Source organism: Rhodanobacter sp. G1 (assembly GCF_055397855.1).
The window spans coordinates 2,422,726-2,480,396 of record NZ_AP039674.1 but is presented as its reverse complement, the minus strand read 5'-3'; the positions used below and the strand labels follow the sequence as shown (position 1 = coordinate 2,480,396).

General features: G+C 68.2%; 20 protein-coding genes (2 of these 20 only partly in view). 15 read left to right on the top strand and 5 right to left on the bottom strand.

Annotated elements, in window-relative coordinates:
- Positions 1–410, top strand: the 3' portion of a protein-coding gene (locus tag ACZ5Z2_RS11025; RefSeq protein ID WP_464758623.1) for a Maf family protein. Its footprint begins 163 nt before the window's first position; the window shows 410 of its 573 coding nt (coding positions 164–573); its start codon lies off the left edge, out of view; it ends in the stop codon at positions 408–410.
- On the opposite strand, the gene ACZ5Z2_RS11020 is transcribed toward ACZ5Z2_RS11025, so the two are convergent.
- A complete protein-coding gene (locus ACZ5Z2_RS11020; protein WP_464758622.1) occupies positions 398–1,207 on the bottom strand; it encodes a lysostaphin resistance A-like protein in 810 nt (269 codons plus the stop codon). The genes ACZ5Z2_RS11025 and ACZ5Z2_RS11020 overlap by 13 nt on opposite strands.
- Before the next feature lie 288 nt (positions 1,208–1,495).
- Between ACZ5Z2_RS11020 and ACZ5Z2_RS11015 the strand changes: the two genes are divergently transcribed.
- Positions 1,496–3,037, top strand: coding sequence for a TerC family protein (locus ACZ5Z2_RS11015; protein ID WP_464758621.1), 1,542 nt, complete (start codon positions 1,496–1,498; stop codon positions 3,035–3,037).
- A 30-nt stretch (positions 3,038–3,067) separates the two neighbouring features.
- On the opposite strand, the gene ACZ5Z2_RS11010 is transcribed toward ACZ5Z2_RS11015, so the two are convergent.
- Positions 3,068–4,177: a glycoside hydrolase family 18 protein gene (locus tag ACZ5Z2_RS11010; RefSeq protein WP_464758620.1), complete on the bottom strand. Its 1,110-nt coding sequence runs from the start codon at positions 4,175–4,177 to the stop codon at positions 3,068–3,070.
- A gap of 100 nt (positions 4,178–4,277) precedes the next feature.
- On the opposite strand from ACZ5Z2_RS11010, the gene ACZ5Z2_RS11005 reads away from it, so the two are divergent.
- Both ACZ5Z2_RS11005 and ACZ5Z2_RS11000 read left to right on the top strand, forming a co-directional pair.
- A complete protein-coding gene (locus tag ACZ5Z2_RS11005; protein WP_464758618.1) occupies positions 4,278–4,451 on the top strand; it encodes an oxidoreductase-like domain-containing protein in 174 nt (57 codons plus the stop codon).
- Positions 4,452–4,515: 64 nt separating this feature from the next.
- Entirely contained in the window at positions 4,516–5,496 is a 981-nt protein-coding gene (locus tag ACZ5Z2_RS11000; protein ID WP_464758617.1) for an LLM class flavin-dependent oxidoreductase, read from the top strand.
- Positions 5,497–6,133: 637 nt separating this feature from the next.
- On the opposite strand, the gene ACZ5Z2_RS10995 is transcribed toward ACZ5Z2_RS11000, so the two are convergent.
- Together ACZ5Z2_RS10995 and ACZ5Z2_RS10990 are read right to left on the bottom strand one after the other, a co-directional pair.
- Positions 6,134–6,583 carry an FKBP-type peptidyl-prolyl cis-trans isomerase gene (locus tag ACZ5Z2_RS10995; protein WP_464758616.1) on the bottom strand — a complete coding sequence of 150 codons (450 nt, stop codon included), beginning with the start codon at positions 6,581–6,583 and terminating at the stop codon, positions 6,134–6,136.
- Between the two features lie 53 nt (positions 6,584–6,636).
- Positions 6,637–7,374, bottom strand: coding sequence for a glutathione S-transferase family protein (locus tag ACZ5Z2_RS10990; protein ID WP_464758615.1), 738 nt, complete (start codon positions 7,372–7,374; stop codon positions 6,637–6,639).
- A 166-nt stretch (positions 7,375–7,540) separates the two neighbouring features.
- On the opposite strand from ACZ5Z2_RS10990, the gene ACZ5Z2_RS10985 reads away from it, so the two are divergent.
- The 8 genes from ACZ5Z2_RS10985 (at position 7,541) to ACZ5Z2_RS10950 (ending at position 16,418) form a co-directional block, all read left to right on the top strand.
- Positions 7,541–9,538, top strand: coding sequence for an OPT family oligopeptide transporter (locus tag ACZ5Z2_RS10985; RefSeq protein ID WP_464758614.1), 1,998 nt, complete (start codon positions 7,541–7,543; stop codon positions 9,536–9,538).
- A gap of 145 nt (positions 9,539–9,683) precedes the next feature.
- Positions 9,684–12,221, top strand: a complete 2,538-nt coding sequence (gene mprF, locus ACZ5Z2_RS10980; protein ID WP_464758613.1) for a bifunctional lysylphosphatidylglycerol flippase/synthetase MprF — start codon at positions 9,684–9,686, stop codon at positions 12,219–12,221.
- A gap of 26 nt (positions 12,222–12,247) precedes the next feature.
- Positions 12,248–13,039: an AcvB/VirJ family lysyl-phosphatidylglycerol hydrolase gene (locus tag ACZ5Z2_RS10975; RefSeq protein WP_464758612.1), complete on the top strand. Its 792-nt coding sequence runs from the start codon at positions 12,248–12,250 to the stop codon at positions 13,037–13,039.
- Entirely contained in the window at positions 13,036–14,103 is a 1,068-nt protein-coding gene (locus tag ACZ5Z2_RS10970; protein WP_464758610.1) for a class I SAM-dependent methyltransferase, read from the top strand. The genes ACZ5Z2_RS10975 and ACZ5Z2_RS10970 overlap by 4 nt, the downstream gene beginning before the upstream one ends.
- Positions 14,100–14,804, top strand: a complete 705-nt coding sequence (locus ACZ5Z2_RS10965) for a pseudouridine synthase (protein ID WP_464758608.1) — start codon at positions 14,100–14,102, stop codon at positions 14,802–14,804. Before ACZ5Z2_RS10970 ends, ACZ5Z2_RS10965 begins: the two co-directional genes overlap by 4 nt.
- 93 nt (positions 14,805–14,897) lie before the next feature.
- Positions 14,898–15,696 (top strand): IS5 family transposase gene (locus ACZ5Z2_RS10960; RefSeq protein ID WP_464758606.1). Its coding sequence is split into 2 segments (ribosomal slippage): positions 14,898–15,169 and positions 15,168–15,696, totalling 801 coding nucleotides; the frame shifts between segments, so codons are not numbered across the junction.
- 173 nt (positions 15,697–15,869) lie between these two features.
- The gene (locus ACZ5Z2_RS10955; RefSeq protein ID WP_464758605.1) at positions 15,870–16,229 is read left to right on the top strand and encodes a DDE-type integrase/transposase/recombinase; all 360 of its coding nucleotides are present in this window, start codon (positions 15,870–15,872) and stop codon (positions 16,227–16,229) included.
- Between the two features lie 21 nt (positions 16,230–16,250).
- Positions 16,251–16,418 carry an integrase core domain-containing protein gene (locus ACZ5Z2_RS10950; protein WP_464761696.1) on the top strand — a complete coding sequence of 56 codons (168 nt, stop codon included), beginning with the start codon at positions 16,251–16,253 and terminating at the stop codon, positions 16,416–16,418.
- Here the strand turns inward: ACZ5Z2_RS10950 and ACZ5Z2_RS10945 are convergent.
- Positions 16,392–17,548, bottom strand: a protein-coding gene (locus ACZ5Z2_RS10945; RefSeq protein WP_464758604.1) for an IS3 family transposase whose coding sequence is annotated in 2 segments (ribosomal slippage) — positions 16,392–17,308 and positions 17,308–17,548 — 1,158 coding nt in all. Because the reading frame shifts where the segments join, the coding sequence is not laid out codon by codon here. The two genes, ACZ5Z2_RS10950 and ACZ5Z2_RS10945, sit on opposite strands and share 27 nt — an antisense overlap.
- Before the next feature lie 1,248 nt (positions 17,549–18,796).
- Here ACZ5Z2_RS10945 and ACZ5Z2_RS10940 point away from each other — a divergent pair.
- The 3 genes from ACZ5Z2_RS10940 to ACZ5Z2_RS10930 form a co-directional block, all read left to right on the top strand.
- A complete protein-coding gene (locus tag ACZ5Z2_RS10940) occupies positions 18,797–18,997 on the top strand; it encodes an MbtH family protein (protein ID WP_464758603.1) in 201 nt (66 codons plus the stop codon).
- Positions 18,998–19,304: 307 nt separating this feature from the next.
- On the top strand, positions 19,305–22,787 hold the full coding sequence (gene fabD, locus ACZ5Z2_RS10935; protein ID WP_464758602.1) for an ACP S-malonyltransferase: 3,483 nt from the start codon (positions 19,305–19,307) through the stop codon (positions 22,785–22,787).
- A 101-nt stretch (positions 22,788–22,888) separates the two neighbouring features.
- Positions 22,889–57,671, top strand: partial view of an amino acid adenylation domain-containing protein gene (locus ACZ5Z2_RS10930; protein WP_464758601.1) — the 5' portion only. 1,907 nt of this gene lie beyond the right edge of the window; the window shows 34,783 of its 36,690 coding nt (coding positions 1–34,783); it begins with the start codon at positions 22,889–22,891; its stop codon lies beyond the right edge, outside the window.

Below are 57,671 nucleotides of genomic sequence, written 5' to 3'. Positions count from 1 at the left end.
TGGCCGCGCTCGCGGGCGTTGCCGGCGCCGTGGTGCTGGGTGCGGACACCGAGGTGGTGCTGGACGACGAGGTGTTCGGCAAGCCGCGCGACGCGCACGACGCCGCGGCGATGCTGCGCCGCCTCTCCGGCCGCACGCATTCGGTGATCTCGGCGGTGTGGCTGGTCGACGCGCGCGGCGAGCGCAGCGCGTGCTGCGTGTCGCGCGTGCGCTTCGCGGAGCTGGACGAGGCCGCCATCGAAGCCTATGTCGCCACCGGCGAATCCTTCGGCAAGGCCGGCGCCTATGCGATCCAGGGTCGCGGCGCGACCCTGGTCGAGCATCTGGAGGGCAGCTACTCCGGCGTGATGGGCCTGCCGCTGTTCGAGACGGCGCAATTGCTTCGCGCGCCGGTGGCCTATCCGGAGTGATGCAGCGACACGAACATGGCCAGCATCGCCAGCAGGTTGTTGCAGCCGTGGGCGATCACCGCGGGCCATAGCGAGCCCGAGCGCAGCCGCAGCCACGCCAGCGCCACGCCGAGCAACGCCAGGTTGGGCAGCGCGTACCATTGCCAGTGCAGGTCGGGCAGATGCACCAGCGCGAACAGCGCGGCGCTGGCCAGCGCCGCCCAGCCGGCGCGCAGGTGGCGCAGCAGGGCGGAGAGCAGCACGCCGCGGAACAGAAACTCTTCCACCGCCGGGCCGATGCTCGACACCACCAGCGTCAGCGCGATGCGGAAGCCGAGGCCGGCCTCGCCGCCGAGTTGCTTCACGTCCTGCGGCACGGCATGCCCGCGCGCGATCAGTTCGGTGATCTGGCCGCCGATCCACGGCATGGCCAACCCCACCACCGCGGCGATGGCGCACCAGGCCGCGGCAGGCATGGCGAAGCCGAAACCTGGCGGTTGCGCCTGCGACCACAGTCGCGGCCAGAACCGTCGCGCCAGCCACAGCGTGATGGCGGCGTCGCCGAGCAGCACGATCACCACCAGCGTGCTGCGGGTGTTCGCATTGGCCATCGCGGCCCACACGTCGCCCATCGCGGCGCCGTGGTGAACCGCGCCGACGACGATGCCCAGCAGCAGGCCGGCGAGCATGCCGATGAGCACCTGCAGCGCGAAATACAGCACGATCATGCCCAGCGCGTGGCCCATGCCCGGCAGGCGCGGCGAGAGTGCCGCGCCTGCAGGCAGCGGAGGCGGTGGGTTGTGGCGTGCTGCATCCATCGAACGGGGAGTCCTCGCGCAACGCGAGGCGCCGCGTTTCGTGCAGGCATCTTGGCGGTTGCGCGGGAGCCGGTGCAACCGCCATCCGGCATGGTCGGCGCCGCGTTGCGCACTGCTCCGGCGAACCAGAGGAGCGAACGGTGCCGCGAGCGCAATCATGGGCGAAGACGCGCGGCGCCAGCGCCCAGCCGTCGAATTTCCCGATGCGCTCTTCTGGTGCGCTGGAACCGCGGGCGCGCCTTGTATAGTTGACGGCCCTTTCCAGCGCCCCGGCGCCGCAGCGTTCCCATGCTCGCATTCGACTGGCTGACCGATCCCGCCGCCTGGGCCGGCCTCCTCACCCTGGTGGTGCTGGAGATCGTGCTGGGCATCGACAACCTCGTGTTCGTCGCGATCCTCTCAGACAAGCTGCCGCCGCAGCGGCGCGACCGCGCGCGCCTGCTGGGCCTTGGCCTCGCGCTGGCGATGCGCCTGCTGCTGCTGGCGGCGATGTCGTGGCTGGTGCGGCTCACCGCGCCCATCGTCGAGTGGCATGGCCTTGCGCTGTCGTGGCGCGACATCATCCTGCTCGCGGGCGGCGGCTTCCTGCTGTTCAAGGCCACGCTGGAGCTGCACGAGCGGCTGGAGGGCGGCGACGAGCACGCCTCGGAAAGCCGCGCGCAGGCGCGCTTCTGGCCGGTGGTGGCGCAGATCGTGGCGCTGGATCTGGTGTTCTCGCTGGACTCGGTGATCACCGCCGTGGGCATGGCCAGCCACCTCTCGGTGATGATGATCGCCGTGGTGATCGCGGTGCTGCTGATGATCCTGGCCAGCAAGCCGCTCACCGCCTTCATCAACGCGCGGCCCACGGTGGTGATCCTGTGCCTGTCGTTCCTGCTGATGATCGGCTTCAGCCTGATCGCCGAAGGCCTGGGCTTCCATATCCCGAAGGGCTACCTGTACGCCGCGATCGGCTTCTCCATCGTGATCGAGGCGTTCAACCAGACCATGCGCCGCAACCGCCGGCGCAGCCTGCTGGCCAGCGCGCGCACGCTGCGCGAGCGCACGGCGCAGGCGGTGCTGCGCCTGCTCGGCACTGGCGGCATGGAGGAGGAAGCGGCGCCCGCGACGGCAGCCGCGAACGGCGGCGCGATGTTCGGTGAGGACGAACTGGCGATGGTGCAGGGCGTGCTCGACCTCGCGCACCGGCCAGTGCGCTCCATCATGACGCCGCGCCCGGAAATCAGCTGGATCGACCCGCGCGAGGACGTCGCCAAGCTGCGCGCCGAAGTCGCCGCCTGCGGCTACCACTGGGTGCCGGTGGCGGGCGACGACCTCGACCAGCTGGTCGGCGTGGCCACTTCGCACGACCTGCTGGCCAGCCTGCTGGAGCACGGCCGCATCGACGTCGAACGCGTGGTGCGCAAGCCGATGACCGTGCTGGAGTCGCTGAGCGTGCTGCGCCTGATCGACGAATTCCGCCGCTCGCCGCTGCAGGTGGCGCTGGTGGTGGACGAATACGGCAGCGTGCTCGGCATGGTCACGCCGGCCGACGTGCTGGCGACCATCGCCGGCGAGTTCAACGACGCCGCCGGCGGCGATCCTGCCGCCGTGCGCGAGGGTGATGGCGCGTGGCTGCTCGACGCCAGCCTCGACCTGCGCCGGGTGGAACACCTGCTGGGCCATCGCCTGAGCAGCGACGACGGCTTCGCCAGCCTCGCCGGCTACGCGCTGCAGCAGCTGGGGCGCCTGCCCGCGGTGGGCGAGCGTTTCAGCAGCGAAGGACTGCAGTTCGAGGTGGTGGCGATGGACGGCGCGCGCATCGAGCGCCTGCGCGTGGTGCTCGCCTGACCCGGCGAGCGCGGCAGGGGCCGGGGCCGCTCAATGCAGCCCTCGCCAGATCGCGTGCAGCAGTTCGCCGCTAGGGTCGCTGCCTTGCTCCCAGTACATCAGGCCGCCGAGGTGCAGCGCTTTCACGTAGGCGGCCTTGGCCGCGATGGACTGCGGGTCGTCGTAGGTCACGAAGCGGCGCTTCTGTGCGTTCCACAGGTAGGGCGCCTCGGCCTTCGCGTCCCAGTAGCGCACGTAGCCGCCGTGGTCGATGAAGCCGGACTTGAGCTCGGGCCAGTCGTGGCCGCCCTGGTAGTGGCCGTACTTCTGGAACAGGCCGTTGTGGATGGGCTCGACGTCGGCGAACTCGCGGCCGTAGAACGCCACGCCGGGTACCAGCTTGGCGGGCGGCACGCCGGCAGCGAGGAATTGCCGCACCGCGCGCGACAGCGTGCGCGCATCGGCCGGCGCCAGTTCGGAGGCGTGCAGGCCGGTTTGGTTGCAGGTGGTCGGCGTCATCGCGTTGCAGAAGTCGTAGGTCATCATGTTGAACCAGTCCAGCGACGGCGCCACCGCGGCGAGGTCGATGCCGTCCACGAACGGGCCGTCGGCGGCGGCGATGGTGAGCAGGTAGTGCCTGCCGTGGCCGGCGCGATCCAGCGCGGCGCGCAGTGCCTTTATCAGCGCGGTGAAGTGTTCGCGATCCTGCGGGTTCGAGGCGATGCCGGACTCGTGGTGGCCGGGGTATTCCCAGTCCACGTCGAGGCCGTCGGCGTGCGTGTCCGCGATCAGCGCGGCGGCGCTGTCGGCGAAGCGCTGGCGGCTTTCCGCCGTCATCGCCGCCTCGGAGAAGCCGCCCACGCTCCAGCCGCCCACCGACACCATCACCTTGAGCTTCGGATGCGCGGCTTTCAGCGCGATGCGTTGCTGCAGCAGGGCACGGGCCGGCGGATCGAGTACCGCGCGGCCATCGGCCGGATGTGCGAACGCGAAGATCAGAGTGTCGATGCGATCCACGTCGGCGGCGGGAATCGGGTGCCTCGCCGTGTCGTAGGCCACCACGCGATAGTGTTCCCGCGCTGCAGGCGCGGCGTGTGCGAACGGCGGGCAGGCGAGCGCCGCCAGCAGCGGAAGCAAGGTGAGGCGAGAGCGCAACGGCATCGGGGAAATTCCGCAACGGGGGAACCCCGATCATCGCAGCGCTGCGGCGGCGCGGCCAGTGCGAACTACACTGGGCGCCGGATCTGCCCGAGTGCCCTGCGTGAACCCAGCCGACAGCCCCGACGACCCGCGTCCCCAGCCACCGACCGAGCCCGACCCCGGCGAGTGCTGCGGCAACGGCTGCGACCCGTGCATCTACGACTTGTACAACGATCAGCTGGCGTACTACCGCACGGCGCTGGCGGCGTGGAAGGCGCGGCACCCGGACGACTGATACGGCGTTGCCAAACACGGTGGCAGCCCCCAGATCGGAGGGTATCGCGTTTCCGGATGCCGCCATGATCCCGTTCTCCGTACTCGACCTCGCGCCGATCACCGCAGGCAGCGATGCCGCGCAGGCGTTCCGCAACACGCTGGATCTGGCGCGGCTCGCCGAGCGGCTGGGCTACACGCGCTACTGGCTGGCCGAGCACCACAACATGCCGGGCATCGCCAGCGCGGCGACGGCGGTGCTGATCGGCCACGTGGCCGCCGGCACATCCACCATCCGCGTGGGCGCAGGCGGCATCATGCTGCCAAACCACGCGCCACTGCAGGTGGCCGAGGCGTTCGGCACGCTGGCCGCGCTGCACCCGGGGCGCATCGACCTCGGCCTGGGGCGCGCGCCCGGCACCGACCACGCCACCGCGCGTGCGCTGCGCCGCTATTACGACAGCGCCGACGAATTCCCGCAGGACGTGGCCGAACTGCTCGCCTATTTCGAGCCGGTCGCGTCGGGACAGGCGGTGCGCGCCGTGCCCGGTGCGGGCAGCGAGGTACCGGTGTGGATACTCGGCTCCAGCCTGTTCGGTGCGCGGCTGGCCGCGCAACTGGGTTTGCCGTATGCGTTCGCCTCGCACTTCGCGCCCGACGCGATGGACGAGGCGCTGGCGCTGTACCGCCGCGACTTCAGGCCGTCGGAGCGGCTGGCGCAGCCTTACGCCATGCTGGGCATCAACGTGGTGGCGGCCGGGAGCGATGCCGAGGCGCGCCGACTCTTCACCACGCAGCAGCAGAGTTTCATCAATCTGCGCCGGGGCCAGCCGGGGCTGATCCCGCCGCCGATAGCCGACATCGAGGCGTACTGGACGCCGGCGGAGAAGCTGATGGTGGAGCGGGCGCTGGCCTGCGCCGTGGTGGGGGATGCGGTGACCGTGAGGCACGGTCTCGCTGAGTTCATCGCGCGGCATCGGCCGGATGAGCTGATGATCACCAGCAACGTGTTCGACCATGCGTTGCGGCGGCGGTCGTATGAACTGGTGGCTGCCGCGCGCGCATGACTCGCTCCCCTCTCCCTCTTGTGGGAGAGGGGCTTTTGCTCTCCGCGATATCGCGTGTTCTTCAGAGCGGTTTCGAGCCGCTGCCGCGGCCCGAGTTACTTTTCTCTTGCGTGGCCAAGAGAAAAGTAACCAAAAGAGAAGGCCACCCCGAGGCGGCGCTCTCCGGGCATCCTGCCCTGCGAGTGCGTGAGGCGTGGCCGGGCTTTTCGAGCGGGCTCCTGCCCGCGCGAAAAGGCGAGCCCATCCTTGGTCTCGCCCGCTGCGCGGCCTGATCGTCCACGCCTCACCGCCGCCCAGGGGCCCCGGAAAAGCAGCGCGCTCCAGGCGCGCAGAAGCCACATCAAAGCAGAGCCACACCAAAGCAGAGCCACATCGAAGCAGATCTACACCAAAACAGGGCGAGGCACCCCATGGCTCTGCTCGTCATTCCGGCGCAGGCCGGAATCCAGTAGCGATCGCGCTTGTTTGAGCGTCACGGTCACTGGATTCCGGCCTGCGCCGGAATGACGAGCAAAAAAGCGCAGGCGACCAGGGCCGCTTTGTCGATTTCAAAGAGTCGAAAGCAACACTTTGATGTCCCGTCGTTCTTCCGAAATGGAAGACGGAGATTTTCGCCAAAGCGAAGGCGCGCCTCTCGTTACTGCCCCACGCCCACCAGCTTCACGTCGAACACCAGCGAGGTGTTGGGCGGGATCACGTCGCTGGCGCCGCGGGCGCCGTAGCCGAGTTCGGCGGGGATCAGCAGGGTGCGCTCGCCGCCCACGCGCATGCCGGCCACGCCCTGATCCCAGCCCTTGATGACCTGGCCCTGGCCCAGCGGGAAGGAGAACGGCTGGCCGCCGTGGTCGTCGGTGCTGTCGAACTTGGTGCCGTGCTTGTCCTTGGCGCGGTCGTCGTACAGCCAGCCGGTGTAGAGCACTTGCACCGTCATGCCCGGCTTGGCCTCGGCGCCGCTGCCCACCTTGCCGTCGATCACGGTGAGCTTGTCCACCTGGCCGTGGCTGGCTGGCGCGGGCGACGGCGGCACGCGGTTGCAGGCGGCTAGGGCGAGAACGGTGGTGGCGAGCAGGGCGAGGCGACGGCGCATGGGCGGGATCCGCGATGATGGAGGATGGCCCATCATCGCAGATCGCCCATGCGTCAGGCTGCCAGCGGCGGCTGCCAGGCGTGCGCCGGGTAGTAGAAGCGCATCATGCGCGCCACGTAGGCGACCAGGTTCGGATGGCGCTCGGCGGCGCTGCGCAGCGGTGTGTCGAAGAACGGCGTGAGCACGGCGGCGAGCACGCCGAAGCCGATGGCGTCCACGCCATGCGGGCGGTCGCCGAACAGGTAGTCCTGCTCGCCCAGCAGCACGGCCAGGGCGTCGATGGAGCGCGTGCCCAGCTCGGCGATCTGTTCGCGCGAATGGCGGCCGAGCCCGTGCGCGTGCAGTTCGTTCTGCTTGGCTGCCTGCATGTTTTCGCGCAATTGCTGGCGCGCCGCTTCGGGCGCCCGGTCGACGAAATGCGCCGGGCCCTTGGCGAAGTTGTCCGCGTCGACCCAGCGGAACCACACCATCGCCCAGTACAAGTGGTCTTCCAGCAGGCGCTCGACGGCCCAGGCCTCGGCGCGCTGGCGCGCATCGAGGCCGGCGTCCAGATCCACCGCGTATTTGCGTTCCAGGTGGGCGCGGATGAAGCTGGAGTCGCACACGGTCTCGCCCGCGTCGTCGATGTACGGCAGCTTGCCCTTGGGCGCTTCCGGTGGGATCGCGAACACCTTGCGGTAGGGCAGGCCGGCCATCTGCAACTGCACCTCGGTCTTGGTGACGAAGGGGCTGGGATCGGGCAGGCCGAAGGCGGGGGCGCAACCGTACAGGGTGATCTGGGGCGTGTTCATGGCGTGGCTCCTCGTTTGGATGGAGCGAGTCTGGGGCGGGGCTGCTGACAGCCTGTTGTCAGCAGTCGCTCCGCCGTCCTGCCGCCGTCGCCGGGACGCCGGAGATGGGCAGGGAGGGCCAATCCACGCTATCTTGCGCGGCAGCGTCCATCCGGGGAGTACCAGCGTGAACCCATCCGCATCCAGCGCGCCCGCGCGCGCCGAACTGACCTTGCGCGGCCTGGTCATCGGCATCGTCATCACGGTGGTGTTCACCGCGGCCAACGTGTTCTTCGGCCTCAAGGCCGGCCTGACCTTCGCCACCTCGATCCCGGCGGCGGTGATCTCGATGGCGATCCTGCGGGCGATGAAGAACTCCACGATCCAGGAGAACAACATCGTGCAGACGGTGGCCTCGGCCGCCGGCACGCTGTCCTCGATCATCTTCGTGCTGCCGGGCATGATCATGATCGGCTGGTGGGCCGACTTCCCGTTCTGGACTTCGTTCGCGATCTGCGCGCTGGGCGGCATCCTGGGCGTGATGTATTCCATCCCGCTGCGCCGCGCGCTGGTGACCGATACCGACCTGCCGTATCCGGAGGGCCTCGCCTGCGCCGAAGTGCTCAAGGTGGGCACCGGCGACGACGCCGATGCCGGCAGCGCGGAAGAAAGCCGCGCCGGCCTGCTCGCCGTGCTGTGGGGCTCCATCGTCTCGGCCGTGTTCGCCGTAGTGGTTGCCACGCAGGTGTTCGCGTCGGATTTCGTGCGCAATTTCCGCGTGAATGACAAGGGCGCGGTCAGCGGCTTCGATTTCAATCTTTCCTTCGCGCTGTTCGCCATCGGCCACCTGGTGGGCCTGTCGGTGGGCATCGCGATGCTGATCGGCGCCGTCATCGGCTGGGGCTGGGGCGTGCCGCATTACTCAGTGCTGGGCGACATGAGCCAGTCGGTGGCGGACCTCGCCAACGCCACCTGGAGCCACAAGGTGCGTTTCGTCGGCGCCGGCGCCATCGGCGTCTCGGCCATCTGGACGCTGGCCAAGCTGGTGAAGCCGGTGGTCAGCGGCCTGGCTTCAGCGATGGCGGCTTCGCGCGTGCGCAAGGCCGGCAAGGCCGATTCGCTGCCGCGCACCGAGCGCGACATCCCGATCGGCATCGTGGGCCTGGTCACGCTGGCGTGCTTCGTGCCGATCGCCTGGCTGCTCGGCTACTTCGGTTCGATCAGCGGCCTGGGCGACCAGGTCGCCGTGCTCGCCATCGGCGGCGTGGCCTTCGTGGTGCTGATGGGCTTCTTCGTGTCCACCGTGTGCGGCTACATGGCCGGCCTGATCGGTTCGTCCAACAGTCCGCTGTCGGGCGTGGGCATCCTGGTGGTGATCGCCGCCGCGCTGCTGCTGGTGGCGTTCGTGAAGCCGCACGTCGGCCCGGAAGAGGGCAAGGCGCTGGTGGCGTTCGCGCTGTTCATCACCTCGGTGGTGTTCACGGTGGCGGCCATCGCCAACAACAACCTGCAGGATCTCAAGACCGGCCAACTGGTCGACGCCACGCCGTGGCGCCAGCAGGTCGCGCTGGTGATCGGCGTGATCGCCGGCGCGGCGGTGATTCCGCCGGTGCTGGATCTGCTCAACAAGGCCTACGGTTTCGTGGGCGTGGCCGGTGCCGGCGCGCATGCGCTGCCGGCGCCGCAGGCGGGCCTGATCTCCGCGCTGGCGCAGGGCGTGATCACCAACAACATCGACTGGAGCCTGATCGTCACGGGCATCTGGATCGGCGTCGGCATCATCGTGATCGACGAAATCCTCGCGCGCACGACCAAGCACATGCGCGTGCCGCCGCTGGCGGTGGGCCTGGGCATCTACCTGCCAACCGTCAGCACGCTGATGGTGGTGGTGGGCTCGGTGGTGGGCTGGCTCTTCGATCGCCGCGCGGATCGCCGTTCGAAGAAGCCGGAGGCCACCAAGCAGCTCGGCGTCCTGCTCGCCTCCGGCCTGATCGTGGGCGAGAGCGTGATGGGCGTGGTCATCGCGTTTATCGTCGGCCTCTCCGGCAAGGCGGCGCCGCTGGCGCTGGTGGGCGAGAATTTCGGCGAGGCGGCGCAGTGGATCGGCGGCATCGTGTTCGTGGCCAGCGTGGTGCTGATGTACCGCTGGATCGCGCGCCTGGGGCAGGGCGTGTCGGCGCGTTGAACGCGGCCAGCCTTGTTCACCGCCTGCAATACGGCGTGCCTTAAAATCGGGTGTCCCCAGGGAAAACGAGCGTCGCGTGGAGCAGCAGGAAAAAGTCGAGCAAGTGCCACGCACGGATGATGTACTGAATCCGCCCGGCGCACGGGTGGCAGTGCTGCGCCGCGTGGCCGGGCCGTTGCTGTCGGTGGGCATGCTGGTGCTGGCGCTGTGGGCGCTGCACCTGCTGGCGCGCCACGTCACCTACCACCAGATCCGCGAGTACGTGGCCGGTGTGTCGCGCACGCGGCTGCTGCTGGCGATCGTGCTCACCACGCTGGGTTTCGGCGTGATGTCGCTGTACGACCGCTTCGGCCTGGAGTCCATCGGCAGGTCGCTGCCGTGGCGGCGGGTCACCCTGATCTCCTTCATCAGCTACGCCTTCAGCAACGCGGTGGGCATGTCGTTCCTGGTGTCGGGCTCGATCCGCTACCGCTTCTACCTGCAGAACGGCCTCTCCACCGCCGAGATCGCCAAGCTGGTGCTGTACTGCACGCTGAGCTTCTGGCTCGGCCTGCTGGCGCTGACCGGGGTGACCCTGCTGATCGTGCCCTTGCCCTCGGGCCTGCCGGTGAGCGACTGGCGGATCCCGCTGGCGCTGGCGCTGGCGGCGGTGCCGCTGGCATGGGTGCTCGGCGGCTTCGTGCGCAAGCCGCTCAAGCTGTGGCGCTGGCGCGTGCTGCTGCCGCGGCCGTTGCCGGCGCTGCGCCAGGTGCTGGTGGGCGCGCTGGACTGGTGGCTGGCGGCGGCGGTGATGTACGTGCTGATGCCGGACAGCCTGCACGCCGGCTTCGGGCATTTCCTGGCGATCTTCGTGATCGCGCAGATCGTGGGCCTGATCAGCCATGTGCCGGGCGGATTGGGCGTGTTCGAGACGGTGATGCTGGCCGGCTTCCACGCCACCGACGACAAGCACCTGGCCGCGCCCATCCTCGGCGCGCTGGCGATGTTCCGCATCGTCTACTACCTGATGCCGCTGTGCGCGGCGACCATGCTGGTGCTGCAGCGCGAGGCGCGCGGCCTGCGCCGGCAGTCGCTGTGGTCGCCGTGGTTCACCGGCCTGCTGCCCTCGTTCTTCGCCGGGCTGACCCTGGTGTCCGGCGCGGTGCTGCTGTTCTCCGGCGCCACGCGGGCGCTGCCGGATCGCATGGAGATCCTGCGCGACGTGCTGCCGCTGTCGGTGCTGGAGGTTTCGCACTTCATGGCCAGCGTGATCGGCATGATGCTGCTGATCCTGGCGCGCGGCCTGCAGCGGCGGCTGGACGTGGCGTACTGGGTGACCCTGGTGCTGCTGGTGGCCGGCGCGGTGTTCTCCCTGCTCAAGGGCATCGACTACGAGGAAGCCTCGCTGCTGGCCCTGCTGGCGATGGCGCTGGCCCCGGCGCACCGGCTGTTCTATCGGCGCGCCTCGCTGTTCGGCGGGAATTTCTCCTGGGGCTGGATCGTGGCGATCCTCGCCGTGTTCGGCTGCGCCACCTGGCTGGTGATGTTCAGCTACAAGCACGTGGAATACAGCAACAGCCTGTGGTGGGAATTCAGCTTCCACGAAGGCGCTTCGCGTGCGTTGCGCGCTCTGGTGGGCGCGGCGGCGGCCGGCCTGCTGTTTGCCTTGGCCAGCCTGATCAAGCCGCGACGCCTGCGCCGTGCGCCGCCCAGCGAGGCGGAGCTGCAGCGCGCGCTGCCGTTGATCCGCAACTTCCCCTCCGCGCAGGCGCACCTGGCGCTGATGGGCGACAAGCACCTGCTGTTCGACGCCGACGGCAAGGCTTTCCTGATGTACGACACCGCGGGCCGCAGTTGGGTGACCATGGGCGACCCGGTGGGCGAGGACGAGGACGCGCGCCGCGAGCTGGTGTGGAGCTTCATGGAGCAATGCGAGCGCGCCGGTGGCTGGCCGGTGTTCTACCAGGTCAGCCCGGCCGACCTGGATCTGTACCTCGAAGTGGGCATGAACCTGCTGAAGATCGGCGAGGAAGCGCGCGTGCGGCTGGAGGACTTCAACCTCGACGGCAAGTCGAAGAAGACCCTGCGCGGCACCATCAACCGGCTGGGCCGCGACGGCCTGCGGCTGGAGATCGTGCCGGCCGATGCGGTGGCGCCGCTGCTGCCGCGCCTGAAGCAGGTTTCCGATGCGTGGCTGGCCGACAAGAACGCGCGCGAGAAGCGCTTCTCGCTGGGCGCGTTCGACCCGCGCTACCTGGTGCGCACGCCGATGGCGCTGGTGTGGCAGGGCGAGCAGTTGCTGGCCTTCGCCAACCTGTTCCTCACCGAGACACGCGAGGAAGCCTCGCTGGATCTGATGCGCTTCGTGCCGGAGGGGCCGTCCGGCATCATGGATTTCCTGTTCGTCGAATTGATGCAGTGGGCGAAGCAGCACGGCTACCGCTGGTTCAACCTCGGCATGGCGCCGCTGGCCGGCCTCACCAGCCGGCGCCAGGCGCCGCTGTGGAACCGTTTCGGCGCGCTGGTGTTCGGCCGCGGCGAACGCTTCTACAATTTCCAGGGCCTGCAGCGCTACAAGGACAAGTTCGACCCGGAGTGGGAGCCGCGCTACATGGCCGTGCCGGGCGGCATTGCGTTGCCGGTGATACTCGCCAACGTGGCCAGCCTGATTTCCGGCGGCATCACCGGGGTCGTGCGTCGATGAGCATGTCGAAGAGAGGCAAGCGGATCATGTGGTCAGGTATGGGCGTGTGCGTGCTGGGACTGGCCATGGCGATCTGGACGCCGTTCTCCAAACCGAGCCTGGAGCAATCCACCATCGTGCTCACGCCGGCGGCCGGCGTGCAGGCGCCGGCGGGCAAGGGCGACGTGCTCACCATCCTGTATTCCGGCGACGGCGGCTGGGCCGACCTCGACAAGCAGCTCGGCAACGCCTTCGTGGCGCGCGGCATCCCGGTGCTGGGCGTCAATGCGTTCAAGTATTTCTGGCGCAACCGCACGCCGGAGGAATCCGCCGCGCAGCTCGACGCGCTGATGACCAAGTACCTGGCCCAGTGGCACAAGCGGCGCGTGTGGCTGGTGGGCTTCTCCTTCGGCGCCGACGTGCTGCCCACCCTGATCGACAAGCTCAGCCCGGCGAACCGCGCGCGCATCGCCCAACTGGTGCTGCTCTCGCCCAGTCGCGACACCAGCTTCGAGATCCAGTTCGAGGGCTACATGATCACGCAGGGCCGCTTCAAGGCCTTCGTGAAGACCGTGCTGGAGAAGTTCAACAAGGTGGAACACTACGACGCGCTGCCGCCGGCGCAGGCGCTGGGCCACCAGTTCCCGGTGGTCTGCTATTACGGCAAGGACGAGGCCGACGACGCGCTGTGCACCGATCCCGGCCTGCCGTCGTGGTTCGTGGTGCACGCCAAGAACGGCGACCACCATTTCGAGGGCGGCTACCAGCCGCTGGCGGCGCAGATGGTGGACGAGCTGCCGGCTGCCAGCGCCACCGCGGCGACGCCTGCGCAGCCGTGAGCAGCGGCTTCGCCGCCGACGCGCCCGAGGCGGCGCTGTCCGCGCTGTTCGTGCCCTTCGACACCGGCGTGCTGAAGCTGCCGGCCGACGGCCGTGCGCTGTTCCTGCGCGCCCGCTCCGGCGTGCGCCTGCGCGAGGTCGCGCAATCGGGCTGGCTGTGCGAGCAGAGCTTCCTGCCGTTCGCCGACGAACTGGCGCGCTGCGGCCTGCGCGTGGGCGAGCCCTCGCCCGGCGAAACCTTTCCGCTGGTGCTGCTGCTGCCGCCGCGCCAGCGCGACGAGGCGCGCGCACTGTTTGCACGTGCGCTGGATCACCTCGATCCCGGCGGCACGCTGGTGGCCAGCATGGCCAAGGCCGAGGGCGCGAAGTCCGGCGAGGCGGATCTGGCGCGCCTGGTCGGCACGGTGGGCAACCTGTCCAAGCATCACTGCCGGGTGTTCTGGGCCACGCCGGAAGCGACCGCCATCGACCGCGCCCTGCAGGACGAATGGCGCGCGCTGGATGCGCCGCGCGAAACCGCCGACGGCTGGTGGAGCCGCCCCGGCCTGTTCGCGTGGGATCGCGTGGATCGCGCTTCGGCCTTGCTCGCCGCGCATTTGCCCGAGAACCTGCACGGCCGCGTGGCCGACCTCGGCGCGGGCTACGGCTATCTCGCCACGCAGCTGATCGCGCGCTGCCCGCGCATCGCCGCGCTGGACTTGTACGAAGCCGAAGCGCGCGCGTTGGAGCCGGTGCGCCGCAACGTGGCCAACGCATTGCGCATGGCGGGGCGGGAGCTGCCTGTGGACGTGCACGGGCACGACGTCACGCGCGGCCTGCCGCAACGCTACGACGCCATCGTCAGCAACCCGCCGTTCCATCTCGGCCGTGCCGACCTGCCGGAACTCGGCCGCGCCTTCATCGCCAGCGCCGCCGACGCATTGACGGCGCAGGGGCGCCTGCTGATCGTGGCGAATCGTCACCTGCCGTACGAGGCTCTGCTCGCCGCGCGCTTCGCCGAGGTGCGCCAGCTCGCGCTGCAGGACGGCTTCAAGGTAATCGAGGCGAGCGGAGTGCGCGCATGAAACTGGTCAAGCTGATCGCCAACCTCGGCTACGGCAGCCGCAAGGACGTGGCGTGGATGTTCCGCGAGGGCCGCGTCACCGATGTGGACGGCGAAGTGCTGTACGCCGACGACAAGGTGGAACCCGCGTGCATCCGCATCGACGGCGAACCGCTCGACCCGCCGCCGGGCCTGGTGCTGATGATGCACAAGCCGCTGGGCGTCACCTGCTCGCGCAAGGATCCCGGCCGCGTGGTCTACGATCTGCTGCCGCCGCGCTACCGCGTGCGCGAACCCGCGCTCTCCACCGTGGGAAGGCTCGACCGCGATACCTCGGGCCTGCTGCTGTTCACCGACGACGGCGCGCTGCTGCACCGGATCATCTCGCCCAGGGCCGAGGTGACCAAGGTCTACGAGGCCACCCTGGCCGAAGACCTGCGCGGAGACGAGGCCGCGCTGTTCGCCAGCGGCACGCTGCTGCTGGAATCGGAAACCACGCCGCTGGCGCCCGCCTCGCTGGAAACGCTGGGCCCGCGCCACGCGCGCCTCACCGTCACCGAAGGGCGCTACCACCAGGTGCGCCGCATGTTCGCGGCCACCGGCAACCACGTCGAAACCCTGCAGCGCGTGGCGGTCGGGGCGCTCACGCTGGGTGAGCTGGCGCCGGGTGTATGGCGCGCGCTCGATGCGGGTGACGTCACGCGCATCTTTGGCGAGGCATAGATCGGGAACTTTGGTAGCCACAAAAAGCGAGTCCGGTTAGGGATGCCGTAAGAGCCTGTTCACGATCATCCCTAAAAGCATGACGATGCATGGATGCGCAAGAAGACGTATCCAAGTGATGTGAGTCGGGAGCGGTTCGAGCCGATTCGTCCGCTTCTGGAGCAAGCCCGCAAGCGAACCAAGCCCCGCACGGTGGATTTGTACGAGGTGTGGTGCGCGGTGCTGTACCTGCTGCGTACGGGGTGCCAGTGGCGGGCGTTGCCCAGCGATTTCCCGAAGTGGCGCACGGTGCACGCGTACTTCGCCCAATGGAGCGAACCGGATGATGCTGGAGTGAGCCTGCTGGAGCGGGCGCTCAAAAAATCAGGTTGGCGCGGCCCGCGCGAGACAGAGGCGCAGCGCCTGCAGCCGGTTCTTGATCGTGGACGCGCAGAGCGTGAAGAACAGCGACACCGCGGGCCAGAAGGGCTATGACGCGGGCAAGAAGGTGTCGGGGATCAAGCGGCATATCGCGGTGGACATGCAAGGTTTGCCGCATGCCATCGCGGTGACCACGGCGGAGGTGACCGATCGCAAGGGCGCCTTGCAGGCATTCGGGCGCTGCAAGGCGGGTTTGGGCCACGTGCAAAGCGTACTGGCCGATAGCGGCTATGTGGGCCAGCCCTTTGCCCTGGGCGTGCAGGAGGTCTTGGGCGAGCATGTCACGGTGCAGATCGCCAAACGCAGCGAGCTGCACACGTTCAAGGTCATGCCCAAGCGCAGGGTGGTCGAACGCAGCTTTGCTTGGTTGGAGAAGAACCGAAGGCTATGGAAGAACTGTGAGCGCCAGCTCAACACTAGCTTGCAGTTCATCCACTTGGCTTTCTTGGCAGTACTGCTCAGGAGATCGTGAACAGGTTCTGAGTGCTCGGCGTGCCGACCGCACGCTGGGCCTGTCGCGTTCGGCGCGGCACTATGCCCCGCGCCTGCGGGACGACTCGGCGCTGATCGAAGCGATCGAGGACGCACCTGAAGGACAATCCCGGCTATGGCTTTGGCCTGCTGTTCGAGGAAGCCTTGCAGCCCATGGACTTTGGCAAGACGCGCAACTGGCGGGTTTACGTGGCCATGAGGCTGAACCGGCCACGCCGGGGCAAGCGCCACCTGCCGGATCGCATCCGCGAGCCTTTGGCGATTCCCGACCAGGCCAGCCACCCCTGGTCGACGGACTTCATGGCCGATGCCTTGTGGTCTGGGCGCCGTTTCCGCACGTTCAACGTCAACGACGATTTCAACCGCGAGTCGCTGCGGATCGAGATCGACACCAGCCTGCCGTCACTGCGGGTCGTCCGGGCGCTGGACGAACTGGTGGAGCTACGTGGTGCGCCCCAACGCCTGCGCCTGGACAACGGCCCGGAATTCATCAGCGCCGCGCTGCGACAGTGAGCCCAGCGGCACGGCGTCGAGCTGCTGCACATCCAGCCCGGCAAGCCGACCCAGAACGCCTACATCGAGCGCTTTAACCGCACCTCCCGCACCGAGGTTCTGGATCGTTACGTCTTCATCAGCCTGCACGAAGTGCGCCGCATGGCCGAGGACTGGCGGGTTCTACCCCGAAATCACGGACGGTTGTGAAAGGGTGGAAAACTTCAGATCCTGCCTTGCCTGCCTGCGCCGCATCCTCGAATTGTGGAACCGCTCAATGTATTCGAACACATCGGCTCTTGCTGCATCGAGCGTCGGGTACCTCATGCGGTAGATGCGCTCACGCTTGAGCTGGCCGAAGAAGCCCTCGCAAGCCGCATTGTCCCCGCAATGGCCGACCGCGCTCATCGAGCACACCAACGCATTGGCCACCAGATAGTCCTGGTAGTCGCCGCTGCGGAACTGGCTGCCGCGATCCGAATGCAGGATCACCGGCTCGCCTCCCTGGCGCTGCCATACCGCCATCTGCACGGCCCGGATCACCATCTGCCGGTCTTGCCGATGATGCATCGACCCACCCACGACCCGGTGGTCGAACAGATCCAGCACGATGCACAGATACAGCTTGCCTTCGTCGGTCTTGATCTCGGTGATGTCGGTGACCCACTTGGTCTCCGGCTCCAGTGCGGTGAAGTCCCGTTCCAGCCTGTTGCGCACGCCCGGTGGGGCCAGCCCCGGTTGACCCCGCTGGCCGCGTCGCTTCTTGCGTGGCCAACCCTGCAGGCCATCGGCCGCCATCAGGCGCGCGACCCGGTTCAGGCTGGCCGACTCGCCTTCCGCGGCCAGATCCTCATGCATCCGTCCCGCTCCCAGCACGCCACGGCTGTCCTCGTGCAGTTCACGGATACGGCCGAGCAGGCGATCGTTGTCGGCTTGGCGGGCACTGGGCGAGCGCTTGCTCCAATCGTAGTAGCCGCTGGTCGACACACGCAGACAGCGGCACATCAACCGAACCGGAAACTCGTCGCGGCAACGTTCGATCACCCGATACCTCAGGATGATCCCTTGGCAAAGAACGTCGCCGCTTCGCGCAAAAAATCCCGCTCCTTCTTCACGCGCGCCAGCTCGCGTTTCAGGTGCGCCAGCTCCTCGTCCCGGGGCGTCCCGGTTCCGCCGAAGGCCACCTTGCCCTGGCTCTGGGCTTCACGCTTCCAACGGGTCAGCAGGTTCTCCCCGATCCCCAGCTCGCGGGCCACCTGGGCACAACTGACACCCGGTTGGCGGGCCTGCTCAACCGCGCCGCGCTTGAACTCTGCACTAAACTTCCTTCGCTTCGACATGAACACTCCTCAGGGCCTCGATCGGCCTTCTCGTAAGTGTCCGTGAAATCGGGGGGAACCCGGCACCACCGTTACAACCACCAACGACCGCATAGCTCACTCGGTGGCCTCTCGCCCGTCGCTTACGCCATGGCACTATCCACTACCTCTATTTCCGGGTGACTCGGAAAAACGAGGACGCTTCAGGTCGATACCCACGGATCAAGGCATCGCGACCGAGTAGTACAGCGTTTCCTCTGCGCCCGGAGCGCGTACCACTGCTACAGGAAGTGGATGCGCAGCATCCGTTCCAAGTCGTCGATGTGACGGCCGGGGGCTCCAGATCCTTCGGGGCGTGCGGCGCAATGGCCGCGCGTAACTCCGCCAATGGGGCCACCTGATCCATCTCCGCCTGGAACACGTTGCGATGTGCTGGCCTGCGGCACCACTTGAGGCAGGCGCCATGCTGCATCGACATGCTCATTTGCCTGGGGGCATCGAGTACGATCCATCACTAGAGCAGGGCTTCGACTGCAGGAAAAGTCAGAGTTTCCATGACAGGTCAAGCTATGATAGATTCGACCAGCAGTCGCATTTGGCCGAATGCATTAGTCGTTATGCTTGAGCCATCCATGGAAGCTTGTCGGGCTTGAACCAGCCGGATACAGAGGGGCGAAGGGATGAGGGCGAGCACAACACGTTGACATGGCGTCGTAGCCAGCTTACTGGCTTTACCTGGAGTGCTGCTTAGGGCTGAGGGGTGCATGGAATTGCGATTTCTCCGTTTTGTTACCTCAATTTGTTTTAAATTACGAAATGGACATATCCCGGGCGGCATAATCGAGACGTGCCAGAACGTTTTTATTGCGATAAGAACGGTGGATGTGGCTAATTGGCGGTGCCTACCAATGATGCGTGGCCGAGTAGATTCCAGCTCGCGTCGGCGAATGGAATTCCCCCTGCCATGGCAGCGAAATTGCACTCGATCAAGGTGCGTCGAGCTGTCTGCGGCGAACGAGGAACAGGCCAATCCGTCTGCCCGTCACGAAAGTACAGGCATCTCACCGTCCAGCGGCCACTCGGCCTGCGCAAAAGCATTTCATCGAGCGGCAGGATGCTGGCACTCGGCTGGTCGATCACTCCCGCGCTTTTGCCGGCCCGTGCGCCAGAGCCAATGTACCTACTCCAATAACGAGGGCGTCGATTCCTCGGCGTCGCGCCCATTGGCTTGCAGGGTCGATCGCGTCATTCCTTTTGCGGGAGACATGTATGTCCATCAACTCTAAGTCGGAGTCGGAAGAGATGTTCGAAGTGGTGGTCAATCAGGAAGGCCAGTATTCGATCTGGCCGGCGAGCAAGTCCGTGCCGCACGGATGGGCGAAGGCCGGCAAGCAGGATCTGAAAGATCCGTGCCTGGAATTCATTCGCGAAGTGTGGACGGACATGCGTCCGTTGACCTTGCGCGAGTAAACGCAGCGCATTCCAGCCGGCTTCGCCATGAAGGCTGGAATACCGTAAGGGAATAGCGACTTGTTCGGATGGATCGATATGCTGCACACATTTCATCTGCCGTTGCCGCCATGCGCAGGCTTCCGCGTGCGCGCGTACCGCGCGCCTGCCTAGATGCTTACGGTGGTGCTCCATGTGTGTCGCCGTGCACAGCCGAAGCAATGGCTTTTCCGTACGGTAACAGAAGGAGCGATTCCAAGTAGGCACGTCATAGGCACGCGTGCGCCGCATGGTGCGCGCGAAACGAGGGTTTATTCGCGAAACGCCGATGAAGACCGTCTTTCTCTTTCCAGGCCAGGGCTCCCAGCATTTCCAGATGGGTAGGGAGCTGTTCGAGCGCGATGCGCGTTTCCGTTCGTCCATGCAGGACATGGATCGGCTGGTTCGTGAACGCTGTGGCGAATCGGTACTGGCGGTGCTGTTCGACAAACGCCATCCGCGGGAGATGCCGCTCAGCCATCTTCTGCACAGCCATCCCGCCATCTTCATGGTGGAGTACGCCCTGGCGACCTCGCTGATCGAGGCGGGCGTGCAGCCGGATCTGGTGCTGGGATCCAGCCTGGGCACTTTCGTGGCCGCCACGGTGGCAGGGCATCTCGAGCCCGAGCAGGCGCTGGCCGCTGTGGTCGAGCAGGCGCTCGCGGTGGAGCGGCATTGCGAGCGCGGCTGCATGATCGCCGTGGTCGGCGAGTCGGAGCGCTACCTCACGCCGGAACTGCTGGCGCTGTGTGAGTTGGGCGCGAGCAACTTCGCCACCAATGCGGTGCTCTCGCTGCCGGTCGCGCACGCCGCTGCGGTGGAGGCGCATCTTCGCCGCCATGGCTTGGCATTCCGGCAGCTGCCGGTCGACTACGCCTTCCATTCGCGCTGGATCGAAGCCGCCAGGCCTTCGTACCAGGCCTTCTTGCGCACGCTCGAGTTCAAGCGGGGCCAACTGCCGGTGGTCTGCTGCGCCAGCGGCAGGCTCTTGCACGATCTGTCGGCCGATCATTTCTGGTCGGCCGTGCGCGAACCCATCCGCCTCCGACAGGCCATCGCCGAGCTCGAGTCGCAGGGCAGCTACCGCTACGTCGACGTGGGCCCGGGCGGCACGCTGGCGACCTTTCTGAAGCACGGGCTGCCGAGCGGTTCCGGCTCCCGGATTCACCAGCTGATGTCGCCGTTCGGCGGCGATGCGGATCGCTTGGACGCCTTGCTCGCGGCGACGCGGCCGGCGGCGCAGAACAGCGATCGAACGACAGGCCTGGCGGCGCCGGGCGACGACAGCCACCAGCCACGAGGACGGTGCATCATGCAGCCACGCAAACTGAAGGCCATCTTGTTCCCTGGCCAGGGATCCCAGTTCAAGGGCATGGGCAAGGAGGTGTTCGAGCTGTTTCCCGAACGGGTCGCCAGCGCCTCCGGGATCCTGGGCTATGCGCTGGACGACTTGTGCCTCAACGATCCGCAGGGCCTGCTGTCGCAGACGCAATACACGCAACCCGCGCTGTTCGTGGTCAATGCGCTGCACTACGAGCGCCAGCGCGAGCAGGCTGCCGCCGCCGGCGAGGCGCCGCCGGATTTTTTCGCCGGGCACAGCGTGGGCGAATACAACGCCCTGTTCGCGGCCGGAGCGTTCTCCTTTGAGACCGGCGTGCGCCTGGTCAAGAAGCGCGGCGAGCTGATGGCGGCGGCCAAGGGCGGCGGCATGGCCGCCGTGGTCGGCATCCCGGCCAGGGAGATCCGCGCGATCCTCGACGAGCAGGGTCTGACGCAGATCGACGTGGCCAACCTCAACACGCCGACGCAGACGGTCATTGCGGGCGAAGGCGACGCGCTGGCGGCGGCGGCCGAGCTTTTTGCGCAAAGAAACCTGCGCTGCGTGACCTTGAACGTCAGCGCGGCATTCCACTCGCGGCACATGCGCGCGGCGCAGGCCGAGTTCGCCGAATTCCTGCGCTCGTGCTCCTTCGCCACCCCCGCGATCGCGGTGATAGCCAATGTCACCGCGCGCCCCTACCAGCCGGATCGCTTGGCGCAGACGCTGGCCGAGCAGATCGCGTCGCCGGTGCAGTGGGTGGATTCGATTCGCTACCTGATCGGGCGCGGCGAGCTCGAGTTCAAGGAGATCGGGGCCAGCGTGCTCAGCAAGATGGTCAATGAAATAAAGGCGAAGGAGACGCCGATTCTGGATGCTGCGCCCAGTGTCACGCCGCTGCACGGCGCGGACTCCAGGCCGGTGCAGCGCGGCGGCAACGGGGATGCGCACGATGTCGCGGCAGGCAGTGTCGAGGCTGCCGACGAGGCGGCTGCCGTCGTCGCGGAGGGTTTCCCGCGGCTGCAGGCGAGCGTGCTGGGCAGCGCGGTATTCAAGCGGCGTTTCGGCCTGAAGTACGCCTACATGGCCGGTGCGATGTACCGCGGCGTGGCCTCCGCCGAATTGGTCATCAGGATGGGCAAGGCGGGCTTGCTCAGCTTCTTCGGCGCCGGCGGCCTGTCGCTGGAGAAGATCGAGGCGAACATCGTGCGCATCCAGGGCGAGCTGAAGGACGGCCAACCCTATGGCATGAACCTGCTGGCCAACTACGAATATCCCGCGATCGAAGAAGCGGTGGTCGAGCTTTACCTCAAGCACGGCATCCGCAACGTCGAGGCGGCGGCCTTCATGCAGATGACGCCGGCCCTGGTGCGGTTCCGCCTGCAGGGGCTGCAGGTCGACGCGCGCGGCGGGATCGTCTGCACGCACCGGGTGATCGCCAAGGTGTCGCGGCCCGAAGTGGCCAGGGCCTTCATGAGCCCGCCGCCGCCAGCCATCGTGGAAAAGCTGTTGCAGCGGAAGCTGATCACGCCGCAGCAGGCCGAGTTGTCGCAACGCATCCCGGTCAGCCACGACATCTGCGTGGAGGCCGATTCGGGCGGCCACACCGACGGTGGTATCGCCGCGGTGATGTTGCCGCCGCTGCTGCGGATGCGCGACGAGCTGCAGCAAAGCCATCGCTACGCGGAGCCGTTGTGCATGGGCCTGGCCGGCGGCATCGGCGGGCCCGAAGCGGCAGCGGCAGCGTTCATGCTCGGCGCGGATTTCGTGGCGACCGGATCGATCAACCAGTGCACGGTGGAAGCTGGCATGAGCCCGGAAGGCAAGTCGATGCTGCAGGAGATCGACATCCAGGACACCGAGTACGCGCCGGCGGGGGACATGTTCGAGATCGGCGCGCAGGTGCAGGTGATGAAGAAGTCGGTGTTCTTCCCGGCACGGGCCAACAAGCTGCTCTCGCTGTATCGCCACTACGACAGCCTCGACGACATCCCGGAGCGCACCCGGCGCCAGCTGGAAGGCACCTTCTTCAAGAAAAGCTTCGATGAGATCTGGCGTGAGACGGCGGCGTATTTCCGCTCGGTCAAGCTGGAGCACGAGGTAGTCAAGGCCGAGGCCAACGCCAAGCACAAGATGGCCCTTGTGTTCCGCTGGTACTTCGCCTACTGCACGCGCATCGCGATGGAAGGCAACACCGACGATCGCGTGAACTACCAGATCCAGACCGGGCCCGCGCTTGGCTCGTTCAACCAGTGGGTGAAGGGCACCGAACTGGAGCCTTGGAACCGGCGCCATGTGGATCAGATCGCGATGAAGCTGATGAATGCGACGGCCGAGTACCTGGCGCAATCGTGTGCGCGCTTCTTCGGTGACGCCTGGCGGGCGCGAGTGCGCACTGAGGATGCTGGCGGCGAAGCGGCCAGGCCGCCACCGGTTGCGCGCGCCGTGGGTTGAAGCAGGCGTCGATCGAACGAAGCGAGCCATCGCGCCATCCGGGCCGGCTCGCCCGACGCAGTGTGTTTGAAGGCAGGCATCAGACGACATAGGCACGATCGATGAACGCAACTCAGCTTCCGACGAACGAAAATCCTTCGCAGACGAGTGGAGCGCAGGACACGGGGCACGGCGCCGGCCATCGCGACGGCGACATTGCCATCGTCGGCATGGCCTGCCGCTTCCCAGGCGCCGAAAACTATGCGCAGTACTGGGAGAACCTGCTGGCGAGTCGATCGAGCGTGAGCGAAGTGCCGGCCAATCGCTGGGACAAGGACGCCTTCTACTCCGCGGACGCCAGCGAGAAGAACAAGTCGGTGAGTAAGTGGGGCGGTTTCGTCGACGGCGTTGAGTACTTCGATGCGGACTTCTTCGGCGTGTCCGCGCGCGAGGCCGCGGTGATGGATCCGCAGCAGCGCCTGATGCTGGAACAGGCCTGGGCCTGCATCGAGGATGCGGGCTACGACCCGAAGGCGTTCAGCGGTAGCCGCACCGGCGTTTACGTCGGCGTGTTCACCTTCGACTACCGCGACCGGCTGGGCAAGCTGCTCGACAACATCGAGGGGCACGTCTCCACCGGCACGCACACCGCGCTGATCCCCAACCGCATCTCGCATTTCCTCAACCTGCATGGGCCGAGCCTACCGATCGACACGGCTTGCTCCAGTTCGCTGGTGGCGCTGCATAAAGCCGCGCACGCAATCCGCCGCGGCGAGTGCGAACAGGCGCTGGTTGGTGGTGTCAGCGTGCTGTGCAGTCCGACGCACTTCGTCTCCTTCTCCAAGACCGGCATGCTGTCCCCGGACGGCAGCTGCAAGAGCTTCGACGAGCGTGCCAACGGCTACGTGCGCGGCGAAGGCGCGGCGATGGTGCTGGTCAAGCCGCTCGCGCAGGCGATCCGCGACGGCGACCGCATCGCCGCGGTGCTGCGCGGCTCGGCGATGAACCACGGCGGCCGGGCGCGCACGGTGACCTATCCGGGCTCGCTGGCGCAGTCGAACGTGATTGCCGCCGCGCTGCGCGAGGCCGACGTGCCGATGGGCACGCTGACCTACGTCGAGGCGCATGGCACCGGCACGCCCAAGGGCGATCCGATCGAAGTGGAGGGCCTCAAGCTGGCCTTCGGCCGCGTGGCGCACGAGCGCGGCGAGGTACTGGCCGAGGGATCCTGCGCGATCGGCAGCGCCAAGACCAACCTCGGTCACCTGGAGTCGGTGGCCGGCATGGCCGGGCTGATCAAGACCATCCTGTGCATGCGGCACCGCACGCTGCCCGCACTGGTGCACTACCGGAAACTCAATCCGCGCATCAGCTTCGAGCACAGCCCGTTCTACGTGCTCGACGCCGTGCGGCCCTGGCATGCGCTGCACGATGCGGACGGCAGGCCGATTCCGCGCCGCGCCGGCATCAGCTCGTTCGGCTTCGGCGGAGTGAACTCGCACGTGGTGATCGAGGAATACCTCGGCGCCCCCGCGATGCCGGCAGCGGAAGCCGAAGCGGCGACCGAACCGGCGCTGATCCTGCTTTCGGCGAAGACCGAGCCGGTGTTGCGCGAGGCCGCGCGCCGGCTGCTGACGGCCATCGCGACGCCGGAAGTCCGCCGCGCCGGGCTGGCCGATCTCGCCTACACGCTGCAGGTGGGCCGTCGTGCGATGGCGGCGCGGCTGGCCCTGCAGGTCGATTCCATCGATGCGCTGGCGCGTCGACTCGAGCACTGGCTGGCGCAAGGCTCTGCGCCGGATGTCGCGATCGCCGCCGTGCTGGCGCCGGATGTGCTGGCCCAGGCAGCCGACAGCGCCGCTTCCGACGAAGCCATGGCCACGGCCCTGGCCCGGCGCGATCTCGATGCGCTGGCGCGTCGCTGGCTTGAGGGCGCCGAACCGGACTGGGCGCGCCTGCATGAAGGTCGCGCGCGCCATCGCCTGGCGCTGCCGACTTATCCCTTCGTGCGTGAGAAGCACTGGGTCGACACCGCGCCGCTACCGGAGCCAATCTCGGCGCAGGCGGCGCTTCATCCGCTGCTCCACAGCAATAGCTCGAACGTGTTCGGACTGCGCTTCAGCAGCCGCTTCAGCGGCAAGGAATTCTTCCTGGCCGATCACGTGGCGCAGGGCACGCCGACGCTGCCGGCCGCAGCGCAGCTGGAGATGGTGCGTTGCGCGATCGCGCGGGGCCTGGCCATGGAAACGGGCTATCGCTTGCAGGATGTGATGTGGCTGCGCCCGATCCAGGCGTCGGAGCCGCTCGATCTGCATGTTGCGCTGTTTCCCGAAAGCGACGGCCGTTTCGGCTTCGAGCTGTTCAGCGGCGACGACGGTGACGAGGGAGTGGTCTATGGCGAGGGCACGATCGTCGCCGCCGCGCCGGCTTCGTCCGACGCAACGACGCGGCATGACCTCGCCGCCTTGCGTGCCGCGTGCCGCCGCACGCCTCTCGATGCGGCCGGGCGCTATGCCGCCTTCGAGCGCATGGGGCTGGCCTATGGCCCGGCCCATCGCGGGCTGGAAGAACTGCTGATCGGCGAAGGGCTGGCCCTGGCGCGTATCGTGCTGCCGTCGTCGCTGCAGGCGCAGCAGGCGAGCTATGTCCTGCACCCGAGCACGCTCGACGCGGCATTGCAGGCAGCGATCGCCTTCCAGGCCGAGGCCGGCGGCGGCCTGGACAAGGCTGCCTTGATCCTGCCGTTCGCGCTGGGCTCGCTCGAGGTGTTCGGGCCGTGCCGGGATGGCATGTGGGCGGTGATCCGCCGCAGCGCCGGGAGTGCGGCGGGTGATGCCCTGCAGAAATTCGACATCGAGCTGTGCGACGGCGATGGCCGGGTGCAGGCGCGCCTAGGCGGTTTCTGCGCCCGTGCCGTGACTGCGGCGGGCGGCGACGAGGCGGTGCGCACCGCGCTGCTGCAACCGATCTGGGTCGCACAGCCTGCCGAGTTTTCCGCGGCGGTTCCAGCGAAGCACCTAGTTCTGCTGTGCGACGGCGCCACGACGGTGGAAGCGGTGCGCGCGCGCCTGCCCGACGCCGAATGCATGGCCTTCGAAATCGAAGGCGACGCCGCGCAGGCTTATGCGGTAGCGGCGACGGCCTTGCAGCACCATTTGCAGGCGCTGGGCCGTGAGCCAGGGCGGCATCTGGTGCAAGTGATCGTTCCGTGCGAGGGCGCGGCCAGCCTGTTCGCCGGCCTCGGCGGCATGCTGCGCACCGCGCAGCGGGAATATCCGCATATCGCCGGCCAGGTCATCGCGACGGAACCCGGGCAGGACGCGGCCGAGGCGCTTGCCGGTAACCGCGACAGCGCGGCGACGCAGATCCGCTATGCGCATGGCGAACGCCAGGAACTCGCATGGCACGAAGTGACGGCACTCGCGCTCACGCCGGCCGCCATGCCATGGCGCGAGCATGGCGTCTACCTAATCACCGGCGGTGCCGGCGGGCTGGGCTTGATCGTGGCGCGCGAGATCGCGACGCGGGCGAAGTCGCCGACCCTGATCCTCACCGGCCGCTCGCAACCGACGCCGACGCAGCAGGCCAGGTTTGCCGAGCTGGAAGCGCTGGGCGCAACGGTGCGCTACCGCGTGCTGGACGTAGGCGAGCGCGCGGCGGTGCACGAGACGGTGCGCGAAACGGTGGAGGCACATGGCGGCCTGCACGGCATCATCCACAGCGCGGGCGTGCTGCGGGACAGCTTCCTGGCAAAGAAGACGCCGGAGGAACTGGCCGTCGTGCTGCGCGCCAAGGTCGCCGGCACGTTGCATTTGGACGAGGCCAGCCGCGAGCTCGCATTGGACTGCTTCGTCTGCTTCGCCTCGATCTCCGGAGTGCTCGGCAACGTCGGCCAGGCAGACTATGCGGCGGCGAACGCCTTCATGGATGCGTTCGCGCAGCACCGCAGCGCGCAGGTGGCGCGCGGCGAGCGCCGCGGCCGCACGCTGTCGCTGGACTGGCCGCTGTGGGAAGAGGGCGGCATGCAGGTGAGCCAGGCTGCACGCGAGGCGCTGACGCGTGAGCTTGGCCTGCTGCCGCTGCGCAGCGCGAGCGGCTGTGCGGCGCTGGCGCAGGCCTTGGCGGGCGAAGCGCCGCAACTGCTGGTCGTCGAGGGCGCGGTGCGGCGCTTCCAGGCGGAGTTGTCCCGCAAAGTGTTGCCGGCCGCTGCGCCGATCGTGGCAGCGGCCTCGTCCGGCGTCGACGGCGAATGGCAGGGCAAGGCCGAGCGCTACTTCGTGCGGCTGCTGTCGAGCACGCTCAAGCGGCCGGCGCACAGCATCGACGCGCGAGCGCAGATGGAGGCCTATGGCATCGACTCCATCCTGGTGATGGAGCTGACCCGCACGCTGGAGCAGGTGTTCGGCCCGCTGTCGAAGACCTTGCTGTTCGAGTACCAGACCATTGCGGCCCTCGCGGATTATTTCCTGCGGCAGCATCGTGCCCGCCTGGTCGAACTGCTGGGCGATGGCGGCCGCGAGGTATCCGTCGCGCCCGCGCCACGTGCGGAACCTGCACCCGCGTTATCGCCGGCCATGCGCCGACCGCGCTTCGGCAGCGCGGAAACCATCGTACCTGATCGTCGAGTCGCTACCTTCGGGCGCGGCGACACGCCGGCAGCAGCGAGTGACATCGCCATCATCGGCGTGGCCGGGCGCTATCCGCAGGCGACGGATCTGGCGCAGTTCTGGGCCAACCTCAGCCAGGGTCGCGACAGCATCACCGAGATTCCGGTGGAGCGTTGGGATCATGCGGCGTACTTCGATGCGGATCGCAGCAAGGCGGGCAAGACCTACGGCAAGTGGGGCGGTTTCATCGACGGGGTGGATCGGTTCGACCCGCTGTTCTTCAACATCTCGCCACGCGAAGCGGAGCTGATGGATCCGCAGGAGCGGCTGTTCCTGGAGTGCGTGCACGCGACGCTGGAAGACGCCGGCTACACCCGCGAGAACGTGGCGGCGGAGGGCGACGTCGGCGTATTCGTCGGCGTGATGTACGAGGAATACCAGCTGTTTGCCGCACAGGAGCAGGCACGCGGGCGCAACCTCGCGTTGCTCAACAGCGCGGCCTCGGTGGCGAACCGGATTTCCTATTTCTGCAATTTCCACGGCCCCAGCCTGGCGCTGGACACCATGTGCTCGTCGTCGCTGACGGCAATCCACCTGGCCTGCCAGGCATTGCAGCGCGGCGGCTGCGCGGTGGCGATCGCCGGCGGGGTGAACGTATCGGTGCATCCGAACAAGTACCTGATGCTGGCGCAGGGCAAGTTCATCTCCGGCAAGGGCCGCTGCGAGAGCTTCGGCGAAGGGGGCGAAGGGTATGTGCCGGGCGAGGGCGTGGGTGCGGTGCTGCTGAAGCCGCTGGCGCAGGCGCAGGCGGACGGCGACCACATCTACGGGGTGATCCGGGCGACGGCGATCAACCACGGTGGCAAGACCAACGGGTACACGGTGCCGAACCCGAACGCGCAGGCGAAGGTGATCGAGCGGGCGCTGCGCGAGAGCGGTGTGGACGCGCGGGCGATCAGCTACATCGAGGCGCACGGCACCGGCACCAGCCTGGGCGACCCGATCGAGGTCGCGGGGCTGAGCAAGGCATTCGGGCAGTGGACGCAGGATCGGCAGTACTGCGCGATCGGCTCGGCGAAATCGAACATCGGGCATTGCGAGAGCGCGGCGGGGATCGCCGGGGTGACCAAGGTGTTGCTGCAGCTGAAGCACGGGCAATTGGCACCGAGCCTGCATGCGAGCGTGTTGAACCCGAACATCGACTTCGCGCAGACGCCGTTCGTGGTGCAGCAGGCGCTGGCGCCGTGGCCACGTCCGGTGGTGGAGATCGACGGAACGAAGCGGGAGCAGCCGCGTATCGCGGGGGTGTCCTCGTTCGGTGCGGGCGGGGCGAATGCGCACGTGCTGATCGAGGAATACCGAGCGCCGGTGGAGGCGGCGGTGGCGTTGGACGGCCCGGCGCTGGTGGTGCTGTCGGCGCGCACGGCGGAACAGCTGCAGGCCCAGGCGCGCCGCCTGCTGGCAGCGGTGGAGGCAGACGAAGATATCGCGCTGGCCGATCTCGCCTACACCTTGCAGGTGGGGCGCGAAGCGATGGAAGAGCGCCTGGCCCTGCTGGCGAATTCGCTGGACGAGTTGCGCGAGAAACTGCAGGCCTACCTGGGCGGCAACACCGCAGTCGACGAGCTGTATCGCGGCCAGGTCAAGCGCAACAAGGAAGCGCTGGCGGCCCTGGTCGGCGACGACGACATGGACGGCATCGTCGAGACCTGGATCGCCAAGGGCAAGCACGGCAAGCTGCTGGATCTGTGGGTGAAGGGTGTGCCGTTCGAATGGAGCCGCCTGTATGCCGAAGGCCGGCGCCCGCGCCGGATCAGCCTGCCGACCTATCCGTTCGCGGGCGAGCGCTACTGGATTCCGCTCGGGCCGACGGTGCCAGTAGCGGCTGCGGTGGCCGAGGCGCGATTGCACCCGCTCGTGCATCGCAATACCTCCAACCTCGACGGCTTGCGCTTCAGCACGCACTTCAGCGGCGAAGAATTCTTTCTTGCCGATCACCTGGTGCAGGGCGAACGGGTGCTGCCCGGCGCAGCGCAGCTGGAGATGATGCGCTGCGCGGCCATGCAGGCGCTGGATGCCGCGGTACAGGTGCAGCTGCGCAGCGTTGCCTGGCTGCGTCCGGTGCGCGTCGGCGCCGCGGGGATCGACCTGCAACTGGCGCTGCTTTCGCGCGACGACGGCGATCTCGAGATCGAACTCTACGGCGAGGACGAAGGCGGCGAAGCCACGCGGTACAGCCAGGCCTTGGTCGCAGTGGCGGCAGCGTCGCAGGCGACGGCGCTCGACTTGGCCGCGCTGCGGCAACGATGCGCCGTCGCGCACATCGTTGCGGCTGCCGGCTATGCCCGTTTCGCGGCGCTGGGCCTGGGCTACGGCCCGGCCTTCCAGGGCCTGCGCGAATGCTGGGTCGGGCAGGGGGAGCTGCTCGCGAAGATCGCCTTGCCGGCCGTCGTGGAGTCCGGCTTCGCCGATTACGCGCTGCACCCCAGCGTGCTGGATGCAGCCTTGCAGGCCACGCTCGCGCTTTATCCCGAGGCATCTGCACCGCTGCTGCCGTTCGCGCTGGGCAGCCTGGAGCAGGTGGCGCCGTGCGCGGCGCTCATGTGGGCCTATGTGCGACTGAGCGAAGGCGCACCAGCCGAGGGTGCCGTGCAAAGGCTGGACATCGATCTCTGCGACGAACAGGGCGTGGTGTGCGTGCGTCTCAGGCAGTTCGGCCTGCGCGCTGCGCTGGCGCTGCGGCAAAGCAGTGTCTCGCGGTTGGCCACGGCCGCCGCGGGCGACATCCTGCTGATGCGTCCCGTCTGGACTGCCGCCCCCGTGTCGCCGGCTGTGCCGCAGGCATGGACGAGGCGCCAGGTGCTGATCTGCGGCATGTCGCAGATAGATGCCTCCGAGTTGCAGGGCCAGTTGCCCGATGCGTCATGCCTGGCCTTCGACGTCGGCACCGATCCGGCGGAGAGCTTTGTCGGTGCCGCGGAGGCGCTGCTGGGGCAACTGCAGTCGCTGGCCCGCGAGCCTGGCCAGTCGCTGGTGCAGGTTCTGCTGCCGCAGAGCGGTACCGGCGCGTTGTTCGCCGGGCTGGGCGGCATGTTGCGCACGGCGCAGCTGGAACATCCGCGCCTCCGCGGCCAGCTGATCGCGCTGGAGCCGGGCCAGGACGCCGCACAAGCGTTGCGCGACAACGCCGCCGACACGGCGTTCCAATTGCGCTATCGACAGGGCGAGCGCCAGCTGGCGGGATGGGTGGACCTGGCGGCGCCGGCGAACGCGGCGGCGCCGTGGAAGGCGCAGGGCGTCTACCTGATCACCGGCGGCGCGGGCGGGCTGGGCTTGCTGACGGCGCGCGAGATCGCCACCCGGGTGCGCAATCCGGTACTCGTGCTGACCGGCCGCACGCCCATGCACGAAGGCATCCAGGCGAAGCTGCGCGAGCTGGAAAGCTTGGGCGCAGTGGTGCGCTACCAAGCTGTGGACGTGGCGGATGCCGTGGCGCTGACCGCGCTGGTACAGTCGATTCCGGAAGAGTTCGAGAGCCTGGATGGCATCGTGCACAGCGCCGGCGTGCTGCGCGACAGCTTCCTGCAGAAGAAGACACCCGAGCAATTGCGGGAAGTGCTGGCGGCGAAGGTGGCTGGCACGCTGCACCTGGACGAGGCCAGCCGCGGCATGGCGCTGGATTGTTTCGTGCTGTTCTCGTCGATCACCGGCGCGCTCGGCAACCTGGGCCAGGCCGACTACGCGGCGGCGAACGCCTTCATGGATGCGTTCGCGCATCGGCGCAACGAGCAGGTGGCGCGTGGCGAGCGCCACGGGCACACCTTGTCGGTGAACTGGCCGCTGTGGGACGAGGGCGGCATGCAGGTCGACGAAGCGACCCGTGCGCTGCTGGCGCGGCAGTTCGGCATGCAGCCGCTGGCCACGGCACGGGGCATGCAGGCCCTGCATGCGATCTGGGCCAGCGGGGAGGGGCAGGCGCTGGCGATGGCCGGCGACGCCGCGCGCATCCGCGAGGTGGTGCAGGGTAGGCCGGCGCCTGCGGCCGTTGTGCCGACCGCATCGGCGCCCGCGTCGGCGCAGGCGCCGGCGATCGGCCAGCCAGCCGGCCTGGCGGAGCGACTGAAGGCGGCGCTGGTCGAGCTGGTCTCGGCGCTGATCAAGGTGCGGCCGCAGGATATCGACGGCGAAACGGCGCTGAGCGAATACGGCTTCGACTCGGTCACGCTGACCGAATTCGGCAACGCGATCAACCGGCGCTACGGGCTGGAGCTGCAGCCCACGGTCTTTTTCGAATACCCGACGCTGGACGGCCTGGTCGGCCATCTGCAGCGCGAGCATCAGGTCACGCTCGCCGCGCAGCTTGCTCCGCCAATCGACGAGGGCGCTGCGAAGACCACGGCGCCCGCACCGGCGGCAGCGGCATCCGCGCCGCCTCCGGCCAGGATGCAGGAACGTGTGCGCGGTTGGAGCCGCAGCGCGCGGCCGGCCGCAGCGACGACGGCGAGCAACGAGCCGATCGCGATCATCGGCATGAGCGGGCAGTTCCCGCAGGCACCGGATATGGAGGCGTTCTGGCAGAACCTGCTGGAAGGCCGCGACTGCATCACCGAGATCCCGCGCGAGCGCTGGGACTGGCGGGCGTGGTATGGCGACCCCGCGCACGAGCCGAACCGCACCAACATCAAGTGGGGCGGCTTCATCGACGGTGTGGATGCCTTCGACCCGATGTTCTTCGGCATCTCGCCGAAGGAAGCGGAGCTGATGGATCCGCAGCAGCGCCTGATGATGATCCACATCTGGAAAGCGCTGGAGGATGCCGGCTATGCAGGCACGGCGCTGGCCGGCAGCGATGCCGCGATTTACGTCGGCACCATGGGCACCGGCTATGCCACCCTGATCGCACGGGCGCAGACCGCGATCGAGGGCTATTCGTCGACTGGCGCGGTGGCCTCGGTCGGCCCGAACCGGATGAGCTATTTCCTCGATTTTCACGGCCCGAGCGAGCCGGTGGAAACCGCCTGCTCCAGCTCGCTGGTGGCGCTGCGGCGCGGCGTGGCGGCGATCCGCGGCGGCGAATCGGCCATCGCGGTGGTCGGCGGGGTCAATACGCTGATCACGCCCGACCTGCACATCAGCTTCAACAAGGCCGGCATGTTGAGCGAGGACGGCCGTTGCAAGACCTTCGCGGCGGAGGCCAACGGCTACGTGCGCGGCGAAGGCGCGGCGATGCTGGTGCTGAAGAAACTGTCCGAAGCCGAGCGCGATGGCGACCACATCTACGGCGTGGTGCGTGGCGTGGCAGAGAACCACGGCGGCCGCGCCAATTCGCTCACTGCGCCCAACCCGGGCGCACAGGCGGCGGTGGTGCGGCGCGCCTACGAGGAAGCCGGGATCGATCCGCGCACGGTGGGCTACATCGAGGCGCACGGTACCGGTACGCCGCTGGGCGATCCGGTGGAAGTCAACGGGCTGAAGGCGGCCTTCCAGGCGCTGTATGCGGCCACCGGCGACGCGACGGTGAACGGTACCCACTGCGGCCTGGGCTCGGTCAAGACCAATATCGGCCATCTGGAACTGGCCGCCGGCGTGGCGGGCGTGGTCAAGGTGCTGCTGCAGATGAAGCACCGCACGCTGGTGCGGAGTCTGCACAGCGAGACGCTGAATCCGTACATCGGACTGGCCGGCAGTCCGTTCTACGTGGTGCAGGAGGCGCGCGCGTGGGAGGCGCCGCTGGATGCGCAAGGCCGACCGCTGCCGCGTCGCGCCGGGGTCAGTTCGTTCGGCTTCGGCGGGGTGAACGCGCACGTGGTGCTGGAAGAGTACGTGGCGCCGGCCACGGCCACTCCCGCGGCGGATGCTCCGGCGGCGGTGGTGCTGTCGGCGCGCGATGCCGAGCGCTTGCAGGTGCAGGTGCAGCAGTTGCTGGCCTTCCTGGATGCGCCGGCGTCGTCGTCGACGACGCTGGCCGACCTGGCCTACACCCTGCAGGTGGGCCGTGAAGGCATGGAGGAACGCCTCGGCCTGGTGGTCGGCTCGCTGGGTGAACTGCGCCAGCGGCTGGCCGCCTATCTCGACGGCAACGCCGACGGCATGCAGCGTGGCCGGGCGCGTCGCGAGAAGCAGGCGGCAACGCCGGACGAGACCCGCATGGCGCAGCTGCGCAGTTGGGCCGAACAGGGCCGGTGGGGCGAGTTGCTGTCGCATTGGGTGGCGGGCGAACGGGTGGACTGGGCTGGTCTGTACGGCGAGCGCAGGCCGCGCCGCATCAGCCTGCCCACGTATCCCTTCGCCAGAGAGCGCTGCTGGGTGGCAGCAGGCGACGTGAACCTGCCGGCTGCCACCGCGGCCTGGAGCGTGCTGCATCCACTGGTGCAGAGGAATACCTCGAACCTGCTCGGCCCGCGCTATAGCAGCCGACTCGAGGGCAGCGAATTTTTCCTGGCCGAGCACGTGGTACGCGAGCGCAAGCTGTTGCCGGGCGTGGCCCAACTGGAGATGGCGCACTTCGCCGCAGTCGCGGCCCGCGACGGCGCTGGCCGCCTGCATCTGAAGGACATCGTGTGGGAGCGTCCCGCCGCGGTAGGCGACGACGGCCTGGATCTGCATGTGTCGCTGTATCCGGAGCCGCGCGGCGACATCGGCTACCAGATCCATGCCGAATCCGCGGAGGGCGTCGCCGAAATCTACAGCCGTGGGGTACTGACCGCGGCCGTCGGTGAGGATACTGCGGTACGCCATGACCTCGAGGCCTTGCGGCGGCAATGCACGCAAGCACATCTGGATGCCGCGTCCTGCTATGCGCGTTTCGCCGAGCTTGGCCTGCACTACGGTGAAAGCTTCCAGGGCATGCGCGAGCTGTTCGCCGGCACTGGCCTGGCGCTCGCCCGCATCGAGTTGCCGCCGTCGCGGCAGGGCACCCGCGATCGCTATGGAATGCATCCTAGCCTGCTCGACGCGGCCTGGCAGGCCGCGATCGGCCTGAGCATCGGGGCAGGGCACGCGCCGGCGCTCATGCTGCCGTTCGCGCTCGATCGCCTGGAGATCGTCGAGGCTTGCCCGGACAGTTTGTGGGCGGTGGTGCGACCCAGCGAAGGCCGTGCGGCCGGCGCAGCCGTGCAGGTGGTGGACATCGACTTGTGCGATGGCGATGGCCGGGTCTGCCTGCGTTGCCTTGGCCTGAGCTTGAAGGCGCTGGTGCCGGAAAACGGCGCGGTCGCCGCCGACGCTGCAGCGGCTAGGCAGGCGAGCGGCGACGCCGACGTATCGCCGGCGTCGGCGGAAACGACGTCGGCCGAAACGGTCGTGGGGGAAGCGGCCGACGACTTCGAGGAACGCGCGCTGCGCCATTTCGTGCGCTTCTTGGCGACGAGGCTGAAGCTGCCGGCGCATGCGATCGATCCGCGCACGCCACTGGAGACCTACGGTATCGATTCGATCATGGTGCTCGATCTCACGCGGGCGCTGGAACGGCAGTTCGGGCCGCTGCCGAAGACCTTGTTCTTCGAGTACCAGACCTTGGCGGCCTTGAGCGGCTATTTCGTGCAGCAGCATCGCGAGTCCATGCTTGGGCTGCTCGGCGAAGCCCGTGCCGCGACGGCCGTGGTGGCGGCCCCCGCGCTTGGCCGTAAAGTCTCGGAAACCCCGCCGGTTGGGCGTCGCGCAGGCTACGAGAGCAGTCGTGGCCAGCACACGGAGGGTGCCGCCGCGGTAGGCGACATCGCCATCATCGGCGTGGCTGGGCGTTATCCGCAGGCGGCGGATCTGGCACAGTTCTGGGCCAACCTCAGCCAGGGCCGCGACAGCATCACCGAGATTCCGCTGGAACGCTGGGATCACCGCAAACACTACGACGAAGACCGTAGCAAGCCGGGCAAGTGCTACGGCAAGTGGGGCGGTTTCATCGACGGGGTGGATCGTTTCGATCCGCTGTTCTTCAACATTTCGCCGCGCGAAGCGGAGCTGATGGATCCGCAGGAGCGGCTGTTCCTGGAGTGCGTGCACGCGACATTGGAAGATGCCGGCTACACCCGCGAGAACGTGGCGGCAGAGGGCGACGTCGGCGTGTTCGTCGGCGTGATGTACGAGGAATACCGCATGTTCGGCGCGCAGGAGCAGGCACTGGGCCGACCGATCGCGATACCGGGCAGTCCTGCCTCGATCGCCAACCGCATCTCGTACTTCAACAATTTCCACGGCCCCAGCCTGATGCTGGACACCATGTGCTCGTCGTCGCTGACGGCAATCCATCTGGCCTGCCAGGCATTGCAGCGTGGTGGCTGCGCGGTGGCGATCGCCGGCGGGGTGAACGTGTCGGTGCATCCGAACAAGTACCTGATGCTGGCGCAGGGCAAGTTCATCTCCGGAAAGGGCCGCTGCGAGAGCTTCGGCGAAGGGGGCGAAGGGTATGTGCCGGGCGAGGGCGTGGGCGCGGTGCTGCTGAAGCCGCTGGCGCAGGCGCAGGCGGACGGCGACCACATCTACGGGGTGATCCGGGCGACGGCGATCAACCACGGTGGCAAGACCAACGGGTACACGGTGCCGAACCCGAACGCGCAGGCGAAGGTGATCGAGCGGGCGTTGCGCGAGAGCGGTGTGGACGCGCGGTCGATCAGCTACATCGAAGCGCACGGCACCGGCACCAGCCTGGGCGACCCGATCGAGATCGCGGGGTTGAGCAAGGCGTTCGGGCAGTGGACGCAGGATCGGCAGTACTGCGCGATCGGCTCGGCGAAGTCGAACATCGGGCATTGCGAGAGCGCGGCGGGCATCGCCGGGGTGACCAAGGTGCTGCTGCAGCTGAAGCACGGGCAGCTGGCGCCGAGCCTGCACGCAAGCGTGCTGAACCCGAACATCGACTTCGCGCAGACGCCGTTCGTGGTGCAGCAGGCGCTGGCGCCGTGGCCACGTCCGGTGGTGGAGATCGACGGAACGAAGCGGGAGCAGCCGCGTATCGCGGGGGTGTCCTCGTTCGGTGCGGGCGGGGCGAATGCGCACGTGCTGATCGAGGAATACCGAGCGCCGGTGGAGGCGGCGGTGGCGTTGGACGGCCCGGCGCTGGTGGTGCTGTCGGCGCGCACGGCGGAACAGCTGCAGGCCCAGGCGCGCCGCCTGCTGGCAGCGGTGGAGGCAGACGAAGATATCGCGCTGGCCGATCTCGCCTACACCTTGCAGGTGGGGCGCGAAGCGATGGAAGAGCGCCTGGCCCTGCTGGCGAATTCGCTGGACGAGTTGCGCGAGAAACTGCAGGCCTACCTGGCCGGCGATACGACGGTCGACGGCATGTATCGCGGCCAGGCGAAGCGGCCGCAGGATACATTGGGCTCTCTGGCCGATGACGACGGCCTGGACGCGATGATCGATACCTGGGTGGCGCGGCGTCGCTACGACCGACTGCTGGAATGGTGGACGAAGGGCCTGGCATTCGACTGGCAGCGTCTCTACGGCGCGCGGAAGCCGCGCCGGATCAGCCTGCCGACCTATCCGTTCGCGGGCGAGCGCTACTGGATTCCTACCGGGCCGACGGCGACCGCGAACGCCGATGTGTTGCATCCGCTCCTGCACCGCAATACCTCGACCTTCGCGGTGCAACGCTTCAGTACGCATTTCAGCGGCGAGGAATTCTTCTTCGCCGACCATGTGGTGCAGGGTGTCCGTGTGCTGCCGGCCGCCGCACAGCTGGAGATGGCGCGCCGCGCGGCCTGCATGTCGATCGGCGAGCCGGCTTCGCTGCGCCTGACGCATGTGGCATGGCTGCGGCCGGTGGTGGCGCCGGCCGACGGCGTATCCGTGGACATCGCCTTGTTGCCGCAGGACGACGGCGAGATCGCCTTCGAAATTCGCGGTGGCGCCGCCGATGCGGATGCGCTGCTGTACGGCCACGGCAGGCTGGCGATCGGCGCGACGCCTGCGTCCTTGCCGTCCAGGGATCTGGCTGCGCTGCGGCAGGCCTGCGATGTCGCCCGCCTGGACGCGGCAACCTGCTATGCGCGCTTTGCGCGGATGGGGCTGCACTACGGCCCGGTTTTCCAGGGCCTGCAGGAACTCTTCGTCGGTGCCGACCAGGTTCTTGCGCGGATCGCGCTGCCGGCGGCGGCACAGGCGGAAGATCACGACTACGTGCTGCATCCGGCAGTGCTGGACGCGGCGCTGCAAGCTGCGCTCGGCCTGAGCGACGAAACCGGCCTGTGGCTGCCGGCCGCGCTGGATTCGCTGGAGATACTGGCGCCTTGCCCGCCGATGCTGTGGGCGGTGGCGCATCGCCGCGCCGCGAGCGATGCCTCGCAGCGGATAGATCTGGAGCTGTGCGACGAGGCGGGCGCAGTCTGCGTGCGGCTGGATAGGCTCGAGCTGCGCGCCGTGGCGGGCATCGCACAATCCACGCCATCCGTGCAGACCGTGCTGGCCGCTCCAGGCTGGGAAGCGTGTCCCGTGGCAGATGATGCAAAGCTTGCCGTGATCGCCGGGCATCAGGTGCTGCTCTGCGGTTGCGGCGCCGCGGCTGCGGCCGCGGTGCGGGCGCGACTGCCCGAAGCCGATTGTCTGGTATTCGAGATCGACGAGCAGCCCGCGCAGGCGTATGCGGTGGCGGCGGAAACCCTGCTGCAGCGCCTGCAGTCGTTGGGCCGCGCGCCAGGTCGGCAGCGGGTGCAGATCGTGGTGCCCGACACCGGCATCGCCGGGGTGTTCGCCGGCCTGGGCGGCATGCTGCGCACGGCGCAACTGGAATATCCGCACATCGCCGCGCAGCTGCTCGTGCTGGAAGCGGGGCAGGACATCGCGCAGGCCTTGCTCGACAACCGGCGCGATGCGGCTTTCGCGGTGCGCTATCGCGGCGGCGAGCGCCAAGTGGCGGGCTGGAGCGTGCTGCCTGCCGCGACGGATGCATCGACGCCGTGGAAAGACTGCGGGGTCTACTTGATCACCGGCGGTGCCGGCGGGCTAGGCTTGATCGTGGCGCGCGAGATCGCAACGCGGGCGAAGTCGCCGACCCTGATCCTCACCGGCCGCTCGCAGCCGACGCCGACGCAGCAGGCCAGGTTCGCGGAGCTGGAAGCGCTGGGCGCAACGGTGCGCTACCGCGCGCTGGACGTAGGCGAGCGCGCGGCGGTGCAGGAGACGGTGCGCGAAACGGTGGAGGCACATGGCGGCCTGCACGGCATCATCCACAGCGCGGGCGTGCTGCGGGACAGCTTCCTGGCGAAGAAGACGCCGGAGGAACTGGCCGCGGTGCTGCACGCCAAGGTCGCCGGCACGCTGCATCTGGACGAGGCTAGCCGCGAGCTGCCGCTGGATTGTTTCGTGCTGTTCTCCTCCGTCGCCGGCGCGATCGGCAACGTCGGCCAGGCGGACTATGCGGCGGCGAACGCCTTCATGGATGCGTTCGCGCAGCATCGCAGCGCGCAGGTGGCGCGCGGCGAGCGCCGCGGCCGCACGCTGTCGGTGAATTGGCCGCTTTGGGAAGAGGGCGGCATGCATGTGGACGAGGCGACGCGCGGTTATCTGCTGCGCGAGCTGGGCATGACGCCGCTGCGCAGCGCGCACGGCTGCATGGCGCTGGCGCAAGCGCTGGCAATGGATCAGCCGCAGGTGCTGGTCGCCGAGGGCGTGCGCGAACGCCTGCTGGAACGCCTGCTTGGCCTGGCGCCCGCGAGGGCGGAAACGGTTGTGCCGGCTTCGGGGGCAGCGGCGGTCGCCACCGCTCCGGCGGTGTCCAGCCCGGCGCCGGACGATCTACGCGAGCGCACCGTGCGCCATCTGGTGCGGCTGCTGTCGGCCACGCTCAAGCTGGCGCCGCAGGGCATCGATGCGGCAATGCGCCTGGAGGCCTACGGCATCGACTCGGTAATGGTCATGGATCTGACCGCGCGCCTGGAGAAAACCTTCGGGCCGCTGCCAAAGACTCTGTTCTTCGAATACCAGACCATTGCGGCTCTCGCGGATTATTTCCTGCAGCGGCATCGCGATGCCCTGGTGGAACTGCTGGGCGAACAGGCCGCGACTGCCGTTCCGGCGAGCTTGCCGAAATCGCACAACGGGCTGCCGGTATCCACGCCCGGTCTCGTTCGCTCGCGTTTCGCCCTGCGTCACACGTCGGCTGCGGTGGGCGACATCGCCATCGTCGGCGTGGCCGGGCGCTATCCGCAGGCGGCAGATCTGGCACAGTTCTGGGCCAACCTCAGCCAGGGCCGCGACAGCATCACCGAGATTCCGCTGGAACGCTGGGATCATGCGGCGTATTTCGATGCGGATCGCAGCAAGCCGGGCAAGACCTACGGCAAGTGGGGCGGCTTCATCGACGGGGTGGATCGTTTCGATCCGCTGTTCTTCAACATTTCGCCGCGCGAAGCGGAACTGATGGATCCGCAGGAGCGGTTGTTCCTGGAGTGCGTGCACGCGACGCTGGAAGACGCCGGCTACACCCGCGAGAACGTGGCGGCGGAGGGCGACGTCGGCGTGTTCGTCGGCGTGATGTACGAGGAATACCAGCTCTACGGTGCGCAAGGTCAGCAACGCGGCGAGCCGCTGGCGGTGGCGGGAAGCCCGGCTTCGATCGCCAACCGCATCTCGTACTTCTGCAATCTCCACGGCCCCAGCCTGGCGCTGGACACCATGTGCTCGTCGTCGCTGACGGCGATTCACCTGGCCTGCCAGGCATTGCAGCGTGGCGGCTGCGCGGTGGCGATCGCCGGCGGGGTGAACGTGTCGGTGCATCCGAACAAGTACCTGATGCTGGCGCAGGGCAAGTTCATCTCCGGCAAGGGCCGCTGCGAGAGCTTCGGCGAAGGGGGCGAAGGGTATGTGCCGGGCGAGGGCGTGGGCGCGGTGCTGCTGAAGCCGCTGGCGCAGGCGCAGGCGGACGGCGATCACATCTACGGGGTGATCCGGGCGACGGCGATCAACCACGGGGGCAAGACCAACGGGTACACGGTGCCGAACCCGAACGCACAGGCGAAGGTGATCGAACGGGCGCTGCGCGAGAGCGGCGTGGACGCACGGGCGATCAGCTACATCGAGGCGCACGGCACCGGCACCAGCCTGGGCGACCCGATCGAGATCGCGGGGTTGAGCAAGGCGTTCGGGCAGTGGACGCAGGATCGGCAGTACTGCGCGATCGGCTCGGCGAAATCGAACATCGGGCATTGCGAGAGCGCGGCGGGGATCGCCGGGGTGACCAAGGTGCTGCTGCAGCTGAAGCACGGGCAGCTGGCGCCGAGCCTGCATGCGAGCGTGTTGAACCCGAACATCGACTTCGCGCAGACGCCGTTCGTGGTGCAGCAGGCGCTGGCGCCGTGGTCACGTCCGGTGGTGGAGATCGGCGGAACGAAGCGGGAGCAGTCGCGCATCGCGGGGGTGTCCTCGTTCGGTGCGGGCGGGGCGAATGCGCACGTGTTGATCGAGGAATACCGTGCGCCGGTGGAGGCGGCGGTGGCGTTGGACGGCCCGGCGCTGGTGGTGCTGTCGGCGCGCAGCGAAGATCGCCTGCGCGAACAGGTACGGCGGCTGCTGGAAGCCGTGGCAGCAGACGACAGCGTGGCTCTGGCCGACCTGGCCTATACGCTGCAGGTAGGGCGCGAAGCGATGGAAGAGCGCCTGGCCCTGCTGGTGAACTCGCTGGACGAGTTGCGCGAGAAACTGCAGGCCTACCTGGCCGGCGAGCAGGCGATCGAGGATGTCTACCGCGGCCAGCTCAAGCGCAACAAGGAGACGCTCGCCGCGCTGATCGGCGACGACGATATCAGCGTCGCGGTCGAGGCCTGGATCGCCAAGCGCAAGTTCGACAAGCTGCTCGAGCTGTGGGTGAAGGGCCTGGCATTCGATTGGCAGCGCCTCTACGGTGCGCGGAAGCCGCGCCGGATCAGCCTGCCGACCTATCCGTTCGCGGGCGAGCGTTACTGGATCCCGGAAACGAAGGCGCTACTGCACCTGCCATCCGCGTCGGCCGCGGTGCTGCATCCCCTGCTGCACCGGAATACCTCGGACGTGGCCGGACTGCGCTTCAGCACGCAGTTCAGCGGCGAGGAGTTCTTCCTCGCCGACCACGTGGTGCAGGGTGTACGCCTGCTGCCCGGCGTGGCGCAGTTGGAAATAGCGCACCGCGCGATCGGCGAGGTGCTGGGCGCCACTGCCGCGATCGGCTTGAGCGATGTGGTGTGGACGCGGCCGGCGCAGGTGGGCGCCGACGGGCTGTCGCTGCACATCGCGCTGTACCCCGAAGAGAGCGGCGAAGTCGGCTTCGACATCTTCAGCGAAGGAGCAGCGGGCGAGGCCGTGCTGCACAGCCAAGGCATCGGCCGCCTGGGCGCAGCGCCGCCGGAAGCATCGCCGGTACACGATCTGACGGCCTGGCGCGCGCGCTGCGGGCAGGCACATTGGGATGCCCCGGCCTGCTATGCCTTGTTCGAACGGCTCGGCCTGCATTACGGGCCGGCCTTCCGGGGGCTCGGTGAGCTGTTCGTGGGCTCGCAGCAGGTATTGGCGCGGATCGCCCTGCCTGCATCGGCACAGGTCTCGCGGAACGACTATGTGCTGCATCCCAGCTTGCTGGATGCTGCCCTGCAGGCCGCGCTTGGCCTGCAACTGGAGGCGGGCGGTGCCGATGCGGTGGATCTGATGCTGCCTTTTGCACTGGGCGGCCTGGAATGCTTCGCGGCTTGCCCCGATGCGGCCTGGGCGTTGGTGCGCCGCAGCGCCGGCAGCCAGGCGGGCGACGCGGTGCAGCGACTGGATATCGACCTGTGCGACGAGCGTGGCGCGGTCTGCGTGCGCCTGAAGGAATTCAGCCTGCGCGCCCCGGCCGCCGACGGTACGCGCGGGCCGGCCTCGCCGGTTTCGAGGACGGCCACGCCGTCCCAGGCCTTGCTGTTGCAGCCGGCTTGGACGACGCAGGCGGCGCGCGAAGGAGCCGCGGCGCAGCGAAGCTTTGCCACGCGGCAGTTGCTGTTGTGCGGATGGCCCGAAGACGTGGTGAAGACGCTGTGCGCCGGGATGCCGGCAATGAATTGCCACGTCGTCGATGCCGCAACGGATCTTGCCGACGGCTACGAAGCGGCGGCCGTCATCTTGCTGGAACAGCTGCAATCCCTGAGCGGCCAGGCCGGCCAGCATCTGGTGCAGGTGGTGGTGCCGAGCCAGGGGCCGGGCCAGCTCATGGCCGGCCTGAGCGGCATGCTGCGCACGGCGCAGATGGAAAACCCGCGCATCGTCGGCCAGTTGATCCGTATCGAAGACAGCCAGGATCTGGCGCGGACGCTGCGCGAAAACCACGACGGCTTGGCGGCGCAGGTGCGCTACGTGGACGGCGTACGCCAGATCGGCGGCTGGGTCGAGCGTATGCCCGAAGCGGCGCCGGGTTCACCGTGGAAAGACCAGGGGGTCTACCTGATCACCGGCGGCGCCGGCGGGCTGGGCTTGGTCTTCGCGCGGGAGATCGCGCGCCAGGCGCGCAATCCGGTGCTGGTGCTGACTGGCCGCTCTCCGCTCGACGAAACCATCCAGGCGGCGATTCACGGCCTGGAGGCGCTGGGTGCCGTGGTGCGCTACCACGCGGTCGATGTTGCCGATGCGGCGGCGCTGACTGCGCTGGTGCGCGGCATTCCGGAGGAATTCGAAAGCCTCGACGGTATCGTGCACAGCGCAGGCGTGCTGCGCGACAGCTTCCTGCAGAAGAAGACCCCGCGAGAACTGCACGACGTGCTGCAGGCCAAGGTGGCGGGCACCTTGAACCTGGACGCGGCAAGCCGCGAGATGGCGCTGGACTGCTTCATCTGCTTCTCCTCGATCGCCGGCGCGGTAGGCAACGTGGGGCAGGCCGACTACGCGGCGGCGAACGCCTTCATGGATGCGTTCGCGCACTACCGAAACGAGCTGGCAGCGCAGGGGCTGCGGCAGGGGCGCACGCTGTCGGTGAACTGGCCGCTGTGGGCCGAGGGCGGCATGCGGGTGGACGAGGCGACGCGCGCGATGCTGGCGCGGCAGCTGGGCATGCATCCGTTGCGCAGCGAGGACGGCGTATGGGCGCTGCGCCAGGGCTGGTGCAGCGGGCAGAGCCAGTGGCTGGTGGTCGCGGGCGAGACGGCGCGGTTGCGCGATGCGATGCTCGGCACGTCGCGCGAGTCTGCCGCCGCACCGGTCGCGCCGGACATGGCGAGCGACGAGGCATTGGCCGGCGCGCACCGTGCCGATGCGGTGGCAGCGGACAAGCATGCGCCGATGCCGGCATGGCAGCCGTGGCCGGCGGCGTTGCAGCAGGCGCTGGTGGCGATCGCCTCGGCGCTGATCAAGGTCGCGCCGGAAGACATCGATGGCGAGACGCCGCTGAGCGAGTACGGCTTCGACTCGGTCACGCTGACCGAGTTCGGCAACGCCCTGAACCGGCAATACCGGCTGGAACTGGCACCGACGATCTTCTTCGAGTATCCCACGCTCGGCGCGCTGGGCGATTACCTGATGCGCGAGCACAAGGCCCTGCTCGAGCCGCAGTTCGCGTCGGTGGGCGCTTCCGCGCCTGTACCTGCTCCAGCGCCGGAAGCATTGGCGACAGGCGGATCCGTACCGTTGCCGAGCCGGCGCCCGCGCACGGTCGCGCGCAGCCGGGCGCAGGCACCGATAGCCGTTCGCAGCCAGGCGACGGCGAGCAACGAGCCGATCGCGATCATCGGCATGAGCGGGCAGTTCCCGCAGGCACCGGATCTGACATCGTTCTGGCAGAACCTGCTGGAAGGCCGCGACTGCATCACCGAAATCCCGCGCGAGCGCTGGGACTGGCGGGCGTGGTACGGCGATCCGGCGCGCGAACCGAACCGCACCAACATCAAGTGGGGCGGTTTCATCGACGGCGTGGACGCCTTCGACCCGATGTTCTTCGGCATCTCGCCGAAGGAAGCGGAGCTGATGGATCCGCAGCAGCGCCTGATGCTGATCCACGTGTGGAAGGCGCTGGAGGATGCGGGCTATGCCGGACCGGCGCTGACCGGCAGCGACACGGCGATCTATGTCGGCACGGGGGCGACCGGTTATGCCGGCTTGCTCAGCCGCGCCGGGCGCGCCGGCGAGGCGCATGCCTCGACCGGCGGGGTGCCTTCGGTCGGCCCCAACCGCATCAGCTATCTGTTCGACTGGCATGGCCAGAGCGAGCCGGTGGAAACCGCCTGCTCCAGTTCGCTGGTGGCGTTGCGGCGAGGCGTGGAGGCGATCCGCAGCGGCCAGTCGTCGGTTGCGGTGATCGGCGGCGTGAACACCCTCGTGACGCCGGAAGTGCATGTCAGCTTCAACAAGGCCGGCATGCTGAGCGAGGACGGCCGTTGCAAGACCTTCGCGGCGGAGGCCAACGGCTACGTGCGCGGCGAAGGCGTCGCGATGCTGGTGCTGAAGAAGCTGTCCGAGGCCGAGCGCGACGGCGACCACATCTACGGCGTGGTGCGCGGCGTGGCGGAGAACCACGGCGGCCGCGCCAATTCGCTCACCGCGCCGAATACCAAGGCCCAGGCGGCAGTCATTCGTGAGGCGCATGCGCAAGCCGGGATCGATCCGCGCACGGTAGGCTACATCGAGGCGCACGGCACCGGCACGCCGCTGGGCGATCCGGTGGAAGTCAACGGGTTGAAGGCGGCTTTCCAGGCGCTGTATGCGGCCACCGGCGACGTGACGGTGAACGGTACCCACTGCGGCCTGGGTTCGGTCAAGACCAATATCGGCCACCTGGAGCTGGCCGCCGGCGTGGCGGGCGTGGTCAAGGTGCTGCTGCAGATGAAGCACCGCACGCTGGTGCGGAGCCTGCACAGCGAAGCGCTGAATCCGTACATCGCTCTGGATGGCAGCCCGTTCTACGTGGTGCGCGAAACGCAGCCGTGGAAAGCGCCGATTGATGCGCAAGGCCGGCCATTGCCGCGGCGTGCGGGCGTGAGTTCGTTTGGCTTCGGTGGCGTGAATGCGCATGTGGTGCTGGAGGAGTACGTGCAGGCCGAACCGGCGTCCTCCACCGGAGGAATAGAGGCGGTGGTGCTTTCGGCACGCAGTACCGGGCAACTGCAGGCCCAGGCACGGCAACTGCTGGCATTCCTGGGCGCAAAGGAAGCGTCGGAGTTTTCACTGGCGGATATGGCCTACACCCTGCAGGTGGGCCGCGAGGCCATGCAGGAGCGACTGGCCCTGATGGTCGCCTCGCTGGATGAGCTGCGCAGCAAGCTGGCGCGGTTCGCAGCGGGTGAGGCCGGCATCGAGGCGTGCTATCGCGGGCGAACCAAGCCAGGCAAAGGCAGGCTCAAAGCAGTTGCAGTTGAACCGGATCGCGCGGGCGGCCACGGAGCAAGCCTCGATCCAGCCGACCTGGGCCGGACGCTGGAGGGCTGGGTCGACGGAGAAGAGGTCGACTGGAAGGCATTCCGGCACGGTCGCCAGCCACGTCGGATCAGCCTGCCATCCTATCCGTTCGCGTGCGAGCGCTATTGGGTCGACGGCGGTGTCGCATCACTCGTCGCCGCCGCACCGGTCGTGCTGCATCCCCTGCTCCATCGCAACATCTCGGATCTCTCGGCGCAGCGCTACGCCAGCACGTTCGACGGCGAAGAATTCTTCCTGGCCGACCATCGCGTGGAAGGCCGGCGTGTGCTGCCCGGCGTGGCGCAGCTCGAGATGGCGCTCGCTGCCGTGTGCGAAGCGACCCGGCAGGACAGCGGCTGGACGCTGGGCAAGGTGGTATGGGCGCGTCCGGCCATGGCCGGGGCGGCTGGCCTGGCCTTGCGGCTGACGCTGTATCCGGCAGCGGACGGCACGATCCGCTACACCATCGACGGCGATGCCGGCGGCGAACGCACGATGCATGGGCAGGGCATCGCCAGCCAGAGGTTGGCCATCGGCGCCGGCGTTAGCCTCGACCTGGCCGCGCTGCGTGAACAATGCGGCAAAGAGCGACTCGGCGCCGCGCAGTGCTATGCCTTGTTCGATCGGCAAGGCTTGCAGTACGGCCCATCTTTCCAGGGCCTGGAGGAGCTGTTCGCCGGCGAAGGGCAGGTGCTGGCGAAGATCGTCCTGCCGCCGACGCAGGCATCGTCGCTGCACGCCTACCGGTTGCATCCGAGCCTGCTCGATGCCGCGCTGCAGGCCTCGCTGGGCCTCCAGCTTGCCGCGGCGGGCAGCGGCGATCGGACGCTGCTCCTGCCTTATGCGCTCGAGGCACTGGAAATACTGGCGCCCTGCGTCGCCACGATGTGGGCGTTCGTGCGCCGCAGTACGGGGACGGCGGCTGCCGATCCCGTGCAGAAACTCGATATCGATCTGTGCGATGCGACGGGGCACGTCTGCATTCGCATGAAGCAGCTCAGCTTGCGCGCCTTCGACGCCAAGCCGCTGCCGGGCATGAACACCGAACGGACGACTTCCGCTATGGCCGATTTGACGCACGCAACCCCCTCTCACCATCATGAAACCACCGAAGCCCGCGCCCCGGCCGTTGGGCCGGAGACGGCGAACGAGCTGCTGCGTGAGAGAAGCATCCAGCACTTCAGGCGGTTGATCGGCGCGACGGTCAAGCTGCCGGCCGACAGTATCGAAGCCGGAGCGAACTTCGAGCAGTACGGCATCGACTCGCTGCTCGTGCTGGAGCTGACCAATGCCTTGCGCGAGGTATTCGGCGCGGATCGCATTAGCACAACCTTGTTCTTCGAACACCAGACCATCGCCAGCCTGGTCGAGTACTTCATGCAAGCCGAACCCGAGGCCTTGCTGCGCTGGACTGGCCTGGAGTCTGCCGCGGCGCCGCCGGCCCGGCATGCTGCCGCGTCGGCACCGGTATCGGCGCCCACGCCTGCGCTGATCGAGGCGATCGCTTCGCCGCTGCCGCAGCATGGTTGGTCGACCGGCCACGCCCGTTTCCGCAGCGGAGAAACGGTGGCGCAGGCAGCGCCCACACTGGTTATCGAGCCCGCGGCTGCGCCACGTTTCGACGTGGCCATCATCGGTCTGTCGGGCCGCTACCCCGGTGCGGACAACGTCGAGCAGTTCTGGGAAAACCTCGCTGCCGGTCGCAATTGCATCTCGGAGATTCCGGCGGGGCGCTGGGACAACAGCCGTTATTTCGACGAACGCAGGCATCAACCCGGCAAGAGCTACACCCGATGGGCCGGCCTGCTGGACGACATCGACTGCTTCGATCGGCTGTTCTTCAATATCACTCCGCGCGAAGCGCGCCTGATCGGGCCGCAAGAGCGGTTGTTCATGCAGGAGGTGCATGCGTGTATCGAGGACGCCGGCTACACCCCGGCGAGCCTCGGCTCTAGCCGCAGGATCGGCTTGTATGTGGGCGTGATGAACGAGAACTACGCCACCGGCGTGCGCTTCTGGTCGATCGCCAACCGCGTCTCTTACCTGTTCAATTTCCAGGGGCCCAGCATGGCGGTGGACACCGCTTGCTCGTCTTCCCTGACGGCGGTGCATCTGGCGATCGAGAGCCTGCGCAGCGGCGACAGCGAGGTGGCGATCGCCGGCGGCGTGAATCTGATCGTGGCGCCCTCGCACCTGATCGACCTGTCCTCGATGACCATGCTGTCCGGCGGCGACCGCTGCAAGTCTTTCGCGGCCGACGGCGACGGCTTCGTCGACAGCGAGGCGGTCGGCGCGCTGCTGCTCAAGCCGCTGCACCGCGCGGTGGCCGACGGCGACCACATCTACGGCGTGATCAAGGGCAGCGCGATCAACGCAGGCGGCAAGACGCACAGCTATATGGTGCCCAACCCGAACCTGCAGGCGCAGTTGGTGAGCGACGCGCTGCAGCGTGCCGGCGTGGACGCACGCGCGGTCAGCTATGTGGAGGCGCAGGGCACCGGCAGCAGCCTGGGCGACCCGATCGAGATCGCCGGCCTGTCCAAGGCATTCCGCCAGTGGACGCAGGATCGGCAGTTCTGCGCGATCGGTTCGGCCAAGTCCAACGTGGGGCATAGCGAGAGCGCCAGCGGTTTCGTGGCGATCAGCAAGGTGCTGATGCAGATGAAGCACCAGATCCTCGCGCCCAGCCTGCATGCCGCCGCACTCAATCCGGACATCCCGTTCGCCGACTCGCCGTTCGTGCTGCAGCAGACGCTGGCGCCGTGGCTGCGCCCGGTGCTGGAGGTCGATGGCCGGTTCAGCGAGCTGCCGCGGATCGCCGGCGTGTCCTCGTTCGGCGCCGGCGGCGCGAATGCGCACCTGGTGATCGAGGAATACATCGCGCCGCCTGCCGCCGCCCAAAACGTTGGCCCGGCGTCGGCGATGGTGCTGCTGTCGGCGCGCAATGCCGAGCGCTTGCAGATCCAGGCGCAGCGCCTGCTGGCGGCGATCATGCCGGCGAGCATTGATCCCGGGCTCAGCCTGGCCAACCTGGCCTATACCCTGCAGGTGGGCCGTGAAGCGATGGAAGAACGGCTCGCGCTGCGGGTGGATTCGCTCGACGAGTTGCGGCACAAGCTCGCGGCCGTCGTGGAGGGAGCTGAAACCGAAGGCGTCTATCGCGGCCACGCCAAGCGCGGCGCCTTCGCCATGCTCTCCGGCGACGAGGACATGAGCTTGGCGGCCCAGGCATGGGTCGGCAAGGGCAAGTCCGGCAAGCTGCTCGAGCTTTGGGTCAAGGGCTACAACTTTGACTGGAACGTGCTGTACGCCGAACAGGGGGCTGCGCAGGCAGGGCATCGCCGCCCTCGCCGTATCAGCCTGCCGACCTATCCGTTTGCGCGCGAGCACTGCTGGACCGATGTCCGCTACCCGGATCTGGTCGAGACCCCGGATCCTGTCGTCGCGGCGCCTTGGCCAGCGCAGGCGGACATCGCGCCGCCTGCCGGGAGCGTGATTGCAGCGGCGGCCCGGCAGGATCGACCGGCGCCTGTGCTGCGGCATGAGGAGGCGGTCGCTGCATTCGATTCCGAGTCGACAGGGCTCGTCGGCGCCCCCGCCGTTGCCGAGTCTGCCGTTCGATCGGATACCGCGATCGAGCCTGCGCCTTTCGCAGCGATGACGCCGGACGCGGCACCCGGCGAGGCCGTGGCCGATCATGAGCAGGTGGTCGCCAGGATCTGGCAGGAACTGTTTGGACGTCCGTCGATCGAGCCCGACGACAACTTCTTCGAGCTGGGTGGCGACTCGTTGCTGGCTACCCAACTGGCCTCGCGGATTCGCGCCGAATTCAAGGCGGAGCTGCCGATGAGCGCAATCTTCGAGGTGCCGACGGTGGTCTCGCTCGCCGCCAGGCTGAAGTCGATGGGGGCGATGCTAGGTCTGCCGGACAATGGATCGGGAGCGCCGCGGGCTGCCCACGAAGCGTTGCCGCCGCTGGCCCATGCGCCTTCGCCGGCGCGGGTCGAGTCGCCGGTGCACGATGCGCTGGACGAAAGTGCATGGGAGCAGCAACTGGACTACTGGAAGCACCGGCTGGCCGGCAGCCCGAGCCTGCTGACGTTGCCGACGGATCGGCCGCGGCCGCCGGAGCTGAGCCAGCGCGGCGCGTCGCTGGCGTACCAGGTTCCGGTGCCGCTGGTGGCGGAGTTGCAGGCGCTGGGCCGGCAGACCCAGAGCACGCTGCTCATGGTGCTGTGCGCGGCGTTCAACGTGCTGCTGGCGCGTTATTCGGGGCAGGATGATATCTGCGTGGGCATGCCGGTCGTCGAGCGTGATCGGCCGGTGACCGCTGGCCAGACCGCTTCCTCGGGCAACATCCTGGTGTTGCGCACTGAGGTGGATCTGGCTGCCGATTTCCGTGGCCTGCTGCAGCAGGTGCGGAAGCACCTGGTGGATGCCCATGCGCATCGGCAGCTGCCGTTCGGACGGCTGGTCGAGGCGCTTCAGCCGGGGTGGCAGGCGAGCCATGTGCCGCTGTTCCAGGCCATGCTGGCCTGGCAGGACGCATCGTCGGCTACGCCGGATCTCTCGATCGGGCTGGCGGATCGCGCCGGCAGGACGGTCATGCCCGATCTGATCCTGGTGCTGGCCGAAGGCCAGCCGGCGTTGCAGGGGCGCTTCGAATACAACGCCGACCTGTTCGACGCCACGACCATGGTGCGGCTGGCGGGTCACTTCACCCGGCTGCTGCAGGCGATCGTGGCGGCGCCGGGGTGTGCGGTGGGCGAGCTGCCGATGCTGGACGAGGCGGAACGGCAGCAGCTGCTGTACGGCTTCAACGGCACCGCACGCCGCTACCCGGCGGTGCAGCCGGCGACGCAGACCCTGCACCAGCTGTTCGAGGCGCAGGTGGCGCGTACGCCGGAACGCGAGGCGGTGGTGTACGAGGGCGTGTCGCTGAGCTATGCCGAGCTGAACGCACGGGCCAACCGCCTGGCGCGCTACCTGCGCGACCAGGGCGTGGGCCCGGACAGCTTGGTCGGCCTGTGCATGGAACGCTCGCTGGAGATGATCGTCGGGCTGTACGGCATCCTGAAGGCGGGCGGCGCCTACGTGCCGCTGGATCCGGGCTATCCGCCGGAGCGGCTGGCGACGATCCTGGCCGATGCCGAACCGGCCGTGGTGCTGACCCAGGCGCACCTGCGCGCGGTCTTGCCGGCAACGACCCTGCCGGTGTTCTGCCTGGATCGCGAGGCCGCCACGCTGGCGGGCTACGGTGCCGCCGATCTGGCGAACCACACCGAGCCGGGCCACCTGGCCTACGTGATCTACACCTCGGGCTCGACCGGCAAGCCGAAGGGCGTGGGCATCGACCACCGCGGCATCGTGAACCGGCTGCAGTGGATGCAGGAAGCGTATGTGTTGACGGCGACGGATCGGGTGCTGCAGAAGACGCCGTACAGCTTCGACGTGTCGGTGTGGGAGTTCTTCTGGCCGCTGCTCGAAGGGGCGACCCTGGTGGTAGCCAAGCCGGGCGGACACCAGGACGTGGGCTATCTGGCGGAGCTGATCGACACGCAGCGCATCACCACGCTGCACTTCGTGCCGCCGATGCTGGAAGTGTTCCTCAACGAGGTGGGCGCAGGCGGCGGTCGGACGCTGCGGCAGGTGATGTGCAGCGGGCAGGCTTTGCCCCTGGAACTGCAGCAGCGGTTCTACGCCCATTGGGATCACGTGGCGCTGCACAACCTGTACGGGCCGACCGAGGCCTCGGTGGACGTGACGTACTGGGCGTGCCGGAAAGACACGACGCTGGGCAGCGTGCCGATCGGTCATCCGATCGCGAACATCCAGATCCACCTGCTGGACGAGGCGCTGGAGCCGGTGCCGGTGGGAGTGGTGGGGCACCTGTATATCGCGGGCGTGGGCCTGGCGCGGGGGTATCTCAAGCGGCCGGAGTTGACGGCGCAGTCGTTCGTGCCGAACCCGTTCAGTGCGGAGCCTGGGTCGCGGATGTACAGGTCGGGGGATCTGGCGCGCTACCTGCCGGACGGCACGATCGAGTACCTGGGTCGCAGCGACCACCAGGTGAAGATCCGTGGTCTGCGGATCGAGCTGGGGGAGATCGAGTCGGCGCTGGCGGGGCAGGCGTCGGTGCGCGACGTGGTGGTGCTGGCGCGGGAGGACAGCGCGGGCGACCAGCGTCTGGTGGCCTACGTGGTGGGCCAGGACGGTCGGGCGGCGCCGGAGGCGGACGAGCTGCGGGCGGCATTGGCGCAGACGCTGCCGGAATACATGGTGCCGGCCTACTACGTGGTGCTGGAGCGGCTGCCGCTGACGGCGAACGGCAAGGTCGACCGCAAGGCCCTGCCGGCGCCGGACATGACGCGCAGCGACGCCGGCTACATCGCGCCGCGCACGCCGGATGAAGCGCTGATGGCGCGGCTGTGGGCGGAGGTGCTGAAGCTGGACAAGGTCGGCATCCACGACGACTTCTTCGCGCTCGGCGGCCACTCGCTGCTGGCGACGCAACTGCGTTCGCGCGTGCGCCATGCCATGCGGGTGGAACTGCCGCTGCGCGCGCTGTTCGAAGCGCCGACGATCGCGGCGCTGATGACCAAGGTGGCCGAGGCCGGGGAGCAGGCGCCAGTCGCGCCGATGTTGCCGGCAAGCCGCGAGGCGCCGCTGCCGTTGTCGTTCGCGCAGGCGCGCCTGTGGTTTCTCGACCAGTACGAATCGCGTCGCGCGATCTACAACATCCCGTCGCCCATGCGTCTCACGGGTCAGCTGGATGCCGAGGCGCTGGCTCGCGCGCTCGGCGAGATCGTGCGCCGCCACGAAGCCTTGCGCACCTGCTTCGTGCTAGCCGGCGACGAGCCGGTGCAGGTCATCGCGCCGGCATCGGCGGTGCCGGCGCTGGAGCGCACGGATCTGAGCGGCCTGCCGGCGGCCGAGCGCGAGACGCAGCTGCGCCGGCACCTGCAGGAGGACGTGCGCGCGCCGTTCGATCTGGTCGCCGGGCCGTTGGTGCGCTACCGCCTGATCCGCCTGGCCGAGGACGAGCACGTGCTGCTCCTCACCATGCATCACATCGTTTCCGACGGCTGGTCGGTGGGAATCGTGATGCGCGAGCTGGATGCCTTGTACCGCGCCTTTGCGCAGGGCCTGCCGTCCCCGTTGCCGGAGCTGCCGATCCAGTACGCCGATTTCGCCCAGTGGCAGCGTGCGTGGCTGGACGGCGGCGTGCTGGAGCAGCAACTGGCGTACTGGCGGCGCCAGCTGGCCGACAGCCCGAGCCTGCTGGCCTTGCCCACGGATCAGCCGCGGCCGGCGAGGCCGAGCCATGCGGGAGCCACATTGTCGTTCACGCTGCCTGCGCCGCTGGTCGCGGAACTGCAGGCACTGGGCCGGCAGACCCAGAGCACGCTGTTCATGGTGCTGTGCGCGGCGTTCAACGTGCTGCTGGCACGTTATTCGGGGCAGGACGACATCTGCATCGGCACGCCGATCGCCAACCGCAGCCGCACCGAGATCGAAGAACTGGTCGGCTTCTTCGTCAACACGCTGGTGCTGCGTACCCAGGTCGATCTCGCCGCCGATTTCCATCAACTGCTGGAGCAGGTGCGGCGGCACACGCTGGATGCCTACGCGCACCAGGACGTGCCGTTCGAGCAACTGGTCGAGTGCCTGCGGCCGGAGCGGCACGCCGGTTACACGCCGCTGTTCCAGGTGATGCTGGTGCTGCAGAACACCCCGGCGGATGAGCTGGCCCTGCCGGGCCTGTCGGTCGAGGCGTTGGACAGCGAGAGCGTGACAGCCAAGTTCGATCTCACGCTGATCCTCACGGAAGGCAAGCAAGGCCTGCAGGGCTGCTTCGAGTACAGCACCGACCTGTTCGACGCTGCCACCATGACGCGCATGGCGGGGCATTTCACCCGGCTGCTGCAGGCTGCTGTCGCCGATCCGAACCGCGCGGTCGGCAAGCTGCCGATGCTCGACGAAGCCGAGCGTCACCAGTTGCTGCACACGTTCAACCAGGCCGCAGCCGCGTCGCCGTCCCGCGCCGGCATCCAGGCGCCGGGCCCGGGCACGCTAAGCATCCATCGGCGCTTCGAGCTGGTGGCAAGCCAGATACCCGATGCCCTGGCGGTGATCGACGGCTCGGCACGCCTCACCTATGCCGAGCTCAACCGCCGCGCCAACCAGCTGGCGCACCTGCTGCATGCGCGCGGCGTGCGCGCCGGTGATGCGGTCGCAGTCGCCCTGCCGCGCAGCATGGACTTGATCGTTGCCGAGCTTGCCATCGTCAAGGCCGGGGCCGCCTATGTGCCGCTGGATGCGGTGCTTCCGCTGGAGCGGCAGGCGCACATGCTCGGTGACTGTGCCGCCGCCTGCATGATTACGCGCGGCGGTATCGACGCGCCTGACCTGGCTGGCAGGCTGGAGCTTGACCGGCCCGAGATCCAGGCCGAGCTGGCGCGAGAGCCCGGCCACGATCTGGCGATCGACGTCGACGGCGAGGCGCGCGCCTACGTGATGTACACCTCGGGCTCCACCGGGCAATCCAAGGGCGTGCAGATACCGCACCGCGCGATCGAACGCCTGGCCATCGACAACGGCTATCTCAACCTGCAGCCCGGCGATCGCTTCGCCTGCGCGGCCAACCCGGCCTTCGACGCCAGCACGCTGGAGATCTGGGTGCCCCTGCAGACCGGTGCGACCGTCGTGGTGGTCGGCCAGGACGAACTGCTGGCGCCGGATCGCCTGGCCGCGCTGATCCGCGAACAACGCATCAACGGCATGTGGATGACCGTGGGCCTGTTCAACCAGTATGCCCAGGCGCTCGGCAGCGCCATTTCGCAGCTGCGCGCCCTGATCATCGGCGGCGACGTGCTCGATCCGCACATCGTCGGCCAGGTGCTGCAGAACAATCCGCCCAAGCGCCTGATCAACGGCTACGGCCCCACCGAGACCACCACGTTCGCGGCCACCTACGACATCAGGCAGGTGGTGCCCGGGCGCAGCATTCCCATCGGCCGTCCGATCGGCAACACCCGCATCCACCTGCTGGACGGCCAGCTGCAGCCGGTGCCGGTCGGCGTCGCGGGCGAGCTCTATATCGGCGGAGCCGGCGTCGCGCTCGGCTATCTGCACCTGCCTGAGCTGACCCGCGAACGTTTCATCGACGATCCGTTCGCGCCGCCCGGCGAGCCGCATGCTCGCCTGTACAAGACCGGCGACCTGGGCCGCTACTTGCCCGACGGCAACATCGAATTCCTCGGGCGCAACGACTTCCAGGTCAAGCTGCGCGGCTTCCGCATCGAGCTCGGCGAGATCGAATCGAAGCTGCAGGCCATACCGTCGATCCGCGAGACCGTGGTGCTGGCACGCGAGGACAGTGCGGGCGACAAGCGGCTGGTGGCCTACCTGGTGGCGCACGCAGGAGAGCAGGTGCCTGACACCGCGCAGCTGCGCGCGATCCTGGTGCAGTCGCTGCCGGAATACATGGTGCCGAGCTACTTCGTGGCGCTGGAACGCATGCCGCTGACGGCGAACGGCAAGGTCGACCGCAAGGCCTTGCCGGCGCCGGACATGACGCGCAACGAAGCCGGCTACATCGCGCCGCGCACGCCGGATGAAGCGCTGATGGCGCGGCTGTGGGCGGAGGTGCTGAAGCTGGACAAGGTCGGCATCCACGACGACTTCTTCGCGCTCGGAGGCCACTCGCTGCTGGCGACCCAGCTGATGTCTCGGATCAGGCGCAGCGAATGGCAGGCCGACCTGCCGCTGCGCCTGCTGTTCGAGGCGCCGACGATTGCGGCGCTGATGCCTAAGGTGCTCAAGGCGGATACCCGCACCCATGTGGTGCCGCTGGTGCCGGTGAGTCGTGCGGAACCCTTGCCGCTGTCGTTCGCGCAGACGCGCCTGTGGTTCCTCGACCAGTTGCAGCACCACAATGCGTTCTACAACATCTCGGCGGCCGTGCGCCTGACCGGGCATCTGGAGGTGCAGGCGCTGGAACGCACGCTCAACGAGGTAGTGCGCCGGCACGAAGCTCTGCGCACCACCTTCGTCATGGTCGGTGACGAGCCGGTGCAGCTGATCGCGCCGAACCTGACGCTGCCGCTGGCGATCACCGACCTGAGCGGCCTGCCGGCGGCGGAGCGCGAGGTTCAGGTGCGCCAGCTGCTGCAGGAGGAAGTGCGCGCGCCGTTCGAGTTGGCGTCCGGCCCGTTGATCCGCTACAGCCTGATCCGCCTCGCCGAGGACGAGCATGTGCTGCTGCTGGCGATGCACCACATCGTCTCCGACGGCTGGTCGATGGGCATCGTGGCGCGCGAAGTAGCGGTGCTGTACTGGTCTTTCACGCAGGGACTGCCGTCGCCGCTGCCCGAGCTGCCGATCCAGTACGCCGACTTCGCCCAATGGCAGCGCCAATGGCTGAGCGGCAAAGTGCTGGAGCGCCAGTTGGACTACTGGAAGCGCCGGCTGGCCGGCAGCCCGAGCTTGCTGACGCTGCCGACGGATCGGCCGCGGCCGCCGGAGCTGAGTCAGCACGGCGCGTCGCTGGCGTACCAGGTTCCGGCGCCGCTGGTGGCGGAGTTGCAGGCGCTGGGCCGGCAGACCCAGAGCACGCTGTTCATGGTGCTGTGCGCGGCGTTCAACGTGCTGCTGGCGCGTTATTCGGGGCAGGACGACATCTGTGTGGGCACGCCGATCGCCAACCGCAACCGATCGGAGATCGAGGATCTGGTCGGCTTCTTCGTCAACACGCTGGTGCTGCGCACCCAGGTCGATCTCGCCGCCGACTTCCATCAACTGCTGGAGCAGGTACGGCGGCACACGCTGGATGCCTATGCGCACCAGGACGTGCCGTTCGAGCAACTGGTCGAGGCCTTGCGGCCGGAGCGGCATGCCAGCTACACGCCGCTGTTCCAGGTTCTGCTGATGTTGCAAAACACGCCGATGGCCAAGCTGAGGCTGCCCGGAATGCAGCTCGAGCTGATGCCGAGCGAGAGCGTGACGACGCATTTCGACATTGCCCTCAGCTTGGTCGATGAGGGCGCAGCGGGCCTGCAGGGCTGTTTCGAGTACAACACCGACCTGTTCGATGCCTCGACCATGGTGCGGCTGGCGGGTCACTTCACCCGGCTGCTGCAGGCGATCGTGGCGGCGCCGGGGTGTGCGGTGGGCGAGCTGCCGATGCTGGACGAGGCGGAACGGCAGCAGCTGCTGTACGGCTTCAACGACACCGCGCGCCGCTACCCGGCGGTGCAGCCGGCGACGCAGACCCTGCACCAGCTGTTCGAGGCGCAGGTGGCGCGTACGCCGGAACGCGAGGCGGTGGTGTACGAGGGCGTGTCGCTGAGCTATGCCGAGCTGAACGCACGGGCCAACCGCCTGGCGCGTTACCTGCGCGACCAGGGCGTGGGCCCGGACAGCTTGGTCGGCCTGTGCATGGAACGCTCGCTGGAGATGATCGTCGGGCTGTACGGCATCCTGAAGGCGGGCGGCGCCTACGTGCCGCTGGATCCGGGCTATCCGCCGGAGCGGCTGGCGACGATCCTGGCCGATGCCGAACCGGCCGTGGTGCTGACCCAGGCGCACCTGCGTGCGGTCTTGCCGGCAACGACCCTGCCGGTGTTCTGCCTGGATCGCGAGGCCGCCACGCTGGCGGGCTACGGTGCCACCGATCTGGCGAATCACACCGGGCCGGGCCACCTGGCCTACGTGATCTACACCTCGGGCTCGACCGGCAAGCCGAAGGGCGTGGGCATCGACCACCGCGGCATCGTGAACCGGCTGCAGTGGATGCAGGAAGCGTATGTGTTGACGGCGACGGATCGGGTGCTGCAGAAGACGCCGTACAGCTTCGACGTGTCGGTGTGGGAGTTCTTCTGGCCGCTGCTCGAAGGGGCGACCCTGGTGGTGGCCAAGCCGGGCGGACACCAGGACGTGGGCTATCTGGCGGAGCTGATCGACACGCAGCGCATCACCA

What these genes read in the sequence shown, in the direction of transcription:
- ACZ5Z2_RS11015 (WP_464758621.1), top strand. Translation starts at nt 1,496, where the DNA reads ATGCTCGCATTCGACTGGCTGACCGATCCCGCCGCCTGGGCCGGCCTC.
- ACZ5Z2_RS10995 (WP_464758616.1), bottom strand. Translation starts at nt 6,583, where the DNA reads ATGCGCCGTCGCCTCGCCCTGCTCGCCACCACCGTTCTCGCCCTAGCC.
- fabD (WP_464758602.1), top strand. Translation starts at nt 19,305, where the DNA reads ATGAAGACCGTCTTTCTCTTTCCAGGCCAGGGCTCCCAGCATTTCCAG.
- ACZ5Z2_RS11000 (WP_464758617.1), top strand. Translation starts at nt 4,516, where the DNA reads ATGATCCCGTTCTCCGTACTCGACCTCGCGCCGATCACCGCAGGCAGC.
- ACZ5Z2_RS10990 (WP_464758615.1), bottom strand. Translation starts at nt 7,374, where the DNA reads ATGAACACGCCCCAGATCACCCTGTACGGTTGCGCCCCCGCCTTCGGC.
- ACZ5Z2_RS11010 (WP_464758620.1), bottom strand. Translation starts at nt 4,177, where the DNA reads ATGCCGTTGCGCTCTCGCCTCACCTTGCTTCCGCTGCTGGCGGCGCTC.
- ACZ5Z2_RS10955 (WP_464758605.1), top strand. Translation starts at nt 15,870, where the DNA reads ATGGACTTTGGCAAGACGCGCAACTGGCGGGTTTACGTGGCCATGAGG.
- ACZ5Z2_RS10940 (WP_464758603.1), top strand. Translation starts at nt 18,797, where the DNA reads ATGTCCATCAACTCTAAGTCGGAGTCGGAAGAGATGTTCGAAGTGGTG.
- ACZ5Z2_RS10975 (WP_464758612.1), top strand. Translation starts at nt 12,248, where the DNA reads ATGTGGTCAGGTATGGGCGTGTGCGTGCTGGGACTGGCCATGGCGATC.
- ACZ5Z2_RS11020 (WP_464758622.1), bottom strand. Translation starts at nt 1,207, where the DNA reads ATGGATGCAGCACGCCACAACCCACCGCCTCCGCTGCCTGCAGGCGCG.
- ACZ5Z2_RS10965 (WP_464758608.1), top strand. Translation starts at nt 14,100, where the DNA reads ATGAAACTGGTCAAGCTGATCGCCAACCTCGGCTACGGCAGCCGCAAG.